Below are 57,671 nucleotides of genomic sequence, written 5' to 3' on the forward strand. Positions count from 1 at the left end.
GGCGGGGGTGCGTGTCGCGCGTGCCTGTGAGGTGAGGCGGGGTGCGGTGAGAGCGCGCGCGATGGGGGAGGGCGCGTTGAGCGGGGGTGCGGTGAGCGCAGGTGCGGTGGGGGAAGTCGCGGGGGGAAGCGTGAGGCCGGGCGCGGTCGGGCCGAGCTGAGTCGGCTTCGTGGTACGAGGCTGGATCGTGGCTGAGCGCGGGGGTATGGCCGAGGGCGCGGGGTCGGCTGAGGACGCCGTCGCGGCTGGGGGTGGAGTCAGGGCCGAAGGTCGGGGTCCGGCCGGGGCGGGGGGTCCGGCCAGGGTTGGGCTCATGGCAGGGGGCGAAGTCACTGCCGAGGTCGGAGCCACAACCGGGGGCCGGGGCCCGACCTCGGACGGAGTCAGGGCCGAGGACGAGAACGGGTCCACGGTCGACGACGGACGCAGAACCGGCGACGCGCTCACCGCCGGGGCCGCGGTCGGCCGGGCCGCAGTGGCCGAGGGAGTGTGCGTGGGCGGAACGGGCGCGCTCGGGGCGACGCTTCGCTGGACCGTGAGTCCCTGAGCCGGTGTCGGCACGGGTGCCGAGCCGGCCGGAGCGCCGGTCACTCCATCTGCAGTGGTCGGACGCGCGCCGTCAGGAGGCGTGAAGGCCGACAGAGCCTGCGGAGCAGGCACAACAGGCGTACCGAGGCCCGCACTTCCCTGAGTCTCCGGCCCCAGACCCGGCGTCCGCGAGGCAGTCGGCGAAGGCCCGCTGCTCGGGCCAACGGCAGGCGAGTGCGTAGCGCCCGGACGCGTCACAGCCGACGGAACCTGCCCGGCAGGCACAACAGGCGTACCGAGGGCCGCACTTCCCTGAATCGCCGGATCCACCCCCGGTATCCGCGAGGCAGTCGGCGAAGGCCCGCTGCTCGGGCGAACAGCAGGCGAGTGCGTGACGCCCGGACGCGTCACAGCCGACGGAACCTGCCCGGCAGGCACAACAGGCGTGCCGAGGCCCGCACTTCGCTGAATCGCCGGATCCACCCGCGCTATCCGCGAGGCAGTCGGCGGAGGCCCGCTGCTCGGGCCAACGGCAGGCGAGTGCGTGACGCCCGGACGCGTCACAGCCGACGGAACCTGCCCGGCAGGCACAACAGGCGTACCGGAGACCGAAGTTCGCCGAGTCGCCGACCCCGGACCCGGTGTCGGCGCGGCAGTTGCGACAGCCGGGGCTCCGGTAGACCACGGCGCGGTGCTCGCGGGCACAACAGGCGTGCTGGGGACCGCGCTTCGCTGAATCGCCTGCTCCGAGGCCGGTGTCGGCAGGGCAGTCGAGCCGGCCGGGGCTCCCATCTGCCGGGGCGCGGCGCTCGGGGCGAGGCCGGGTTGGGGCGTCGGCCCCGGACCTGGTGTCGCCGGGGTTGCGGTGGGCCCGTGCTCGGTGGCTGGGTGCGTGCCGGGCGGGTGTGCGGTGGTTGGGAACGCGGTGGTGGCTGAAGGAGGGGTGGGCGAGGGGGCCCGCGGAGGGGATGCAGGCGTGCTCGGGGCCACGCTGCGTTGGATCGCCGGGCTCTGAAGCTGGCCCTGGGCCTGACCCGAGGTCGGTCTCGAACCTGATTCCGTACGGCGACCAGTGCCCGTTGGCGGGATCGGCGAGCCGGTGAGGGGCTTGGCGTCTGCGGGTGTCGTGGTGACGGGGGCGCCGAGAGGTGAGCGGCGGCGGGTGGGGGTGATCGCAGTCGGAGGCGGAGAGTTGGCGGCCCGCGAGGGCGTAGGCGGGGCGGGTGTTGCCGAACCTGACGTTGGAGCCGAAGCCGGAGCTGTGGCCGAATCGCCTTGTGGAGAACGGGCGTTGGTTGTCCCGGCCGGTGTGGAACGCGCGGCCGAGCGTGTGGTCAGCGGGGCGCCGAGGGGTACGCGGGGCGCGGGGCCCCGTTGGATCCGGGGCGCGGGCTGAGTCGTAGGGCCAGGGGTTGGGATGTTGCCCGATTCCGCAGGAGCCGCTGCCGGGACGTGGGGGCGAGGCTCGGCGGTGCCGCCGTCGCGCACGGCGGAAGCGGTCGCCGCGCGTTGCACGGGCGTCGACGCACGAGAGGTGTCCGGTGGCGTCGGGGCCTCAACCCCCGTATCCGGCGCGGTGATCGCCCGCTGCGCACTGTTCGGCCCGTGCCCACTTCCGGAATCGGGAGCCGCGCCGCGACCCGTGCTGGGGCCGACAGGCTCGTCACCACCGCCTGCCGGACGCGCCTGCGGAGTCGAGGAGCGGGGCGAAGAACCTTGCGGCGCAACCGAGTTGGCAGCCGGTCGGCGTTGGACGATGGGCTTCGCGGCAGCGGGGCCCACGACCGTCGGCCCGCCCCGATCACCCGAACCACCCGAACCACCCGAAGTCTCCGGAGCCGCGAACGGCACCGGCGACGCGTCGCCCGCGACTACTCCCCCGCCCTTGCCCTCACCCGAACCGTGCCCCGAACCACCCCCGGCGGCAGCCGAGTTCCGTCGGGCAACGAGCCGCCGCTCCACCGCAGCCGCACCTGCCCCGGCCCGCGTCAACGACCCCGACCGAGGAAGCTCCGACGACACCGGAGTCACCCGTACACCCGAAGCCGGACGCACCGCGTCGGCCACGGAATCCGCCCTACCCGGCCGCACTGCCTCCGCCCGCACGCCGGAGGAACCACCCCGCGCGAGAGGCCTGGACACCCCTCGCCCCACAAGGTCACTCCCACTCGTACCGGCCCGCAACGGAGCCGCCGTCACCGGCGCGGCACGACCGGCCACCGGCAACTCCCCCGCAGGCCGCGCCAGGCTCGGCACCGCCCGCGCCGGCGCCGCCGTAGCCGCGGACCCCGCGATCCCGGCACTGCGCTCCGCGTCCAGCACCGCGCGGAACCCCGTGCCTGTGAAGGTCGGGTTCTGCCAGGTGGGCAGGCGCGCGCCGAAACCCGCGTCGGCCACCCCGGTACCTCCTGCGGCGGAGGCCCGCCGAATCGGCGCCAGCCCCGGCCAGGCGGCCACCCTTGCAGCAGGTCCCGTAGTACCCGTAGGACCATCGGGGTCGGGGCCCGCACCACCAACCCCAGGCCCGTCGGCCCGCTGTCCCCGCAACCGGTCCAAGAACCCCACCGCTCAGCCCTCCGTCCCGGCTCGCGTCACCAGGGACGCGATCTCGCCGGTGTAGCGGCGGCGGTCGTGGTGTTCGAGGTCCAGGATGTCCTCCAGGCTCCAGTGGAAGTGGTAGGCGACGTACGCGATCTCCTCGTGCAGCCGGTCGGTCGCGTACGTCACGATTCCCCCAGGCGGCTCCCGCCGAGCTCCACCTCGAAGGGTTCCGCGCAGTGCGGGCACTGAACTGCCGCGCGGGTGTGGCCCTCCGCGTTGATCTGGCGGTAGAAGTCCTGGAGGAACGCGAGGTCGGAGGCGAACATGTTCTCCACGATCCCGTCGTGGACCATGGGGACCGATCCCAGCCGGGTGATCACCCGGCCGAGCAGCACCACGGACAGGTACGCCGGGTTCTCCTGCACCCGGACATCCCGGAGTGGCACCAACTCGTCGCGCGCGGTGGCCAGTCGCATCACACCGTCCTGGTGGACCGTTCCAGACTCGTCGACGTACCCGCGCGGCAGTTGGAAGGGGAACTCGGTCCGCAGCGTCTGCCGTACGGCCGGAGCGGCAGCCGGAGCCGGGGCCTGCACCGGGCCCGCTCCCACCTCGGCCAAAGACTCCGCAGCCGGCGCCCCCGCCCCCGAACGCCGCATTATTCGATGACCAGTTCTTCGAACACGATGGTCACGGACTCGGTGAGCGCGGCGGCCTCGCCCGCCTTCACCGTGCTCGCGTCGATCTTGCTGCACCAGGCGTTGCGCAGGTGGTAGCGCTTCACGGGGTTGTTCTGGAAGTCCATCATGATGATCGACGCGTTCTTGCGGGCGGTGGTCATCTGGCCGGAGATCGACTCGTTGATCCACTGGGTGAACGAGGCGGACTGGGTCATGCCGCGGATGACGGTGCAGGTGCCGTTCTTCTTCACACCCGGCAGGTTCTTGACCACGTTCTGGCCGTTGGGGGTGTTCTGCTGGTAGGTGATGACGTCCTGCTCGATGCTGAGGCCGCTGACCTCGGCGAGGTACTCGACCATGACGCCGTCGATCTGCAGGCCGAAATTGTGTGAGGTGAGGGCGTCACCCGGCTGGAGACTCATGAATTCGCTGTCCTTCTAAGGGTGTTGAGAACTGCCTGGAGCGGCGGTGCACACGCGCCGGGTCCGCCTACTCCTCCAACTCCCCGCTGCCGCTGGAGAACTGGGCCAGTCGGAAGATCACGAACTCGGCCGGCTTGACCGGCGCGATGCCGATCTCACAGACGACCCGGCCGACGTCGACGGACTCCGGCGGGTTGGTCTCCTCGTCGCACTTGACGTAGTACGCCTCTTCGGGCCGCTGCCCGAACAGGGCGCCACTGCGCCACTCGTTGACCAGGAACGCCGAGATGTTGCGCCGGATGCGCGCCCACAGGGCGTGGTCGTTCGGCTCGAACACCACCCACTGGGTGCCGATCAGGATCGACTCCTCCAGGTAGTTGAAGTACCGGCGGATGTTGAGATAGCGCCAGGCCGGGTCGGAGGACATGGTGCGGGCGCCCCAGACGCGGATGCCGCGGCCCGGGAAGGCACGGATGCAGTTGACGCCGATGGGGTTGAGCAAGTCCTGCTCGCCGCGGGTGATCTGCGTCTCCAGGTCGACCGCACCGCGTACGACCTCGTTGGCGGGCGCCTTGTGCACACCGCGCTCGGAGTCGTTGCGGGCCCAGATGCCGGCGATGTGGCCGCTCGGCGGGATCAGCCGGGACTGTCCGCTGGACGGGTCGAAGGTCTTGATCCAGGGGTAGTACAGGGCCGCGTACTTGGAGTCGTAGCCCGCGGTCTCCTGGCGCCAGACACGGATCTGACGAGCGTTCAGGCTCGGCGGTGGGTCGATGACGGCGACGCGGTCGCCCATCAGCTCGCAGTGGGCGATCAGGCCCAACTGGACCGCCTTGACGGCCTCCAGGTCGATCGCGCCGCGCTGGTAGGCGGCCATCAGGTCGGGCACCGCGACCATGGAGATCTCGTCCACGGCCTCCAGTCCGCCGAAGCCGGTGCGGTCGGCGGAGTCGCCGAGGTAGGTGGCCGGGCCGGGATGTGACGGGGCGTCACCCACCGTGCCGGGTACGGCCGGTGCGGCGGCGGGCGCCCTGAGCGCGACCGTCTGGTTGTCCGGGCGGGCCAGCTGCGCGGCGGGCGCTGCCTCGGTCACGGTGATGAGCTTGGAGCGCTCCTTGACCTGGGTGACGACGTAGTTGCGGCCGCCCTTCTTGGCGGTCACGTCGAAGCTCTCGACGTCCCGGCCTGCGTCCTTGACGATCAACCGGAACCGTTCGGCGGGTCCCTCGCCCTCGGCGTCGGCCACCTCGACGGTCAGGTCGCCGGGCGCCACGGCCGTCACGGCGAAAGTGCCGAGCTGGGCCGGCTCGCCCGCCGTGAGCGCGGCCGGGGCCGCCGAACCGGCAACGGCGGACGGGGACTTGGCCTCCGCCGAGGAGCCCTCGGTGGTGCCGCCGACGCGCACGACGTAGGCGGCCGAACCGCCGTTGTTGAAGAAGCCGTAGACGGAGTGCGCGAGGTAGTACCCGTCGGTGAACTCACCGAAGGCAGCGACGTACTGCGTCCAGTTGGTCACCAGGGTCGGCTCGTTCAGCGGACCGGTCGGGGCCAGACCCACGAAGGCCGCCACCGAGGTGCCCACTCCCTCGATGGGGCGCGAGCCGCTGGCCACCTCCTCGACGTAGACGCCGGGCGACAGGTAGGACGGCATGCTCTGCTCTCCTCGGGGTACGAGATAAGACGCTCTTAAGCCTCACGCGCGTGCCCCGGCCGCCGAAACGTCCTCGGGTGCCTGTCTCGGGGCAACTTCCCTGCCCTCAGGGGCAGTCCGGGTGACGGCCACGACCTGCCCGGCGGTGCCCTTCCGGGCCCGTGGCGACGGATCCCCTCAGCGCTGGGGCGGCAACCGCGTTTGCGAAGGCGCCTCTTTGGGCAACCCTCCTTGCCCCGGCGGCTCCTGACGTCCTTTCACCATCCGTCGTAGCGTCACCACATGAGTCTGTGGACCTCCCTGGAGCCCGCGTCCGCGACCGTCGATCCCGGTGGCAGTACCCGAGTGCGGCTGCGGCTGCGCAACACCGGCGACGTCGTGGACGAGTACCGCTTCGAGCCGGTCGGGGGCATCGCGCCCTGGACCACCGTGGAGCCGCAGACGCTGCGGCTCTACCCGGGTACGACGGGCACGGTCGACCTGACGTTCGCGCCGCCGCGCACCCCGGACGCGACGGCCGGCCCGAACCCCTACGCCGTGCGGATCACGCCGACCGAGCACCCGGAGGCGGTCACCGTCCCCGAGGGCAATCTGACGATCACCCCGTTCACGGAGGTGCGGGCGGAGCTGGTGCCGCCGACGGTCAAGGGCCGGTTCCGGGGCCGCCCCCGGCTGGCCGTGGACAACCTCGGCAACACCAAGCTGACGGCGTCGATCAGCGGCAGCGACAACGGCGACCAGCTGTCGTACGACATCCATCCGGGCAATGTGCAGATCGAGCCGGGCCGGGCGGCGTTCGTCAAGGCGTCCCTGAAGCCCCGGAAGATCATCTGGTTCGGGCCGAAGGAGCAGCGGCCGTACACGCTGAACGTGCTGCGGTCCGGCGCCAACCCCCTTCCCGTGGAGGGGATTTACCTCCAGCGCGGGTTCCTGCCGCGCTGGCTGGCGACCTTCCTCGGGGCCGTCCTCGCGCTCTCGCTCACCTTCCTGATGCTGTGGATCGCGTACAAGCCGCAGGTGCGGACGACCGCCACCGAGCAGCTCAAGGACGCGGGCGTCAGCACGCTCGCGCCCGCTCCCTCGCCGACCGCGAGTGTGCCGGCGCCGCCCTCCGCGACGGCCGCGGCTCCCCCGCCGGTCGCCGTGACCTCGACCGCCGCGGCGGCGGGCGGGGGCGGCGGCGGATCCACGGCGTCCGCGAAGCCCAAGCCCAAACCGGCGACGGCGGCGACCGCGGTGAAGAAGCTGGCCGCGAAGGACTCGGGCCGGCACATCTGCTACCGCGCCTTCATCGCGGGCGACGGCTGGACGGACGCGGTCTGCGACGGGGCCGCGACCGGCACGGTCGACGACGCCAAGCAGATCACGGCCCTGAACATCGCGGTGTCCGGCTCCCTCGGCTCGGGCGCCAACGCCTTCATCCACAACCCCGCCTCGACCGACGGCAACGGCATGTGGGAGCCGCAGTGGACGGCGATCATCGACGACAACAAGGACAACTACATCGGCAGTTCGAAGGACGGCGCCCCGTACATGACGGGCTTCGCCCTCAACATCGGCAGCGGCCAGGTCTGCGAGACGGCCCGCAACACCGGCTGGGACTGGGGCGGTCAGGGGTGTGCGGACGCCCGCCCCAAGTACCTCTTCGGCGGCACGCTCGACAACTCCCGCTGGCTGGTGGCCGTCAAGTTCACTGTGTAGCCGGGCCGTTGGGCGGCTACCAGGTGCCCTCACCGGGCACCAGCCGCCCGGCCTTGCGGTATTCGCGGCGGGCCCCCTCCAGGAGGTCCGCCGCACCGACCGTGTCACCGCGGCCTGCGGCGAGATAGGCGGCGGTGACGACCGCGCTGCGGATGGAGCCGCCCGCGAGCTCGAACTCCATTGCCAGTGGGGCGAGTTCGAGGTCCGGAGCGCTCGGCACATGGGTCAGGCCGTGCCGCCACAGGGCGAGCCGCTGCGCCGGGTCGGGGAACGGGAAGTCGACGACCAGGTCGAGCCGCCGGGTGAACGCCTCGTCGATGTTGGCGCGCAGGTTGGTGGTGAGCAGCGCGATCCCGTCGAAGGACTCCAGGCGTTGGAGCAGATAGGCGCTCTCCATGTTGGCGTAGCGGTCGTGCGAGTCCTTCACTTCGGAGCGCTTGCCGAAGACCGCGTCGGCCTCGTCGAAGAGGAGCACTGCGTCGGTGCGGTCGGCCTCCGTGAAGATCCGTTCGAGGTTCTTCTCGGTCTCGCCGATGTACTTGTCGACGACCGACGACAGCTGAACCACATAGAGATCCAGGCCGAGTTCGGCCGCGACGACCTCCGCCGACAGCGTCTTGCCGGTACCGGACTCACCAGCGAACAGCCCGAGCACGCCCCGCCCCCGACCGCCGCCCGCGCTGAGCCGCCAGTCGCCGAGGACCCGGTCGCGGTGGCGGGCGCGCAGGGCGAGTTCGTGGAGTTGGGTGAGTGACCTGTCGGGCAGGACCAAGTCCCGCCAGTCGACCGCGGGTTGGATGCGGCGGGCGTGCTGTTCGAGCCCCGACGCCGACTGCTGGCGCGCGGCGAGCCGCAGATGCGCGGCCGTCAGCGGGGTCCCGTCGAACCCGGCGAGCCCCCGGGCCGCACGGGCCGCGCGCGCGATGCGATCGGCACCGAGGTGGTACGGCGCGACGGTGGCCCGTACGTCGAAGCCGTGGTCCTCACCGACCGCCTCCGTCCAGGCACGTACCGCCGCCGCGCGCTGCTGGGGCGCCTCCAGGATCAGCGGGTCGCTCTCGCACCACAGCGGGTCGTAGGGGCGGACCCCGGCGAACACCACGGAGACGTCGGTGGCTGCCATCAACGCCCGTACTAGTGCTCCGGGTTGATCCGGCAGCCCGTTCACCACGACCGTACGACCGCCCAGCCGCGCCTCGCGCAGCAGCTCCGGCACCCGCTCGACCGGACCGGAGAAACGGACTGCGGGCACCCGCGCCGCGTCCAGCGCGGCCGCCACGCACACCAGCCCGTCTCCCTCGTGACGCTCCCTCAGATACACGGCGAGTGGCGGCTCACCGGCGAGCAGCACGGCCAGCCGGTCCACGAAGTGGGTGAACTCGTCGTCCCCGCCCGGGTCTTGACCGTCGTACGGCACTCTCGGCGTCGTCAGTGGATGGAGGTGCCCGGCGAGTGCCGCGTCCGGGGTGTCGTCGCCGAGCAGGTGGGCCAGGATCCGGTCCGGTACCCGCAACGAGCGGCTGAGGAAGGGGCGTTCGGGTTCCTCCACGGTGAGGAGGCCGAGGGCCGAGAGCGGGGCCGTGGGATGGAAGCGGGCCCGTCCCTCCGCGTCGTGGGCGGGGATGCCGCACAGGTCGAGGGTGAGTCCCACGGTGGCCCTGCGGCGGCCGACGTCGTCGTTGAGGTAGCCGTAGAGGGGCTCGAAGGAACGGTCCAAGTCGGGGGCGAGGGCGATGAGGAGGAGAGCGGTGTCGAGGTCGGTGAGACGGAGGGCGGCGAGGCGGTCGGGCGCCGAATCCCGTACGGGCGGCGCCGGTTCGGATGATCGCAGGAGCAGGTACTCCACCGCCTCCCCGGAGAGGTAGAGGCCGCGCAGCGGGTCGCCGGCCGTGGGGTCGGTCGCGGAACGCTCCGCGACCAGCAGGGCGACACGCTCGCGGAGACGGCCGAGCCGGGCGAGGAAGGCGTCGGCCTCCGGCTCAGTGGTGAGGGCGACACCGTCGACGCCGGTCGCGCCCTCTTCCCCGGCACCAACGTCCCCGAAGCCCACCCCGATTTCCTCGACCGTCACGTCCCCGTCCCCGACGTCCTCCTGCGCCGCGCCACCTCGCGGGCCTCCCGTGCCGCCGCGACCTGGCGCGGGCGGTGGGCCCGCTCCTCCGGTCCCGGCGACGTGCCGTCGAGGCCGTGGACGCGGACCGCGGCGCCCTCGGTGACCGGTGGGCCCGCGTCGTACTCGGGGTAGGCCGGGAAGGGTGCGGTGACGACGAGGTCGAGGGAGGGCTTGAGTTCGCCGCCGAGGGCGGACCAGATCTCCGCGAGGGACCGTGACTCGGTCTGGATGCCGGCCACCGAGATCGGCACCGACAGACCCAACTCGCCTAGGGATCCGGGGAGTTCGGTGGGGGCGAGCAGCTCGCGCGGGATCAGGGTGGCCAACACGGCGGACAGCAGCCGGTGTTCGTCCTGCGGCCGTTTCGTCCACGCCGTCACCAGGTACGACAGCCGGAACCAGCGCGGCGGCTGGCGGCGTTTGACGACCACGTCCCGCTCGTCGCGCACGGTGACATGCCCGCGCTGGCGCCGGTGCACGTCCTCCCGGATGTCGTACAAGTAGGTGTTGATCGTGGGGGTGTTGCGGCGGGCCGCCCAGTCGCGGGTCGGTGCGTCGAAGGAGACCTCGATGCCCGAACCGGCCAGTGCGCCGCCGCCGATCAGGTCCTTGAGGACCTCGTCCACCTCGTGGATCACCGCCGTGCTCCCGCCCTGCCGTGCTGTCGTGCTCCGCCGTACGCGTCGGCGCCCGTTACGCCCCTGTCGGCCGTACTCCGATCGTGCCGTTCCAACCGGCCGTGCCCGCAAGCACGTTGGGGACGTAGGGAGGGCACGGCAGGTTGCCCGCGTGTCCGGCTTCGAGTGCCCGTTCGGTCAGATGTAGCCTTCCCGGAGGGCATGGGCCACGGCGTGTGCCCGATTGCGCAGATGGAGGCGGGTGGTGAGCCCGTGCATCACGTTCTTGACGGTGCGTTCGGAATAGGAGAGCTTGCTGGCGATCTCTCCGGTGTCGAGTCCCTCGGCGACCAGCCGCAGGACGTCCACCTCACGCGGCACGAGCCCCGCCGTCTGGACTCCGGAGCGGCCCGCCGCGCTGCGGTGCAGCGTCCCGACCTGTTCGACGAGTCGGCCGATCAGATCGGCCGGCAGGTCGCCGTCGCCGCGGGCCGCCGCGATCACGGCCTGCACCAGACGCTGCGCGGTCGCCTCCTGGCGCCACACGATGGCGCCGACCCCGCACTCGATCACATCGAGCAACTCCGCCTCGCGCAGGGCCCCTACGACGAGTACGGCCCGCCCGCCCTCGCTGCGCACGAGTCTGCGCAGTCGGGTGAGCGCGGCCTCGTCGAGTGCCTCGGCGATGAACAGGGCCACCCTGCCGGGTCCGGTGTCGCTCTCCTCGCGGAGGTCGATCTCCGGGTATCTGCGCAGCTGGCTGAGTGCTCCCTCGCGCGAGATCGGGTCCGGGGCGTGGACCGCCACGGGTATCCGGTCGCCGGAGTCGGCCGTACCGGGATGTGCGGTCCGCGATGAGCTGAGCAACGTTCTCCCTCGATCCACATACGTGCCACCCCAGTTGCGCTGGTGGCGGCCGTGTACTCCTCACCCTCGTGGGGCGGGTGGGACGCGCGCAATCGTGGAGCACCACGAGCAGCACCACGAGATCGGACGAACGACGGACCACGACGGAGACGAGGAGGACCGCGATGACGGGGACCGCACCTGACGCCGGAGAGTCCGTGATGCCCTGCGAACACCGGGACGCGGCAAGGCTGTTGGCGGTGGAGGCCGCGCACGCCCGCGCCGGTTCGGGGCGCCTCGTGCTGCTGCGCGGGGCCACCGGGACGGGCCGTACCACCGTGCTGGAGGCCGCCGCCGAGGACGCGGCGGCGCACGGCATGCGGGTGCTGCGGGCCCGTTGTTCGCCCCGCGACCAGGCGGTCCCGTACGCCACCGTCCAGCAACTCCTCGGCCCGGTGCCGGAGTTCGCGGATCTCGCGGTCGACGGGGACGAGCGGGCGAGTGCCGCCCGGCTGGGGCGGGTGCTGCGCTCGTACGCCGACCGGGCACCGCTGCTGATCGCCGTGGACGACGTCCATCTGGCCGATGCCGCCTCGCACCGGTGGCTGGTCGAGTCCGCCCGGCACGTGGACCGATTACGGATCCTGCTGGTCGTCACCGAGCGCAGCCAGTACGACATCGAGCCGGCCGAGCCGGGCCTGACCCACACCCTCTCGCCCGCGCTGGTCCGCACCCTCACGCTGGCCCCGCTGACCGCCAAGTCGGCTGCCGGGCTGGTCCGTTCGGTGCGCGCCGATGCGCCCGGGCCCTGGGTGGACGACTGTGTCCGGGCCGGCGCCGGCAACCCGCTGTTGCTGCGCGCCCTGCTCGACGACCTCGGCGCCGGCCGGCATCCGACGGTGCCGGAGACGTCCGCCGCACTGTATCCGGGGGCGTATCCGGCGGCCGTGTCCTGGTGGCTGGAGTGCGCGGGCCCGGCCACCGGCGAGGTCGCGCGGATCCTGGCCGCGCTGGACGAGGGCTGGGCCGGGGACGCCCCCACAGCACTGCCCGCCGATCGCACCGCCCCCGCTCCCGTCGGCGAACTGGCGTCCCTGATCGCCGAGTTGGCGGGTGCCGACCCCGCGCGGGTGGCCGGCTGGCTCACCGCGATGACCGGGCTCGGGGTGTTGCGCCCGGACCCCGACGGGCGCCCGCGCTACGCGCATCCACTGCTGCGCGACGCCGTGCTGACCGGCGTGCCCGCGGCCAGGCGGCGGGCCGCGCACGCGGCGGCGGCCGCGACGATGCAGCGCCACGGCGGCTCCCCCGACACGGTCGCCCGGCAGCTGCTGCTCGCCGACCCGGTGGGCGCGCCCTGGACGTCGGCCGTGCTCCAGGAGGCGGCCTCGCTCGCGCTGCGGGACGGGCGCGCGGACGACGCCGTCGCGTTCCTGCGCCGGGTCCTGGAGGAACCCCTGCCGGACGGCCGCAGACAGCGGCTGCTGACCGAGCTGGGCTCCCTGGAGTACACGCGGACCTCCTCGGCCGGCATCCCCCGGCTCAGCGAGGCGCTACGGCTGTCCGGGGCACCGCAGGACACGATGCGCGCGGCCGTCGCCCTCGGCACGGCACTGGCCGGCCGGGGCAGGACCGTGGCCGCCGTGGACGTACTGCGCACGGCGGAGGACGAGTTGACGGACCGTCCGCAACTGGTCCGCACCCTCCAGACCGCGTCGGTGCTGCTGGCCGAGCAGGACCAGTCGGTGCGGCAGGACGTGTACCGGTGGCTCCGCGATGCCGCCGAGGACTCGCCGGAGCTGGTCGGCACGGCCGGTCAGGCGCTGGTCGTGCGCCATGCGGCCACGGCCGGGCTGATCTCGGCGGCGGAGGCGATGCGGCGGCTGCGCGGTCTGCTGGCCCAGCCCGCCGACCCGCTGACCGAGCCGTTCCTGCTCGGCACGGCCGCCGCCGTGGCCCAGTGGGCCGACGAACTCCCGGAGGCGGAACGGCTGGTGGAGCGCGGGCTGGTCGGGCAGCGTCCCGACCTGCTGCATCCGATGCACGACGCGCTGACCAACGTACGGGCCGACATCCTGTGCGCCCGGGGCGAGCACGGGCGGCTGCTGACGGAGGCGTGGGCGCGGGACTGGGCGCGGAGCACGCCGTCGAACGGGCACGCCACCATCCTGCTGGCGCTGCTGGCGACCGGGCAGGAGGCGCGGGCGCTGCGGCTCGCGGACGGTTTCGACCTGCGGTCGGCGCCCGATTCCTGGGAGTTGAACCGCTTCCTCTACGCGCGGGGAGTGTTGCGGGCGGCCTGCGGTGATCCGGCGGGCGCGCTGCACGACTTCCTGGAGTGCGGGCGCAGGCAGTCGGCCCGTGAGGTGGTCAGCCCGGTCGTCACGCCGTGGCGTTCGGCCGCCGCCGAGTGCCGGCTGGCCCTCGGCCGTCCCCGGGAGGCGATCGCTTTGGCGGAGGAGGAGCTGCGGCTGGCCCGGGTGTGGAACACGCCCCGTACGGTGGGCCGTTCGCTGCGGGTGCTGGCCGCTGCGACCGGCGGACGGCGCGGTCTGGAGCTCGCGCAGGAGGCCGTGGCGCTGTTGCGGGAGGCGCCGGAGGGGACGGAGACCGAGCTGGTGCCGGCGCTGATCGCGCAGGGCCGGGCGCTGACCGCGGCCGGTGACCGGCGGCGGGCCCGCGGGTGTCTGCGGGAGGCCGCCGAGCGCGCCGAGCGGCTGGGCGCGACCCGGCTACGGGCCCTGGCGGAGGGGGCGTTGGGCGAGAGCGGGGCCCGGCGGACGGCCCCGGCCCGCACCGGTTCGGGGTCGCTCACCACCAGTGAGCGCCGGATCGCCGAACTGGCCGCCGACGGCCGTACGAACACCGAGATCGCCGATCTGCTGCATCTGGCCCGGCGGACGGTGGAGACCCATCTCACCAGTTCCTACCGGAAGTTGGGCATCCAGCGCCGGGGCCAGCTGCCCCGGACGCTGGGGCGGGGCCAACGCCCCTGAGGCGGACGCTACTTGTGGGTGCGGGCGGTCGGGGTGGGCTCGGTGCCCTCCGCGCGTACGGTGCTGTGGGCCTTCTTCTTGGGGAGGTGCCGGGGCACGACGTCCTGGGGGAAGGTGAGTTGCTGGTTCATCCACTTCAGGGCGGCGGGCATCTCCCGTACCCAGGTGGGGAAGTTGTGGCTGCCCGACTCGGGGAGGATGGACACGACGCGCATGGGCGCCTTGACGGCCTTGATGAAGGCGAGGGTCTGCGGGTAGCCGCGCTCGCCGTGCTTGCTCTCGGCGACCAGGACGGAGACCTGGGGTGCGGGCAGGTGCTTCAGCCGCCACATCAGGTCGTGTCCGTTGACCCGGTTGACGCGGCCCAGGCCGCTGCCGAAGAGGTTGCCGGTGGTGGGGTCGTCCTTGACCCGGTAGTCCGGCGAGAGCGCGGCGGCCGTGGTGTAGACGTGCGGGTTGCGCATCGTCAGCTGCAAAGCGCAACTGCCGCCGGAGGAGTAGCCCATGACGCCCCAGGCGCTGGCGTCGTGGCCGACCCGGTAGACGGACTTGAGGGCCTGCGGGAGGTCCTTGGCGAGGAAGGTCTCGGTCTGCGGCCCGCCGGGGACGTTCACGCACTCGGTGTCGCGCGGCGGGGCGATGGTGGGCCGGATCATCACCATGATGGTCGGCTGCATCTGACCGTTCTTCTGCAGCTCACCGGCGGTCTGCGAGACGCGCAGGTACTGGGCGAGGTTGAAGATGCTGCCGGGGTAGCCGCTGAGCGCGACGACGACCGGGAAACGCTGCCTGGCGTACGCCTTCTGGAAGTACTGCGGGGGCAGATAGACGAAGGCCGGGTCGACGACGCCGGTGCGGCGGCCGATGACCTTCACGGACTCCACCTTGCCGTTGACCGCGGGATTGCCGGTGGGCAGTCCGCTGACCCGGTTCAGCTGCTCGTCGGAGGCGGGCTGCACCAGCGCGCCCTTCACGGAGACGCCGGTCGCGCCGCCGTTGTGGTCGGCCGCCTGGGTCACGCCGACGGGCGCGGTGTCGGTGTTGCCGAAGAGCTCGTCCCACGATCCGAAGAACTGGTACGAGGAGTTCAGCCAGCACGCGAACGCGGCGATGATCGTGACCTGTGTCACTCCGATGGCTGTCAGCCGCCCGAGCACCTGCCGCACTCCGGGCTTGGCGAGGCGCGGCCACAGCCAGACAAGCAGCGCCACGCAGACGACGGCGACGGCCGCCATCACATAAACGGTAGTCTCGCTGGTCAAACCCATGCCACTCAGTCCCCGGTTCCTTGCCTGTGCTCGTTCCTTCACACAGAAGGAGGGCTACGGACCCCTTCGCGTTCCTCAACGAGTGCGAATAGGACAAAGAAGCGGGTCTCTTACCGTTTCCACGGACGACCCACCCGCCCCGGTAAGACCTACGTAAGGTCCGGCCGTGTCCCGTCGTCCGGTCCGACCCGGTAGGTTTCGCAGCGGCCCGAAGAGGTCGGCTCCGGGGAAAGGAACGCCATGGCGAAGGAGGACTCCGCCGTGCTGGCCGACAGACTGGCGTCCGCCCGGTTGCAGTACTTCGTCGGCAGGCAGCACGAACTGGCCCTGTTCCGCCGCGCGGCGGCCGGTGAACCGGGCGCCCCGACGGTCGTCGTGCTGCACGGACCGGGCGGCATCGGCAAGAGCGCCCTGCTCCAGCGGTTCGCCGCGGAGGCGCGCGCCATGGGCCGGCCGGTCGTGAGCGTCGACGCCCGTACGATCGACCGCTCCCCGTCGGCCTTCGAGGCGGCGACCGCCGAGGTCTTCGTCCAGGACAACGCTGTCCTGCTCGTCGACGACTTCGAGCGCTACCGGGACATGGAGGAGTGGATACGCGACCGCTTCCTGCCCCGGTTACCGGCGGGCGCCCTGGTCGTCGTCGCCGGACGGCTCGCCCCCGACCCGCTCTGGAAGGCGGACCTCGGGTGGAGCGAGCTGCTCCAGGTCGTGCCGCTGCGGGAGTTGGGGCCGGCGGACTCGGCGGCCCTGCTCACCTCGCAGGATGTCGACCCCTCCTCGCAGGCGGCTCTGCTCCGGTTCGCGGCGGGCCATCCCCTCGCCCTGCGACTGGCCGCGGAGGCGGCGACGCACGACAACACGTCGACGGACGAGGTCTTCTGGGCGCCGCTGCGCACGGTCGTCGACCGGCTGCTGACGCATCTGGTCGGCAAGCCGCCGTCGTCCGCGCACCGGCGGGCGCTGGAGGTGTGCGGCCATGTCGCGGACACCACCGAGGAGTTGCTGCGGGTGGCGCTCCCCGACGAGGACGCCACCGAACTCTTCTCCTGGCTGCGGCAGTTGTCCTTCATGAAGTCGGGGCCCTTCGGGGTGCGCCCGTACGACGTCGTCCGGGACGCCCTCGACAGCGACTTCCGCTGGCGCGATCCGTCGCGCTACAGGGCCATGCACCGCACGGTGCGCCGGCACCTGATCGAGCGCGTCCGCGAGGCGCCGGAGAAGGAAGCCCTGCGCGCCGCCCGCGAGTTCAACCACATCGTCTCCAGGGCGCAGTGGCTGCGCGCGTTCCAGGGCGACCGCGCCGAAGGGGCCGTCCACGAGCAGCCGATGCGGCCGGAGGACGCCCCGGCGCTGATCGAGCTGACCCGCAGGATCGAGGGCGAGCACAACGCCCGTGTCGTCGCCCACTGGTTGACGCGTCAGCCCGAGGCGTTCCACGTCCACCGCCGCTGCGAGTCGGGCCAACTGCTGGGATTCATGGCCTGGTTGAGGATCGACGAGCTGGACGACGAGACCCGGGCGGCCGACCCCGTGACGGCCGAGGCGTGGGACTTGGTGTCCGCGATGACACCCCCGCGCCAGGGCGAACACCTCGGTGTGGCCCGGTTCATGGTGCACGAGGAGAACCACCACCGGCCCTCGCGGTCGTGGGACCTGGTGCGCATGCGGATCGTCTTCGAGCTGCTGCGCGCCAAGCACTGCGCCTGGTCCTGTTTCGTCAGTGCCGAACCGAAGTTCTGGGCGCCGCTGATGACCTACATGGGCATGTTCCAGCCGCCCCGCCAGGCCGTCCACGCCGACCGCGGGTACGGCCTGTTCTGCCACGACTGGCGGGCGGCGCGGGTGGAGGAGTGGGCCGAGGGAATCGACGCCCGGTTGCTCGGCGGGGCACCGGCCGTGGCGGCCGCAAAGCCCAACTCCCGTCTGACGTCGCTGAGTCGGGAGGAGTCGGACGCCGCGGTCCGCGAGGCGCTGCGCGGCTGGCTCGACCCGGGCGGGCTCGCCGACAACCCGCTGCTGCGCAGCCGGCTGGTGGAGGACCTCAGCGAGGGCGACCCGGTGACCGCCCTGCGCGACCTGATCCACAAGGCCGTACAGCGGCTGAACGCCCATCCCCGCACCCGGCATCTGTACGAGGTGCTGACGGCGACGTACCACTCCACATCGACGCAGGAGGCCGTGGCGCGGAAGCTGAACCTGGCGTTCAGCACGTATCGCAGACATCTGGCCCGCGCGCTGGACGAGGTGCGCGAGACGGTGTGGGACTGGGAGGTGCACGGCCGGATCAGGGCCGAACAGGAGCCGCCGCAAGGGAGTTGAGCGCCGGCGGGGAGATCAGTGCGTGACACTCACCCGCACCGTCATCGTGCCCTTGTTGTCCGAGGAGCAGGACCCGGCGAGGTCGTTCATGCCCAGTTGGAGGGTGCCGTTCCCGGTCGCTCGGAAGGTGAGTTTCCGGCCCACCGGATGGATGGGGAAGGTCTGTCTGCCCTTGAGCCGGGCGAGCAGGGTGGCGAAGGGGGCCTTGGCGTCGGCCTTGCAGTTGAGCGCGCCGTCCAGCAGGTGGTCGGTGGCGGTGTCGTATCCGGCCGGCCCGGCCATGGGCATGTTGCGGTAGTCGGCGGTCCACTGCCCCGAGACGTACCGCACGGTGACCTGGTCGCCCCGCCGGATCGTCACTCCGGTCACCGGCTGCCAGCCGGTCGCCGACTGGACGACCTGACGGGTGGTCGTCGTCTTCGGGCCCGACGCGGGCGGCAGGGTCCCGGTGAGGAAGAGTCCGCCCACAACTCCCGCCGCCAGTACGGCCGTTCCGGCCAACACCCACAGCAGCCGTCGTCCACGGGGCGAACGGGGCGGCCGGGGCCGGGAGTTGAGCGATGTCGTGTGCCGTTCGGTGGGAGTGAACAGATCACGGCCGCTCGTCATGGTGTCCGCTTCGTGCGCGGCGGCCGGAGGGGCGGACACCCGCAGGGTCGCCGACGGCAGGTGACCGGCGTCCGGCTCGCCCGCCGCCACGCGCCGGAGCGCGGCCCGCGCGCTCGCCGGTGTGAGGCGGTCGTCCGGGGACTTGCGCAGCAGCGCCTCGACGACCGGGCGCAGCGGGCCGAGCCGCTCGGTCAGGACGGGTGCCTCGTACGCCACCGCGTGCAGGGTCGCGGGCCGCGCGGGTCTGCGGAACGGGGACTGTCCGCCGCAGACGGTGGCCAGGGTCGCGCCCAGGGACCACAGGTCGGAGGGCGGGCCGACCTCCCAGCCCATCACCCGCTCGGGCGCCATGAACTCGAGGGAGCCGACGAGTTCGCCGGTGGTCGTCAGGAACTCGCCGTCGTCGAGGGCCGCGATGCCGAAGTCGGTGAGGACGGCGCTGCCGTCGGGGCGCAGCAGGACGTTGGCGGGTTTGACGTCACGGTGCAGGGTGCCGGCCGCGTGCACGGCTTCCAGCGCGTCGAGGAGTTGCAGGCCGAGCGCGGCGGTGTGCCGCGGCGTGAGCAGCCCGGTGCCGGCGATGCTCTGGGCCAGCGAGGGGCCCTGGACGAGTTCCATGACGATCCACAGCCGGTCCTCGTACTCGACCAGGTCGTGGACGCCGACCACATGGGGGTGCGGCACCCGGGCGACCGCGCGGGCCTCACGGATCGCGCGGCGGACGCGGATGCGGTGCTCCTCGTCGCCGTGGGTGAGGATGTGGAGTTCCTTGGCGGCGACCGGCCGGTCCAGCAGCTGGTCGTGGGCGCGCCAGACCGTGCCCATGCCGCCTCGGCCGAGGACGTCGTGAAGCTGGTACCGACCGGCGATCAGCCGCCCCGGTCCGCGCTGTGCCTGGGGTGCAGCCTGGTGATCGCCGTCTTCGGACAACACGGTCTCTCTCACATTTCCTTCGGGTCGCGGGTGCTGCCGCCTGGGACGCGGCAGGGCAGTGGCCCCCTCTTGTCCGGGAGGCCACTGCCTGCGTGCTGCCTGTCGTGCTACTCGGCGGGCTTGTAGAACGCGTAGGTGGCGGTGTACTGGACGCTGACCTGGTCGGTACCCGTGCAGGCACCGGCCGGGGCGACGCCACCGTCCGTGCCCAGCCGCTGGATGTAGGAGACGCCGCCGAAGACGCCCGTGCCGCGGGTGGCGGTGGACTTCAGCAGGAGCTCCGGAATGGTGCCGGTCTTGGGCGAGTTGGCGATCGCGGAGCCGTTGACGGCGCTGCCGTCCACGGTGGACACCCACACCGGGCCACGGGAGTGGAGGGCGACGGAGCGGTGCGTGCGGTCGTTCTTGGCCCACAGGGTGGCGGCGGGCTCCAGCAGGGTCCAGGCGCCGTTGGTGCAGGTGTAGGTCTGGACGCCGGCGGCGGAGAAGACGCCGGTGAGCTTGTTGCCGTCGGGCACCTTCAGCGCGTCGGGCACGGTGACACCGAGGCGGACGGGCGGCTTCGGGGTGGCGGCCTGGCCGACGGTCGCGCTCACGAGCGTGCCGGCGGTCACGGCGGTGAGGGCCGCGGTGGTGAGGATGAGACGTCTGGCGATCTTCATCGGTGTGTCTCCAGAGCAATTTCTGAACAGGGTCGCGATTCCTGCGACAAGGTCGCGGGTATCCGGACTTCCGGGCCGATCAGATGATCTTCGGCCCCGCTGCCGCACTGTACGGAGAATCAATCGCGGCCGACTTGCCAACTTCTGATCGATTTATGGCCAGCACTGCTCACCCACGGCGCACTCGTCCGAAACAGGTATCGCCGTCCCGTTTTCCGTTGTCCGGCACGACGGCCGCCGGTCTCCTCTACGGAAGCTCCGCCGGCCGTATCGCCGCACGGCGGAGACGTGGGTACGGACAGGAGTGTTGAGAGATGCCTCGTAGACAGGCCGCCATGATCGCCGCCGCGGTCCTCACCTGCCTCGCGGTGGTGACCGGCGTACTGCTGGCCCGCGCGCAGACCGGGCCGTCGTCGGGAGACCGTACCGTCGCGGACCCGTCGCCCACCCACGCCACGGCGACCGCCAACTCCCCGTCAGTTCCCCGCACTTCGCCTACGACGACGCCGTCACCGCGGACCACGTCCTCGCCCACTCCCCGCGCGCGCAAGTCGCCCCACGTCATCGCCTCGCCGTCCCGCACGACCGCCGCCGGACAGCCGAAGGCCGTCGGCAGGCGGACCGTCACGCTGGTCAACCGGCTCGACCGGACGATCTGGCCGGCGATCGCGGCGGACCCCAAACACCCTGTGGAGGCGACGGGTTGGGTGCTGAAGCCCGGGGCCAGCGTCAGCTTCGCGGTCCCCGACCACTGGGACGTCCGGGTGTGGGCACGCACCGGCTGCAACTTCGACGCGGCCGGCGACGGCCACTGCACGACCGGGGACTGCGGCCACTTCCAGTGCGGGTCGACCTGGGGTGAATTCCCTTCCACACTGGCCGAGTTCAACCTGAACGCCTGGAACGGCATGGACTTCTACGACGTCAGCCTGGTCGAGGGCAACAACCTGCCGATGTGGATCAACAGTTACGGCGGTTCGTCCAAGGACAGGATCGACGCGAACGGCTGTTCCGCAGCGGGATGCACCCGGGACGCCAACGCGACCTGCCCCACCGCGTTGCAGCGGATCAGGGGCGGCCGGGTCGTCGCGTGCCTCAGCGCCTGCCTGGTGTTCAAGACCGACAAGACCTGCTGCACGGGCGCCTACGCGGCGCGCCCCCAGTGCGTCCCCTCGTCGTGGCCGGTCGACTCGGCCGCCGTGTTCAAGAAGGCCGAGCCCTTCGCCTACTCCTACGTCAACGACGACGCGACCAGCGTCCTCACCTGCTCGGGAGAGTGCGGCTACCGCATCACCTGGGGAGTGAGCCCCTAGGACCTGTCCGGCGGATCATGCCGCGGACGCGGGGTCTGGCACGCCCACCGGCGTTGATCAGGCGCCGAAGCTTTCCTGCGACCTGATCCGCCGGACAGGCCCTGACCGTGCGCGCGGCCGGGCCGGTCAGTCCGCGGACTGGAAGGCCCGGCCCGCCGCGGTCGTCGTCGTACCGTTCGTGAAGAGGCCGCTGCTCGGCTTCGCCGGGTCCGCGCCCAGCCCGAACCACGCGTAGCGCTGCACATAGGACAGGCCGTCGAGCGCCTTGGTGGACGCGGTGACGAAGTCCGCCTGCTGCTGCGCGGACGGGAAGCGGGTGCCCTGGGAGAAGTCGATCAACGCGTACTCGGTGAGCCAGATCGGCTTGTGGTAGCGCGCGTACACGGCGGCCAGGTAGGACTTGAGCTGCTGCACGGCCTGCGGGGTGCGGAAGTCGCCGCCGTACCAGTGCAGGGTGATGAAGTCGACGCGGTAGCCCTTCGCCTGGGCCCCGGACATGAAGCGGTCCAGCCAGCCGCCCGCCGTGTCCCCGCCGTAGGCGACCGCGGGGCTGCCCAGGATCTTGCCCGCCGCCATGAGCCTGGGCCACAGCTGCAGCGCCTGCTCGACCGTCATGTTCGACTGCTGCGCCATGTCCGGTTCGTTGAACCCCAGCAGATACGGGCCGTACGACCGGGCCTGGGCGAGCGAGGCGTCGGTGACGGACTTCGCGCCCCAGATCATCGGCACGAAGGAGCCCGAGGAGGGTGTCGTGATGCCGGAGTGCTGGGTGTTCCAGGTGTAGTACCAGCTCGCCCCGCTCGCGGCGAGCGCCTGGCTCACCCCGCCGAACGTCCACACCCCGACGCCCTTCTTGGCGCCGGAGGATATGTGCACGGGGGCGGCGGGGATGTGCTTCGAGGGCGAGGGGCTCGGCTTGGCCTTCGGTGAAGGTGAAGGGGACTTGCCGGGTGTCGCCGAGGGCGTGGGGCTCGGCGTGACACTGACCACCGGAGTGGGAGACGGCGATGCCACCGCCGTCGTAGGAGAGGAACCGCCCGTCAGCCGGGGCGCGACCAGCGCGGCCACCACGGCGACGGCGACCGCCGCCGAACCGCCCACGAGCTGCTTGCCGCCGATACGGGCGGAGCGGCTCCCGGGCCTTCGATGCCCGCCACCGTGCCCTGAGGGAGCGGTAGTTGGGACGGCGTCCAGCAGCCGGGACACGTCGAAGTGGGCCGGTGCCGCCACCAGCGGCAGCCCGCTGAGCAGCCGGTCCATCGGGAGCAGTCCCTCGTCCAGCCCCTGGCACACCCCGCAGCCACGGATGTGCCGGGCAAAGCGCTTGCGCCACAAGGCACTTGGCGCGCCGTCCCACGTCGAGGCCGTCTCGTCCAGTTCCGCGCAGCGTGGTGCGGCGACCAGCGCCCGCACCACGACCCGGGAGACCTCCATCTGCTTCTTCATGCGCTGCACGCGGACGGAGGCGTGCCGGTCGGAGAGCCCCAACGCACCGGCGAGGTCGGCCCGTTCGAGTTCGCCGGTCTCCTCCAGCCACCACAGGGACAGGAGTTCCTGGTCGTCCGGGTCGAGCCAGCGGGTGGCCTCGACGACCTCACGGCGCTGCTCGGTCAGCCCGAGGCGCAGGATGGTGAGTCCGGCGAAGTCGAGGGCGGGGTCGGTGATCGCCTCCGCGTCCTCAAGATGCGCCCTGCGGTCGCGGTCCGTGGCCCGCGCCTGTTCACGGTCCCGGACCTGTCTGATCGTGATGGCCACCAGCCAGGACCGGAACGCGGAGGGATCCCGCAGCTTCGGCAGCCCCCGCACCATGCGCAACAGCGTCTCCTGTACGACGTCATCGACGTCGGCGTGACCGTTCAGGGCCCGGCCGACGATGTTGTAGACCAGCGGCAGGCACTGCGTCAGCAGGTGATCCAGGGCCTGCCGGTCGCCCGCGCACGCGGCCGTCACCACGCCCGCGTCGGGGCCGCTCCTGGGCTTCTTGCGCATCTGGGTTCGTTCCTCCGCGTGTGGTCCGGCCGTGGCATCTCTCTGCTTCGGAGACCGCCGACGCGCGCAAGGACTACAGAAAACAGGACAACAGAAGAAATCAGCCGGTCGCGTCCGAATTTATGTTGTCGAGCCGCCGCCGAAAAGGTCACCGATACGCAGGACCGCATCTGGACCGCATCCGAAGAGCATCAGGAAGGCCCGAGGACGATGGCACGAGGACGCAGAAGACACGGCGCGAGCCGGCAGGGACACCGCCGACGCTGGTGGTACGTCACGGCAGCCGCCTTCGCCACGGCCGCCACCGTGCTGATCGCCTACAGCGTGTGGACGCCGTCCGGAACGGGCGGCAGCCGCACGACGGCCCACCAGGACACTGCCGCGCGCCCGGCCGCGTCCCGCAGCGCCTCGCCCTCCCCCTCGGCGAGCAACAGCACCTCGGCCTCTCCGTCGCCTTCGGCCTCCCCCTCCCCCAAGGCCGGCGCGTCGAGGAAGAGCACGCCCAGACCGACCACCAAGGCGGACGCACCGGCACCGAACCAGCCCTCGACCGCCCCCGCCGGCAAGCGCCTCATCACGGTCGTCAACCGCACCCCGAAGACGGTCTGGGCGATCGTCACCAACACCGCCATCTACCCGAAGGGCCGCGAACTCGCCCCGGGCCGGAGCCTGTCGGTGACCGTGGCGAACAACTGGGGCGGCCGGATCTGGGGTCGGACGGGGTGCACTTCGACGGCGGCCGGTCACTGTGCGACGGGCGACTGCACCAGCGTGTGCGAGGGCGCCAACCCGCCCACCACACTGGGTGAGTTCACGTTCGACGCGTACGCCGGGATGGACTTCTACGACGTGAGCATGGTCGACGGTTCGAACCTGCCGATGTGGATCAACATCTCGCACACCACGACCGCCGACCCGGTCAGCTCCAGTGGCTGCTACAAGGGCGTCTGCACCTCGGACGTCGACTGCCCCGCCGCGATGCGGGCGGTGTCGGGCGGCCAGGTCGTCGGCTGCAAGCCGCCCTGCGCGGCGTTCGGCGGTGACACGTACTGCTGTCGCGGCGCGTGGGCGGGCCGCGAGAACTGCGTCCCGTCGAAGTGGCCGGTCGACTACACGCAGGTCTTCAAGAAGGCGGCCCCCTATGCCTATTCGTACGCCTTCGACGACGGGGCGACGATGCCGTGCAAGGGGGCCTGCTACTACAGGATCACGTTCGGGACGACCGGCTCATAGGTCCGACTGGTGGGCTCGGCCGGCGAGTTCAGTTCGTCGCCTTGTCGCCGGTCGGGCCCACCGCGAACCAAGTGCCGCCGACGCCCTGGCCGTTGAGGTCGCCCGGCTTGCTGTCGCCGGAGAAGCGGTAGACGGGCCAGCCGCCGACGGTGATCTGGACCTGTCCGTCCTGGCGGCGGATGGCCCCGACCTCCTTGGGGTTCACGCCCGCCAGGTAGACGTTGCCGCCCTCCTCGATGGTCACGGGCGGCCACTTCACCGCGCAGGCGTCGTTGCAGTTCGACTTGGAGGGGGCGGCGGTGTCGTCGTCGAAGCGGTACAGCGCCGCCTGGTTGATGTTGATCAGGTGCGGTGAGGAGAGCGAGGACGAGGTCACCGCCGACAACTGCACCCACTTCGGCGGCGCTTCCTGCACCACCGCCCCGACCACGGTCCCGCCGGTGCCGGTGAGGCCGGCGTCCTTCGCCGTCGAATCGACCACCTGGAGCGCCGAGTTGCCCCCGCCCTGCCCCGAAGTCGCGGCCGAGGAGGAGGCGGAGGGCGAGGCCGGGGCGGCCGACGACGCGGGGGCGGAGGAGGCGGGGGCCGAACTGTCGCCGATGGAGATCGTCTTGCCGCAGGCGGAGAGGCCCGCCACACCGGTCAGGGCGAGCAGGGAGGCGACAACGGCACGGCGCGCGGTGCTCTTGGAGGAGAGCGGGCGGGTCTGGAGCGGGGTCATGTGTGCAACACGAGACAGCCCCCGGCAAAGGTTCAACGGCGGTGAACGTTCCGGGCCTCCGACCTCGTGTGCAGAGCAGACACGAATCCTCACCGCAGAGAAACGGGGGCCCGCCGTGGCGTCGGACGTCAACATCCCCGGGAGTGAACTCAAGGAGGCCCAGGACATGTTGGGCTTCGTGCACGACAACATCGACATCGGACACAACACGTTCGACTTCGAGGCGGCCTTCGGGCCCGAGCTGGCCCGTGGCTCCGCCCAGAACTTCGAGAACAAGTGGGACGACGGCAAGGGCCAGTTGCAGAAACAGGTGCTGGGCATCAAGGACGCCATCGGCAGCATCCTGGACTCCTTCGAGAAGACCGACCAGGACGCGGTGTCGAACCTCGACAGCGGAAAAGGTGGAAGCTGACCGATGAACACCGCACAGCGATTTCTGCTGGACATCCCGGACTCCTGGGAACAGGTCGACCTGAGCGGCGAGGAACTGGCCAGGACTCGGGCTCAGGCCCTGGCCTCGACCGACGACCCCCGCGAGAAGGCCACGATCAACGACATGTTCCGGCAGGGCCGGGAGGTGACGAGGGCGGCCCGCCGCTACGGGGCGCTGCTGGCGGCGGGCACGGCGACGATGTACACCGAGGGCCTCTTCATGGCGTACGGCATGGTCTTCGCCGTCAACACACCCAAGGGCGAGGAACTCACCCTCCCCGTGCTGTCCGCGCGGCTCGGTGTCTCCTCGGCGAACGGGGTGGCGCCCAAGGACCGGGTCATCATGTCGGCGAGGGTGCCCCATGTGGGCACGGTGGCCCGGGTCACCGGCACCGAGGTGACCCGGCTGACCGGGGACATCGACGTCAAGCTGCTGACGATGCACACGATGATGCCGGTGCCCGGCAGCACCGAGGACTTCCTCGTCGTGACCCTCGCCAGCCCCAACCTGCCGCTGAAGAACGAGGTGTACGACCTCTTCGACGCCATCACCTGCACCTTCCGCTTCGTGACGGACGACGATGTCCAGGTCTCTCCCGACGGCGCCGAGGGTGTCGCCGCCTGAGTTTCACGCCGTACGGCAGGCCGAAGGGCGGCCGGACCACGTCGGTCCGGCCGCCCTTCGCTGTCCCGCCGCGCAGGTCCTGGGCTGCGGGCGGGGAGGAGGCGCGCTCCCTCAGGGGGGACTTCGGGAGCGCGCCTCCCGCTTCTAGAGTTCCGCTTCCAGCAGCGGTACCTGGACCGAGCGCAGGGTGCCGTCGCCCAGGTGCAGCAGGCCCCGGCCCGGCTGCGGGGCCTGGCCGACGACGCCCCGGGTGAGCTTCACCCCGATGACCTCGCCGTCGCTCAGGCCCTGCGGGGAGAGCAGCATGCCGGTGCGGTTGCGCTTCACCTGGCCCATCCAGCCGGCCAGGCTCAGCGCCAGGGACTCGGCGTTGCCGGCCGCGAGGACGCCCCAGCCGGTGCCCGCGCCGCCGCGGGCGAGCAGCGCGAGGTCGGAGTCGATCTCGGCGCCCATGAACAGTTCGGCGTCGTCGACGACGATCACGCCGTACTCCTCGGGCACGCTGCCCAGCGTCTGCCGGAACTCGTCGACCGTCACCTCGGCGTCGGTGATGAGGGCGGCCACACCGGGCCGTCCCAGCAGTTGCCGCAGCGGCGAGCGGCGGGGCGCCAGCACGACGAGGCCGGCGCCCGCCGCCAGCAGGGACTCCGCCGCGCCGAGCAGGGCGGTGCTGCGTCCGGTGCGCGGCGGCCCGGCGATCACGAAGGTCGGTACGTCCGTCAGGTCGGGGCCGAGCGAGGTGAGGACGTCGCCGCCCACAGCGACCAGCGGACGCATCGGCCCGCCCTGGGTGTGCAGGGCGAGCGCCTCCTCGTACGTGACCCGGTCGGGGAGCACATCGAGGCGGATCGGGCGGCGCTCGGCGGGGACGGCGGCCTCGCGCTCGGTCAGCTCCTGGCCGAGGGCGAGCAGGATGTCGGCCTGCGCGGTGCCGGACAAGTCCTCGCCCAGTACGGCGAGTTGCACCTCGCTGAGGTCCTGGGTGCGGATGCCGCGTCCCGGTGCCGGGTCGGTCGGCGCGGACTTGGTGGGGATGCCGACGCTGGAGTAGTCCTGGCGGTCGTTGAGCCTGAGGACGATCTTGTCCTCGGTGGTGCCGGAGAACCGGCTGCTGCCGAGCACCCGGTCACCGGCGAGGACGACATGGATGCCGACGCCCGCTCCGTCGCGCAGCAGTCGGATCATGCGTTCCATGTAACTGCCGTTGTCGTAAGACGCGAACTCGCGCTCGAAGACCTCGAAGCGGTCGACCATCAGCACGATGTGGGGAAGCCGCTCCTCGGGGGCCTGGCTCCCACGCAGTTCGGACAGGTCGGCGGTGCCCCGGGCGCCCAAGATGCTCTGGCGCGCGGTGAGTTCGGCACCCAGCCGGTCCAGCAACCGACCCAGCCGCTCGATCTGGTTGCGGTCGACGACGGCGCCGCAGTGCGGCAGCGCGGTCAGGGCGTTGAGCGCGCCGTTGCCGCAGTCGATGCCGTAGAGGTGGACGTCGTCGGCGCCGTGGGCCTGGCCGAGGGCGGCGGCCAGGGTGCGCAGGGTCTGGGAGCGGCCGCTGCGGGGCGAGCCGACGATGTGCAGATGGCCGGCCCGGTCGAGGTCGAGGACCAGCGCGGTGCGGGTCTGCTGCGCGGGCAGGTCGACCATGCCGTACTCGACGGCCGGCAGGGCCGCCTCGCGCTCAAGGGTGGGCTTGGGCGAGGGCGGTGCCGTCCAGGGGAGCAGGTCGGGCAGGGGCGGCAGCCAGGGGCTCGGCTGGCGCGGTACGTCCGCGAGCCGGGCCGCCTGGGCAATGGCTCCGGTGAGGACGGCGAGGTCGGTGACGGCCTCGCTCTGCGCGGCCGTAGAACCGCCCCGGGAGCGCGCGCTCGGCAGCGGGCCGCCGAGGTTCTGCCAGGTCAACGGCTCGGCGCGGACGGCGACTTCGGTTCCCGCGGCGGGCTGGCCTCCCGGCCTACGACCGCCCACGCGGCCGGACTGGAAGGGCAGCAGGGCGGAGGGCCCGAGCCGGGCGTAGGCGCGGCCGGGGTTGGCCGGGGAGATCTCACCGGAGTCGGGGGCGTCGATGATGTCCCGGCTCTCGGAGGTGTCGGTGGTGCGCAGCGCGATGCGCAGGTTGGTGTTGGCGCGGATGTCCGGGGTGACCGCGCCGCCGGGGCGCTGGGTGGCGAGCACCATGTGGATGCCGAGGGAGCGGCCGCGCTGGGCGATGTTGACCAACCCCGAGATGAAGTCGGGCAGTTCGCGCACCATGGACGCGAACTCGTCGACGACCAGGAGGAGTCGGGGCAGCGGGGGCAGGACGTTGCCGCCGCGCGAGCGCTTGTCGAGGTAGTCCTCGATGTCCTTGGCGCCCGCCTGCGCCAACTGGGTCTCCCTGCGCCGCAGTTCGGCACCGAGGGAGACCAGCGCCCGTTCCACGAGCCGGGTGTCGAGGTCGGTGACCAGGCCGACGGTGTGCGGCAGGTCGGCGCACTCGGCGAAGGCGCTGCCGCCCTTGTAGTCGACGAGCACGAAGGTCATCTCGTCGGGCCGGTTGACCACCGAGAGGGTGGCGACCAGGGTCTGCAGCAGCTCGGACTTGCCGGACCCGGTGGTGCCGGCGATCAGCGCGTGCGGGCCGTCGCGCACCAGGTCGACGGCGAACTCACCGTCGTAGCCGATCCCGAGGACGGCCCGGGTGCTGCGGCCACCCAGCGACCAGCCGGCCACCACGGCCTCGGCGGTGGGCGGTTCGACCTTCAGCAGGTCCAACAGGCGTACGGCGCCCGGGAGTGCGCTCTCGTCGCTGTCGCCGACACCGCGCAGCGGGGCCAGGGCGCGGGCGAAGTGCTCGTACCAGTCGGACTCGGGCGAGTCGCTGCGGACGTGCTCCAGCGCGGCGCCGGAGCCGGTGCGGACCCGGGAGGTGGTGGCGCCCGCCTCGGTGACGACGACGGCGCCGCACTCCTCGGGGAGCAGCCGTTCCTCGCGGTCGATGCAGATGGTGTGGACGCCGACGGACGGGCCGTCGCGCAGCAGGGCGATCACGCCGGGCAACGAGCGGGCGCGGCGGGCCTGTTCGAGGACGACGAGGATGTCGGGGTAGCCGTTCACTCCGCCGCGGGTGAGGTCCGAACCCGCCGCGACGCGGGAGGCGACGAGCTGGCCGAGTTCGCCGATGCGGCGGGCCAGGGAGTCGGCGGTGGAGCCGATCAGGGCGTAGGCGTCCTCGCCCTGTGCCTGGGTGTGGGGCAGCCAGCGGATCCAGGACCAGTCGCGTTCGCCGTCCGGTCCGGCGAGGACGACGATCCGGAGGTCGGTGGGGCTGTGCAGGGCGGCGGCCTGGGCGGCGAGCCAGCCGGCCAGCCGGGTCGCGCCCGGTCCTGCGACACCCGCGACTCCGGCCCTGCGCAGCGCCACGCTGACGGGCACCTGGTTCAACTGCGGGACGGTGGACCGGCGGTGCTCGTCCTGGTCCGGGTCGTCGACGCTGATGGAGGAGGGCAGGTCGGCTGTGCCGACGCGGACGGAGAGGAAGTCGGGGTCCTGCCAACGGCGTTCCCACAGCCGCTCCGAGGGCTGTACCGCCATCTGGAGCAGGGTCGCCGGATCGGGCAGTGACAGACGGAGGTTGTGCTGTTCGCCGAGTACGGCGGCGTCGACGTCGGCGCGCACACGGGCCAGCGTCTGCTCGTACTCCTCTTTCTTCTCGAGGTACTTGAGCATCGCCTGCTTGCGGCCGCCGAACTGGGTGATCAGGGCGGCGACCGGCGAGAGCAGCGCGATGAAGACGAAGGACCAGCGGTGCGTGACGAAGATGGCGATCACTGCGCTGGCCGCGGGCACCAGCAGGATCGGGAGCAGCGGGATGGGCCGCTTGTCGGGCTTGACCGGCGGGGTCGGCAGCCGGAACTTGGCGCCCGCTGCGGGCGGCAGGAACCTCGGCGGCCGGTTGAACTCCAGGCCGAGACCGTCCTGCGCCGGGGTCAGCGGGGCACGGGCCGTCTGCCGCGAGGTCAGCTCCAACAGGATGTCGCCGACGGCGAGTTGGCTGCCCTCCCGCCACGGGAACGGCGCCGGTGCGGGCTTGCCGTCGAGCAACGCGCCGTCGGTCATGAGGAGTTGGGCGCTGCCGTCGAGCCGGACCCGGACCCGGGCCGCGAGGGCGGGCGTGCCCTGGGCGAGGCGGACGCGGCACACCGGGCCGCTGCCGATGTCGTAGTCGCCCGGGACGAGCCGGAAGACCGTTCCGGCGCCCGGTCCGGAGACCACGCGGACCTCGGTGCGGCCCTCGGGCTCGGGCTCCCGGGGCACGGGAGCGCCGAGTCCGAGGTCCATTCCGTCGCGCACACCGGCCGCCTGGAGGGTGGTGTGCGGTTCGACGGGCGTCGGGCCGATGTAGAGGGGCGGCTCCCCCGCCGCCGCCCCCGCGTACCCGACGGCACGTGCCAGCTCGGCTGCCAACCGGCCCGCCTGCGCGGAGGGTTCGGTTTCCACGGCGACGGTGGTGGACACCCCCTCGACCTGCGGATCACGAACGCTGACGGTCAATCGCACTGCTCATCATCCTTCTGGTGTGGAGGTACGGCACCGCCCGCCGCGGCGACGGGCCGGTGGGTCAGCCGAGGTTGGAACCGAGCTGGTTGTCGGTCTGGTCGAAGGCCTCGCCGACGGCCTTCACGTACTGGCCGATGCCCTGCAGACCCTGATTGACCTGGTCGAAGCCCTTGGCGAACTCGTCGAAGAACGGCGAGAACTTCTGCTGGGCGGCCGGCGTGCTGTAGCCGTCGGCGAGCAGGGTGGAGATCTTGCCCTTGACCTCGTTGAGCTTGTCCTGGAGCTGGGAGAAGTCGTTGAGCAGCGCCTGCGAAGTGGACGCGGTGGTGTCCGAGTTGACGGCGTAGTTGGGCATGGGAGTACTCCTTGCTGGTTGTTGGTGCGGTCCGTCCCTTCGGGGACGGAGGTCTGCGGGCGGCGAACGGCTACTTGCCGTTGCCGGAGTCCGAGCCGTCCGTGGGGCTGGTCGGCGCGGTGACGAACCCGTCGGACGACGGGGACGCGGAACCGGCGTCGCCGTTCGACTGCGCGTCGGAGGTGTTGATCGGCGGCACCGCGGGCCGTCCCGTGGTGGTGGGCGAGGGCGGCAGCGGCACGTCGGCGGGGTTCACCGGGGTCGCCGGTGCCGGGCGGGTGGGCGAGTCCGGCAACGGGACGTTGGCGGGATCCACCGGGGCCGGGCGCGTCGGCGCCAGCGGCGGCGGCACCGGCCGGGTCGGTGAATCCGGGAGCGGCACATTCGCGGGCTCCACCGGGAGCGCCGGCGCGGGACGCGTGGGTGAATCCGGCAACGGAACGTCGGCAGGCTCCACCGGAGGCCGCGGGGGTACGACGGGTGCCGGCGGCGGAGGCGGGGGTGCGGGCGTGTTCGGCACCACGGGCGTCGGCCTGACCTGGCCCTTGATCGGGATCTTGTCGGTGAGACTGTCGACCGCGCGGCCGAGGCCCGCCGTGCCGACCGGTCCGACGGCCAGCTTCGACGCCGAGTTGGCGATCTCACCGGCCGCCACCTCGTTGAGGTCGCCGCCCTGGGCGACGCCGACGCCGATCTTCGTGCCGAGGGTGGCGCCTTCCTCGACGAAGTTGCCGACCTGGTCGGAGGCCCGCTTGCCCAGGCTGTCCGCCGCCGCGGGTTCCGTGGTGTCGCCGAACCGGCCGCCCTTGCCCTCCTCCACGACGGGGTTCCCGCGCCGCTTGCCGATCGCGCCGATGCCGCCCTTGAAGGCGACGCCGGCCACGGCACCGGCGGCGGCGCCGGCGAAGACGCCCGCGGCCGTGATCTGGTCGCCGTTGGCCGCCTTACCGGCCGCCTCCAGCGCCGAGTTGGTCAGGAACTTGCCGGTGACCTCCGTGGCCACCTTGCCGATCGGATTGGCGAGGACACCGCTGACGATCTTGCTGTTGGTGAGGGACTCACCGACCTTGGTGATCGTCCCGGCGGTCTTCGTGATGAACCCGGAGCTCTTCACGGCGGCCACGGCGGCCGGGGCGATCGCCTGGACGGCCTTGCCGCCCAGCTTCAGCAGGGCGCCGCCGGGGATGATCCCGATCAGCCCGAGGACGAAGTCGCCGGCCTTGATGCCCCCGGTCTGACTGGCGACGACTTGGTTGAACAGGAACAGCGCCCCGCCGAGCAGCGCGCCGACCACCGGGAAGAACACCGCCACGACGGCGACGAGCGCGGCGAGCAGGATCTGGACGAACGGGAAGTCCTTGAAGAAGTCGGCGATCTTCTGGAAGATGTTCCGCTCCGGAATCGCCTCCTGCGCCGCCCGGTCCAGCACGTCGGCGCACTGCCGCTGCGCGCTCTCCCGCATCGTCCTGGCCTGTTCGGCGAGGCTTCTGGCCGCGCCGAGTTGCGCCTTGCCGGCGTCGATGGCGTCCTGGGCGCTGCGCGCCGCCGACTTCTCCGCGTCGGTCGGATTGGCGCCGAGTTCCTTGGGCGTCTGGTTCGCCTGTGGTGCGGCGGCCTGTGCCTGGTCCACGGCCCGGTCGAAGGTGTCCTGGGCCTCGCGCAGCCGCGGCATGTAGTCGCTGTAGGCCTGGGCGGCGTCGTGGTAGGAGGTGACGGTCTTGGTCAGCTTGTCCGGGAGGTCGTCGCCGATCTTGTTCTTCAGCGCGTCCATCGCCGAACCGCGGCCCTGCGAGATCGAGCCGTCCTTCTTCAGGACGTTCAGCGCCTTCTCCGCGGCGTCGCCGATGTCGCGGTAGCGCTTCATCACGCCCTGGATCAGGTCGGGGTCGCCGGGTGTCGGGTCCGAGTCCATGCCGACGAGCTGGAAGTCCTCGGGCCTGGAGTGCCGACGTGCCATGTGCGATCCCCCGGTGCGCTGCCTGTGACGTGTGGTCGCCAGGTACACGGGGTCGGTGTCGTGAAAGGTTCAACCGAGTTCACGGCGCACGTGTTCACCAAGTTCCGAAAGGTTCAAGGGACTTCGCATCGAACGTTCTCGCCGGGCGGCTCCGTGTAGTCGGTGCAACGGAACCTCGGAGGGCATGGGTGGACACGATGAGCAACGGCGCGGGCAGAAGGCCCGAGCACAGGCCGGCGACCGACAGGGCGCACCGCCCGCCACGAACGCACCGCCTGCCACTGACGCTCCTGCACGCCCTGGCGGCACTGCTGGCGGCCTGTCTGATGACGCTCGGCGGTGCCGCCTCCGCGAGCGCTGCGCCCGCCGCCGACGACCTGATCAAGGTGTTCGTGGTCCCGGACCCGGCGCGGACGGGCGGGCAGCTGGCCACTCTCCAGTCGATCGCCACGGCCACGCTGGGCGACGCCTCGCGGGCCGGCGAGATCCTCGCCCTCAACCAGGGGCAGGCGCAGAAGGACGGCGGGGCGCTGAACAGCGCGGGCGACCCGCTCCACCCCGGCTGGATCCTGCGGCTGCCGCAGGACGCCTCGGGTCCCGAGGTCCAGCTGGCCCGGGACACCGGGAGCCAGAACTCCGCCTCGGCGGCGCCGAGTTCGGGACAGTCGGCCGCACCGGGCACCGGGCGGTCCGCCGCGTTCACGTTCCCGCTGGCCGCCGCCGTCGCGCTGCTCGGCGCGATCCTGCTCGCCCTGATCACCGCGGGCATCGTGGGCAGGCGGAAGGTGCGTGCCTGGTACGCCGCCGTGCGGCGCGCCACTTGGAGGCTGGGCGAGCCGAGTCGGCGCCGGCGCCGACTCGCGCTGCGCCGGGCGACGGGCCGCCGGTTCGCGACCGACGCGGAGTCGGTACGACGTGCCTACGGCGTCCTGGGCGAGTTCGGGCCCGGCCGACAGCAGCCCGAGCGGCCGGTGCACGCGCTGCGTGTCGACGGCTCCGGTGTGACGGTGTGGCTGACGGCCTCGGACACGGTCGACGCTCCGTGGCAGAACATCGACAGCACGCGCTGGCGCCGCCCCGCGGCCGCTGCCGCCGGCTGGCTGGCCTCCGGCGACGACAGCAGGCCGGCCTCGCAGGAGTCGATCGCCGCGTCCTGCCTGGTCCGGGCGGGCACGGACGCCGACGGCGAACCCGTGTTCGTGGACCTCAGCCGTCTGGACGGCGTGCTCAGCGTGGGCGGTGACCAGGCCGTGGCGCGGGACGTCGTACAGAATCTGCTGGCGGAGATCGCGCGCACCCGGCCGAGCACTCCGGTGACCGTGCTGCGCGGGGCGGACAGCGCGCTGCCGCTCGCCGTACCGACGGAGCTGCGGCAGCTTCCCCGGGTCGACGCCCCCGCTCCGGTGGCGCCCGACGCGGGCCGGGGGACGGTGCGCGCCGGTGCGGCACGCCGGCCGGTGCGGGGGCTGGTCGTGGTGGCCGGCACTCCGGGCGAGCGGGAGGCCGCCGAGCTGGCCGCCCTGTGCGGGCCGGGCGGCGCGGGCTGGACCGGCCTGGTCTGCGGCGAGGCGAACGGCGCGCACTGGCGCTGGCACACCGACGCCGACGGCCATGTCGACATCCCGGTCCTCGATGTACGGCTCACCGTTCCGGCGTGAGTCCCTTGCCGGCCTCGGCGCGCAGGATGTTGAGGGCGTAGTGCCGGCGGGACTTGACGGTGCCCGCCGGTATCCCGAGGACGCGCGCCGTCTCCTGCACGGTCCGGCCGCACAGATAGGTGTGGAGCAGGACCTCCCGGTGCTCGTGGGACAGCCGTCGCAGCAGGCCGGTCGCGACCACGGAGGCCAGTACGGCGCCGGTGTGGTCGGGCAGGGCGACGTCCTTGTCCTCGGCGCCGATGGTCTCGTGGCGGGCGACGGCGCTGCGCATCCGGTCGACGACGAGGTTGCGGGTCACGGTGAGGAGCCAGCCGCGTACCGATCCCTCGGTGCTGTAGAGGCGTTCCGCGTGCGGCCAGGCGCGGATGAGGGTCTCCTGCACGATGTCCTCCGCCATGTGACGGTCGTTCAGCAGCTTGTCGGCGTAGGCGAGCAGTGCCTTCGCGTGCTCGGACATCATCGTGCGCAGCAGTTGGTTGCGGTGCGCGGCCGTGGGGAGGTCCGCGGAAGTCGTGGGGGTCATGTTCCAGTCCTGAAAGGGAATGCCGTACGCGCTTCCTGCTCCGGGTGGAGCGGAGCGGGGAGCGTAGGCAGGGCCCGCTTTCGGGACGCTGACGTTTTACTGTCGCGGCGGCCGTTCCGGTTCGGCGAGGTCGTTCAGCCTGCGGCGGACCTGTTCGGCGTCCGGATGGCCGATCTCGTCGAGGATGCCGAGCGCTTCATTCCAGGCGAGCGCGGCCCGGGTGTCCTGGTGGGCGGCGCGGTGGGTGTCGCCGATGTGCGCCAGGGTGTCGGCCACCAGATAGCGGTCGCGGATCTCGCGGTACAGGCTCAGCGCCTGCTCGTAGCACTCCAACGCCCGCTCGTGGTCCCGCAGATGGTGATGGGCGTAGCCGAGGCTGTCCAGGGCGGCGGCCTCGCCGTTGCGGTCGCCCGTCTCCCGGTGCGCGGAGATCGCCAGGGCGCACTCGGTGAGGGCGTCCTCGTACTTGCCCATCAGGATGTACGTCCAGCCGACCTCGTTGGCGATGCCCGCCTCGTCGTTGCGCCGCCCGGCCGCGCGGCAGAGGGCGCTCGCCTCGGCGTAGTGGTCGAGGGCGTCCTCGTGCCGGCCACGCCCGTTGGCCAGGAAGGCGAGTCTGCGCAGGGTCCGGCTCCTGCCGCCCAGGTCGCCGATCTCGCCGAACAGCTCCAGGGCGCGCGCGAGATGTGCGTCGGCCTCGTCCGGCCGCTCCAGACGACCGCTGACGAAGCCGAGCGCGAGGTGGGCGAAGGCCTGGCCGGGTATGTCGCCCAGCCGCCGGGCGGCCTCGACCGCCGTTGTCTGCACGTCGAGTTGCTCGGGCCAGCGGCCGCCCCGGTCCAGATGCAGCTCCAGGACGGAGGCCAGCTGCCAGCTGTGCTCGCCGCCGCCGTGCCGGGCGTCCTGCTCGATCGCGGCGAGCACGGCGGAGCGGTTGGTCTCCAGCCAGTCGACGGCCGCCGCCTGGTCGGGCAGCCTCGGGACGGTCACCCCCGGTGTGTGCGGCCGGAGTTGGACGCGGTCGCGGCTGGGCATCAGCAGGCTGTCGGCCGCGTGCGCGGTGTGCAGGTAGTGGTCGAGCATGCGGCGCCTGGCCGCGTCCAGCTCCTGCGCGCTGTCGTGTGTCCGCGCCAGCTCGCCGGCGTAGGCGCGCAGCAGTTCGTGACAGCCGTAACGGCCCGGCAGGGCCTCGGAGATCAGATGCGCCCGGGCCAACTCGCCCATGACCGGCCTGACTTGGCCGACCCGCTGCCCGGCGAGGCTCGCGACGGCGGCGAGCGAGCAGTCGGGTCCCGGGTGCAGGGCGAACAGCCGGAACACCCGGGCGGCGGCGGGACTGAGGAGTTGGTACGACCAGGAGAACGCGCTGCGGGCGTCGGCGGCGGGCGCCTCTCCGGCGAACGCGTCGAGGCTGTCCTCGCTGTCGGAGAGTTCGGCGGCGATGGAGGCGAGCGGGAAGGCAGGGTTGACGACCGCGCGGGCGCTGACGACGGCCAGCGCGAGGGGCAGTCGGCCGCACAGGGCGATGATCTCCGCGACGGCGCCGGGTTCGTCCGCGATCCGTTCGGCGCCGAGCCTGCGGGACAGGAACTCGCGCGCCTCCTCCTCGGTGAGCACGTCCAGCGTGAGCGAGTGCGCGCCCTCGCCCGCGACCAGGCCGTAGAGCTGGTTGCGGCTGGTGACGACGACCAGGCAGCCGGGGGCGCCGGGCAGCAGCGGGCGGACGTGCTCGGTGTCGCGGGCGTTGTCCAGCACGATGAGGACGCGCCGGTCGGCGAGGAGGCTGCGGTACAGCGCGGCCTGCGCGTCGAGGCCGGCGGGGATGCGCTGTCCGGGGACGCCGAACGCGTCGAGGAAGGACCGGATGGCCTCGGCCGCGCTCATGATCGAGCCGCTGGGATGGAAGCCGCGCAGATTGACGTAGAGCTGCCCGTCGGGGAACCGGTCGGCGACGCTGTGCGCCCAGTGCACCGCCAGGGTCGTCTTGCCGACGCCGGCCATGCCGCCGATGGCGCTGATCACCACGGCCGGCGTCGACGCGTCGGACCCGGGCAACAGCTCCTGGACATGGGCGAGTTCACTGCGTCGGCCGGTGAACGCGGGGAGATCCACGGGGAGTTGGGCGGGACGGATGGTGGCGACGGCATCCGGCTGCGCCGCCCCTTCCACCTCATCGGCGGGCTCGGTCTGCCGCGCACCTCCGCGCACGGCGTGGGTGTGCCCGAGCACCCGCTGCAGCGCGGCCTGGAGTTCGGGACCGGGCTGAACGCCCAACTCGTCGGCGAGGCGGGTGCGTACGGTCCGGTGGACGTCAAGGGCCTCTGCCTGATGGCCCGTTGCCGCGAGCACCAGGATCAGTCCGGCCTGGAGCCCTTCGTCCAGGGGGTGTTGGGCCGCGGCCTGGCGGAGCGTCACCAACACCCGTGCGCCCAGGCCCGGTCCGGCCTCCAGGGCGAGTTCCGCGGCCTCCTTCACGGCGGCCAGGTGCTCGCCGTCGAGGGCGGTGAAGGCCGGGTGGGACCGCACCTCGGGCGCGATCCCGGAGGCGGCCGGCCCTCGCCACAGGGCCAGCGCCTCGATCAACAGCCCGGTAGCGGTGGGAGGTTGACCGTCCTGCGCGGCCTGCTGCCGCAGGGCCCGGAAGCGCAGCAGGTCGAGGTCGTCGGGGCCGACTTCGAGGCGGTAGCCGCCCGAGCCGCGCAGCAGCCACCGTGACCGGTCCCCGGCCGGGAGTTCGGGTTCGAGCAGCCGCCGCAGTGCTCCGACGTGCCGCTGGACGACGTTGACGGCGCTGTCCGGCGGGTCCTGTCCCCACAGGGCGTCGACGATCTCGTGGACGGCGACCGGATGCCCCGCCTCGGTCAGCAGCAGCGCGAGCAGAGCCCGCTGCTTGGGGGGTCCCAGCGCCAGTTCCGTGTCGCCGCGCCAGGCCCTGACCGGTCCGAGAACGGCAAAACGTGTACGCACCGAGTCTCCTGTGCCGACTGTGACAACATCCGCGGCCGGTCCGCCCCTCCGTCGGGACGCTCGGCCGCGAACGAGCATAGAGTCCGCGCGAACTTCGCGACGAGGGGTTGACCGGCCACGGAGCGTCGTCGGGCCTTGTGGGTGTCGGGCCTCCCGACGGCAACCCTCCCCTCCTCGGCTACCGTGCGCCGAGGACGAGGAGGAGAGGGCGATGCACGCGGAGAGAGCCCCCACGAACACGGGTGGGATGAAACGGCGTCTGGGCCTGTCCGACGCCGTGGTGATCGGCCTGGGGTCGATGATCGGCGCCGGGATCTTCGCGGCCCTCGGCCCGGCGGCCGACGCGGCCGGTTCCGGACTGCTGCTCGCGCTGGCGCTGGCCGCCGTCGTGGCCTACTGCAACGCGACGTCCTCGGCCCGGCTGGCCGCCCTGTACCCCCGGTCCGGCGGCACCTATGTCTACGGCCGCGAACGTCTCGGCGCCTTCTGGGGATACCTGGCCGGCTGGGCGTTCGTCGTCGGCAAGACGGCCTCCTGCGCGGCCATGGCCCTCACCGTCGGCGCCTACCTCTGGCCCGGCCAGACCCACGCGGTGGCCGTGGCCGCCGTGGTGGCACTGACCGCCGTGAACTACACCGGCGTGCAGAAGTCCGCGCTCCTCACCCGTGCCGTCGTCGCCGTCGTCCTCGCCGTGCTCTGCGCCGTGGTCGTCACCGCCCTGACCTCCGCCCACGCGGACACCGCGCGGCTGGCCATCGGCTCGGACACCACCGTCGGCGGGCTGCTCCGGGCGGCAGGCCTGCTCTTCTTCGCCTTCGCCGGCTACGCCCGCATCGCCACCCTCGGCGAGGAGGTCCGCGACCCCGCCCGCACCATCCCGCGCGCGATCCCGGTCGCGCTCGGCATCACCCTCGCCGTCTACGCCCTGGTCGCCGTCGCCGCCCTGACGCTGCTGGGCCCGCACGGCCTGGCGCACGCCGCCGCCCCGCTGTCGGACGCCGTGCGCGCGGCGGGCGCCGACCGGCTGGTGCCGGCCGTCCGCGTCGGCGGCGCCGTCGCCGCGCTCGGCTCACTGCTCGCGCTGATCCTGGGGGTCTCCCGCACCACCCTCGCCATGGCCCGGGACCGGCACCTGCCGCACGCCCTGGCCGCCGTCCACCCCCGCTTCGGCGTTCCCCACCGCGCCGAACTCGCCGTCGGCGCGGTGGTCGCCGTCCTCGCCGCGACCACGGACGTACGCGGCACGATCGGCTTCTCCTCCTTCGGCGTCCTGGCCTACTACGCGATCGCCAACGCCTCCGCCTGGACCCTCACGGAGGAAGAAGGCCGACCGATCCGTCTCGTCCCCGTCATCGGCCTCGCGGGCTGCGCGGCTCTCGCCTTCGCACTGCCCGCGAGCACCGTCGTCTCGGGCACCGCGGTGCTCGTCCTCGGGGCCGCCCTCTACGGCCTCCGGAAGTCACGACACACTGAGCACGGAGGATCCAGGCAGCCGATGAACAGTTCCGCGGACGACGACATCCGCGCGGTGGTCGACGCCCTGAAGCGACGAGCCGCGGCCCGGGGAGAAAGAGTCCGGGCCCTCGATTCGGTCCTCCACCTGGTCGCCAACGACGAGGCGGAGATCGCGATCGACGACCTCATCCACACGGCCAACGCGTTCCGGCTCCCTCTGCGGCAGGCCGAGTACGACCGCCTCTTGGCGGCGGCCGCCCGACTGGACTACGCGGACGCCGTGACCGACATCGATCCCGGCCTGCTGCGCCCGGACTCCGAGGACATCTGACGGTGTGGGCCCCGGTTCGGGTGTGACCGGGGGCCGCCTTCCCCGCCCCGGACCGCTGGACGGAAGATGGTGTCCTGCCAAGTCGTGCCCTCGCGCAACTCCCCGCGGGGCCAGGCCCGTTGGGGCTCGTTGAGCGAAAGGTGACTCCGCATGGCCGCCGAGCCGACCCCGCCAGGGACCACCCCGCCCGGCATCGAACCCGACGTGCCCAACGTGGCCCGGATCTACGACTACTTCCTCGGCGGCCACACCCACTACCCCGCCGACCGCGCAGCCGCACAGCGCATCACCGCCGCCAACCCCCAGGCGCCCCTGCTGGCGCGCGCCATGCGCCGCTGGCTGATACGCGTGGTGGCCGCGATGACCGCCGAGGGCATCACCCAGTTCCTCGACCTGGGCGCGGGCCTGCCCACCCAGGACAACGTGCACGAGGTCGCCGCGCGCCACCACCCCGGCACCACGGTCGTCTACGTCGACAATGACCCCACCGTCCTCGCCCACGGCAGGCCCCTGCTGCGCCCCGGACGATCCCTCCTGCTCCTGGGCGACGTACAGGACATGGCATCCGTCCTCGACCACCCCGACCTGCCCACCCTGATCGACCTCACCGCCCCGCTCGGCGTCATCGTCTCCGGCGTCGTCCACTTCCTGCCCCAAACCCCCGCCACCACAGCCCAGTTCACCATCCTCCGCGACCGCCTGGCGCCGGGCAGCGCCCTCGCCCTCAACTCCCTCGTCTCCGACGCCGATCCCACCGGCGCCACCACACTGTTCCGCCTCTACCAGGGCGAGACCGGCCGCGGCCAACTCCGCACGGCCCACCAACTCCGCGAGTTCTACGGCGACTTCGACCTCCAGCGACCGGGCCTCGTCCCCCTCGACGACTGGCGGCCCGACGCCCCCGTCCCGCCATCCGCTCTCCCCAAGCCGTTGATCTGGGGCGGTATGGCCCGCAAGCCGTGAACCCCACCGCCGACCACTCCCCCGACACCTGCGTCACAGCGGCAAGAAACGGATCGAGCGCCATGACCACCCCCCAGCCCCTCAACCCACAGTTCACCGCCCTCCTCCTCGACAGCCACCACCGCCTGACGGGAAAGGAGTTGGGCCCACCTCCCCTCACCTCCCCGGACGCGGCGGCCCGATGGCTCTACGAGGACGCCCCCTTCGGCCTCCTCGCCCACGACACCGCGGCCGACCCCACCTTCGTCTACGCCAACCGGACCGCCCAGAACTGCTTCGAGTACACCTGGGACGAGTTCGTCGGCCTCCCCTCCCGCCTCTCCGCCGCACCCGACGCCCAGCCGAACCGCGACGCCTTCATACGCTCGGTCACACGCGACGGCTACGCCACCGGCTACCGCGGCGTCCGCATCGCCAAGTCCGGCCGCAGATTCTGGATAACGGACGTCACGATGTGGGACCTGATCGACACCGAGGGCACCCACCACGGCCAGGCCGCCGTCTTCCCTGCCTGGTCCGACCTCTAGGACCTGTCCGGCGGATCACGCCGCAGACGCGGGGCGTGACACGCACTCCCCCACTGCCTCAAAGGCGTGGGGGCCCCAGCCGCGTTGTCGTCGGTCGCCGACGTCCCCCCGCCTTCGGCCGGGAGGTGCCCCCACCGCGCCGCCCGCGGCGGAGCCGCTGATGCCAACGTCTCCTCCGCCTTGCAGCCGCACGCGCCACGCCCCGCTCACCGGTGCCGATCCGTTGCCGCTTCTTTCCTGCGGCCCGATCCGCGGGACAGGCCCCAGCCGATGCCACCGGTTCCGGGGCCCCGGAACCGGTACGGCCGTGAACGTACCCCTCACCCGCCGTACGGCGGCTGCCGTACGGCCCAGTGACGGTGACCGGGGGATGTGCGGGTGGGCCGCGGACGACACCTTTGGCACGTCGGACTCGACGCCATTTCGTGAACCTTCGTCTTTCGCCCTGCCACATCCCATTGCGCGCGAACCGGCCGGAACATCTCGGTGCGGTTCGCGGGAGGACAGACAATGCAACGCCTATTCGTCGGCATCGCCGCCGGCTCACTTCTGCTCGCGGTCACCGCCTGTGGATCGTCCGGGAATTCCGGCGGCTCCGCGTCGGAAAGCGGCGGTACCACCAAGGTCCAGGTCGGGGTCATTCCGATCGTGGACGTGGCCCCCATTTATCTCGGCCAGAAAAAGGGGATCTACAAGAAGTACGGTCTCGACGTCTCGACGACCGCGGCGCAGGGCGGCTCGGCCATCGTCCCGGGCGTGGTGAGCGGCCAGTTCCAGTTCGGTTTCAGCAACACGACGTCGCTGATGATCGCGCAGAGCAACGGCGTACAGGTGAAGGCGGTTTCCAACGGGGTGGCGACCACCGGCGTGGACGGAAAGGACTACGGCGCGCTGGTCGTCAAGAAGGGCAGTTCCCTCAAGTCCGCGAAGGACCTAGAGGGGAAGACGGTCGCCGTCAACACGCTGAAGAACATCCTCGACACCTCGGTCCGCGAGTCCGTGCGCAAGGCCGGCGGGGACCCGTCGAAGGTGAAGTTCGTGGAGCTGGCCTTCGACCAGATGCCCGCCGCCCTGGAGAAGGGCCAGGTGGACGCCGCGATGGCGGTCGAACCCGCGCTGACCACGATCCTGAACGCGGGGGGCGTGGAGATCGCGTCACCGTATGTGGACGTGGCCAAGGACCTGACGGTCGCCATGTACTTCACCTCGCAGGCGTACGCGGCGAAGAACCCCGCTGTGGTGAAGAAGTTCCAGCAGGCCACCGCCGAGGCGCTGGTCTACGCCGACAGCCACCCCGACGAGGTCCGCGACGTCGTCGCCGGCTACACACAGATCCCGGCCTCCGTCCTGTCGAAGGTGACGCTCCCGAAGTGGCCACGGGACATCAGCCGGTCATCGGTCGAGACACTGGAGCAACTCGGCGAGCAGGACGGCCTGTTCAAGACCGCCCCCGACCTGGACAAGTTGCTGCCGTGAGGAACGCGAACACACTCCTCGGCGCGGCGGGGCTCGCCACCTTCCTCGCCCTCGGCGAGGCCGTACCGCGACTGGGTCTGGTGAGCGCGGACTACTTCCCGCCACCGACCAGGATCGCGGGCGCACTCGGCGACGAACTCGGCGACGGCGCCTTCTGGTCGGCGCTCCGCGACACCCTGACCGGCTGGGTGCTCGGCCTGGGGATCGCGTCGGGCGCCGGCATCCTCTGCGGCCTGCTCATCACCGTCGTACCGTTCCTGCGCCAAGTGACGTCCTCGACCATCGAGTTCCTCCGCCCCATCCCGTCCGTGGCACTGATCCCCCTGGCGGTGCTGCTCTACGGCAGCGAACTCCGCTCGGTGCTCCTGCTCGTGGTGTACGCGTCGTTCTGGCAGGTGCTCGTCCAGGTCCTGTACGGCGTCCAGGACGTCGACCCCGTCGCCGACGAGACGGCACGGTCGTACGGTCTCGGGACCTGGGCGCGCGTCCGCCATGTGATGTGGCCGACCGCCCTGCCGTACGTCATGACGGGGATCCGGCTCGCGGCGGCGGTGGCCCTGGTGCTGGCCATCACGGCCGAACTGGTCATCGGCGCACCGGGGCTCGGCTCGCTGATCGCGGTCGCCCAGTCCTCGCAGGCCGTACCGCACATGTACGCGCTGATCACGGTGACCGGGGTCCTGGGTCTGCTGATCAACCTGGGGGCCCGCGCGGTGGAGCGACGGGCCCTGGCCTGGCATCAGTCCGTACGCGGGGAGGCCGCGCTGTGAAGGCGCTGACACGGCAGGTGCTGTTCGCGGTGGGTCTGCCCGCAGTGCTGCTGGGACTGTGGTGGGCCGCGTCGGACGGGAGCACCGACCCGTTCTGGCCGCCGCTGCGCACGATCCTCCGTACCTTCCCCTCGGTGTGGACCGGCGAGCGCCTGCGCTCGGACGTGGTGCCCAGCGTGCTGCGCCTGGCCGCGGGCTACGCGCTCGCGGGTCTGGTGGGCGTCGGCCTGGGCACCCTCATCGGTTCCCGGCGCGGAGTGCGGGCCTTCTGCGAGCCGGTGCTGGAGTTCCTGCGGGCCGTGCCGCCGCCGGTGCTGGTGCCGGTGATCATGCTGTTCGCGGGCATCGGCGACACGATGAAGATCGTGGTGATCGCGAGCGGCTGTGTCTGGCCGGTCCTGCTCAACACGGTGGAGGGCGTGCGCGCGGTCGACTCGGTGATGGTGGAGACGGCGCGTTCGTATCACATCGGCGGTGTCGGGCGGCTGCGCCACCTGGTGCTGCCCGCGGCGAGTCCGCAGATCGTCGCCGGACTGCGCCAGGCCCTCTCCATCGGCATCATCCTCATGGTCATCAGCGAGATGTTCGCGGCGAACAACGGCATCGGCTTCACCGTGGTGCAGTTCCAGCGCAGCTTCGCCATCCCGGACATGTGGACCGGGATCCTGCTCCTGGGCCTGCTCGGCTTCCTGCTCTCCGTCGCCTTCCACTTCGCCGAGCGCCGGGTGCTCGGCTGGTACCACGGCCTGCGCGCGTCCACCCGGCGGTCGTGAATGAACCTCGCGAAAGGGCGAACCATGCTCGACATACGTGGCCTGCGGAAGACCTACCAGGGGTCCGGCCGGCAGGTGGAGGCGGTCCGCGACCTCACCTTCACGGTGAAGGCCGGTGAACTCGTCTGTCTGGTGGGCCCGTCGGGCTGCGGCAAGACGACCCTGCTGAAGTGCATGGGCGGTCTGCTCGACCCGACCTCGGGAGAGGTGCTCCTCGACGGCGTACCGGTGACCGGCCCGCCGCCCGGCATGGCGATCGTCTTCCAGGAGTACGGACGCAGCCTCTTCCCCTGGATGAGGGTCGCGGAGAACGTCGAACTCCCCTTGAAGGAGAAGGGGTTGCCGAAGGCGAAACGCCGGAGGCTCGTCACCGACGCCCTGCGGTCGGTGGGGCTGCCGGACGCGGCCGACGCCTATCCCTGGCAGTTGTCCGGGGGCATGCAGCAACGGGTGGCGATCGCACGGGCGTTGGCCTACGAGCCCCAAGTCCTGCTGATGGACGAGCCGTTCGCGGCCGTCGACGCGCAGACCCGCGCCGACCTGGAGGACCTGGTGCGGGTCCTGTGGCAGGAGCGCGGGATCACCGTCCTGTTCGTCACCCACGACATCGACGAGGCGGTCTACCTCGGCGAGCGGGTCGTCGTCCTCTCCGCCTCACCCACGGTCGTACAGGACGAGCTGTACATCGACCTCCCCGACGAACGGGACCAGCTGCACACCAGGGTCTCCCCTCGCTTCACCGAACTGCGGACGCACGTCTACGAGCAGATCCAGGCGGCGAAGCGGGCGGCTCGGGCGGACACGTCGACGTTGTCGGCGGCGGCGGACGGGGACGGGCGTCCGGCCGGCTGAGCCGGGTCTACGGTCCTCCGGATCGCGGCCGACGTAACGGAGACGCAATCTCCGTTTTGCCGTAGGGTGGCGGCATGAAGGACGCCGCGATCCGGGTCGTCATCGCCGACGACCAAGCTCTGCTGCGGGGCGGATTCCGCATTCTGATCGACTCGGCCGACGACCTGGAGGTGGTGGGCGAGGCGGAGACCGGCCGCGAGGCCATTGAGATCGTCCGCCGCACCACCCCGGACATCGTGCTGATGGACATCCGCATGCCGGAGCTGGACGGACTCGCGGCGACGCGGGAGATCGCCTCGGACCCGGAGCTGGACGGCGTCCGCATCGTCATCCTCACCACCTACGAGGTGGACGAGTACGTCCTGCAGGCGCTGCGGGCCGGGGCGTGCGGCTTTCTGGGGAAGGGGATGCGTCCCGCGGAACTGCCGGAGGCCATCCGGGTCGCGGCGCGCGGCGAGGCGCTGCTGTCGCCCAAGGCCACCCAGACCCTGATCACGAGGTACCTCTCCTTGCCCGACGGACCGCCGACCGCCCTCTTCGGCGAACTGGCCGAACTCACCGACCGGGAGCGGGAGATCCTGGCGCTGGTCGCCGAGGGGATGTCCAATCAGTCGATCGCCGAGTACCTGGTCATCTCCCGTCAGACCGTGCGCACCCATGTGCACCGGGCCATGGCCAAACTCGGCGCCCGGGACCGGGCCCAGCTCGTGGTGGTCGCCTACCGGACAGGTCTCGTCCGCCCGGCAGCTGCCGGGCGCTAGCCGGGATCCGCGTTCAGGGCTTCGCGGGGAGCGCGGGAAGGAACGCGTCCACGCTGAACTCCTCCCGGCCCTCCACGATGTCGAGCCGACCGCCGACGGACGCGGCCCGCTCACGCAGACCCAGCAGGCCACGGCCCGTGCCCCAGGAGGATTGCCGCCGGTCCTCGGTACGGGTCACCGGGTTGACCACGGAGACCCGGAGCCGGTGCGCGGCGAAGGACAGCCGGACCGTCGCGGTCCGGGGCGTCGCGTACTTGAACGCGTTCGTCAGCGACTCCTGGACGATGCGGTAGCCGGCCATGCTGACGGCCGGACTCAGACCGAAGGCCCTGTCGGCCCGCTGTATGTCCACCGCCAGGCCCGCGGCACGGAAGCCGTCGAGGAGATCGTCGAGGCGGTCCAGGGTGGGCATGGGCTCCGGCAGCGCTGTCGCGCCGTCGGGCTGGCGCAGGACGGTCAGCATGGTGCCGAGTTCCGCGAGTGTGCTGCCGCTCGCCGTGATGACGTGCTCGATGGCCGCCTCGGCGGCGTCGGGCTCCCGGCGCAGCAGATGGGCGGCCGCTCCGGCCTGGAAGTTGATCACCGTGATGCTGTGCGCGACGATGTCGTGCAGCTCGCGGGCGAGCCGCAGCCGCTCCTCGACCACCCGCCGTGACGCCTCCGCCTCCCGGGTCCGCTCGGCGCGCAGGGCACGGTCCTTGATGGCCTGGATGTAGGCGCGACGGTTCCTGGTGGCGTCACCGACGGCGATGGCCGCACCGAGCCAGGCGATCAGCATGAGGTTGGCCGGATCGAAGACGCGCACGCCCGTCACGATCGGAGTGAAGACCAGGATCATGGTGCCGGCGATCGCGCCGGTGATCAGCGCGCGGGTGCGCGGGGCGGACACGGCCTCGGAATACAGGGCCACCAGACAGCACACGATGCCCGGGCCCGGCTCCGTCATCCACAGCAGGGCGACGAGGTAGCCGACGGTCGTCCCCGCGAGCGCGACCGCCGGCGCACTCCGTCGCACCGTGAGCGGGGCCGCCGACAAGAGCGTGAACAGAGTGGCGGGCCACGCCGATACGCCCATCCTGAAGAACGCCGGAACAATGAGGACGGCCCACACAAGGGCGAGCAAACCGTCGACGAGCAACGGATTGCCGAGCACCCGGCCACGTATTCCGTCCAGCACACTCACCATCCCCCGGCCGTATCGCACCGTCGATGGTTCAACCTACCCCGGCCCGCGTATACCGCGAGGCACAGTACGGCGGTGACCGTACCCGCGAGAGACGGCATTCAGGGGACGCGGGAAATGGCTTTCCGAAGGAAGTTGGAATCCATCACTTCCCCCATTTGGTCACACAAACCCGCACCCCGACAAGGATGTTGATGTGAAGCGCCGAATATTCCTTTCCGGCATGGCAGCCACCGCAGCGGGAGCGACCGCCGTCCTGAACTACGGCGGAGCACAGAGCGCGGCGGCCACGACCACAGGCACCCTGACCTTCCCCAAGGACTCCTTCACCACCCGGACCAAGACGATCACGACGGCCGACGGTGCCGAGAAGAACGTCACGTACCGGTTCTGGGAGAACATCGTCTACGTCGCCGATCCCGTGGACCCGACCTACCAGTGCCTCGACGTCCAGCAGCCGGTCGAGATCGACGGGCGGGCCGTCGACGCCTCCCACGCGCCGATCTTCTTCTCCATCCCGCTCGGCGGCTTCCTCTCCGGCACACCCGGCGGCACCAACCCCGGCGGCGGCTTCCCGGGTTCGAGCCCGTCCCCGAGCGACAGTTCCTCGGCCGACCCCAGCGCCACCCCGACCGCGTCGCCCACGACCAGGCCGCCGCTGCCGCCCGGGGCCGGCGACCAGGGCGACAACTCGGCGCTGGCCCTCGCGGCCGGCTATGTCGTGGTCACCTCGGGCGCGCGCGGACGGGAGAACGTCAAGGACGGCAAGTACTACGGCAAGGCTCCCGCCGCCCTCGTCGACCTGAAGGCGGCCCTGCGGTACGTCCACAAGAACAAGGGGCTGCTGCCCGGCGACCCGAACAAGATCATCACCAACGGCGGCAGCGCGGGCGGCAACTTCTCCTCGATGATGGGCGTCTCGGCGGGCAGCCCGGTGTTCGACTCCTACCTCCGGGAACTCGGCGCGGCCGAGGCGAGCGACGCGGTGTTCGCCTCCGCCGTCTTCTGCCCGATCATCGACCTCGGCAACGCCGACAAGGCCTACGAGTGGATGTACGGCTCGGCCGAGCTGAACGGCGAGCTGGTCGACCAGACGGCCTCGAAGCAACTGACCGCGCAGTTCGCGGAGTACCAGGCCTCGCTCGGCCTCCACGGCGTGGGCCGGTTCGGCCGGGTGACGGCCGCCAACTACGACCGGTACCTCCTGGAGAACTACGTACAGCCGGCCGCGACCAGCCACCTGCGGGCCCTCTCCGAGGCCGACCGGACGGCCTACCTGACCGCCAACCCCTTCATCGACTGGTCCGGCGACAGGGCGACCTTCTCCTGGGACGGCTACATCGCGCACATCGCCCGGTCCCGTCCCGTGCCCGCCTTCGACGACAAGGCCCTGTCGGAGCCGGAGCCGGGCTACTTCGGCGACGAGACCCATGTCGCCCGGCACTTCACCGACTTCGGCCTGCGGTACGCGACCGGGGACAAGACCGCCACGGTCGACCGCGACATCCCGCACAAGGTCAGGCTGACCAACCCGATGACCTACCTGGAGGAGCGCAACCCGCGCCGGGCGAGGCACTGGTGGCTGCGGATCGGCACCAGCGACACGACGCACTCCCTGACCGCGATCACCAACCTCGCCCTCAAGACACAGAACCTCGGCGACGACGTCAACCTGAAGATGTACTGGGACGGCGGCCACGGCGCCAACGAGGACCCGGGCGACCTGATCAAGTGGATGGGCGAGATCACCGGCTACAGCATCGGATAGTCCGGCGGTGAAACCGGGGCGGGGCACCGGAACGGTGCCCCGCCCCCATTGAGCAGTGGCGCTACTTTCCGAATGCGTCGCTGAACTGCCTCCATTCCTTGTCCGAGACCCAGTTCGCACCGCACGAGGGAATGGACCCGTCCCTTTCGGCCGCCACGATGTAATGCTGGCCGACCGTGAAGGTCAGATTCTCCGGGAAGTCCGGGTCATTGCTCACCAGGATGGTGCGGGTGCCACCACCGCGCAGCCAATGGTCGACGTGGAAGGTGATCAGCGGCCCCTTCACGGAAGTGACCGTCCCGTAGAAAAGCGTCGGGTAACCCGCCAGCTGGTCGGGAACGGGCGCCTGGCACTTTCCGTTGCCCTTGTCGTTCCCGGTGTGGGCGGCGCTGAGACTCAGCCGCTTGACGGCTTCGGTCGTGTGGCCGCTGCCGGAGTTCGCCGTGATCCCCGCGGTGACACCGCCGCCGAGGAGCAGCGCGGCAGCCGCCGCGAGCCCGAGGAGACGTCGGCGGCCCTTTCCTGCGGTGACCTTCGCGGTGGGAGTCGTGGTGTCGATGTCGGTGTTCTCCGGCGTTGCCACAGAGTCGGTTTTCATTGCAGCCTCCACAAGACGATTGATGTCCGGCAGCGGAGCTCGTGAGGTCGATGCGGGGTCCGCTTCCCTCAGTAGGGTCAGCAACTCGTTGTCATTCACTGACCGCTCCTTCCTTCACTCATCTTGTGTCCGGCGAGTTCGGCGTTCTTTCGCCCCGACTGGAGTTGTTCGGCGATTTTCTTTTTCGCCCGGTGCAACCGCACGCTCACCGCGTTGGACGTCATTCCGGTCGCCTCGGCGATCTGCCGTGGGGCCAGTTCCTCCCACGCCCACAGCCGAATCACCTCGCGGTCCAATTCCCCGAGTGCGGCCAGTGCGGCATGCAGGTCGCCGTGATCGGCGTCGACGGTCACGGGTGCCTGCTGAACACTCATCAGCCGCTCCACCAGACGGAGCCTGCGTCCGTCGGCCCGGCGGGCGTTGGCCAGGCAGCCGCGCGCCACCCCGTAACACCAGGGGAGCACCTCGTCGCGATCGGGCAGGGACCCGTTTCTGAGCCCGGGTACATGGTCGACGCGACGCCACAGCACCAGCATCGTCTCGGACAGGACGTCCTCGACCATGTCAGGGGCCGTTCGTCGCACCAGATACCGGTGCAGGGGTTCCGTCACCACCTGCGCCAGCCCTTCGAAGCGTGCCCGCCGCAGCCGACGGGTCTCCTGTTCCGTGATGGATTCCACGCCCCGTCCGTGTCCGACAGCGGCCGGGTTCTTTCAGCGAGGAGGTATTCAGCCGGTGACACACATGCCGGTGCCCGTCCACCGTCATCCACGGTGGACGGGCACTGACCTACTCACTCGTGCTCACGGCACAGTCGTGTCCGGAGCGCTCAGCCTTCCTCGGGCGTCAGCCGCAGCGAGATGCTGTTGATGCAGTACCGCTGGTCCGTCGGCGTCGCATACCCCTCGCCCTCGAACACATGCCCAAGATGCGACCCGCACCGGGCGCACCGCACCTCCGTGCGCACCATCCCGTGCGAGCGGTCCGCGATCAGTTCGACCGCGTCGGTGTCCTTCGGGTCGTAGAAGGACGGCCAGCCGCAGTGGGACTCGAACTTCTCGTTCGAGGTGAAGAGTTCGGCGCCGCAGGCGCGACAGGAGTAGACGCCCTTCGTCTTGGTGTCGGTGTACTCACCGACGAAGGCCGGCTCCGTGCCCGCCTGCCGCAGCACCGCGTACTCGGCCGGGTTCAGCTCCGCGCGCCATTCCTCGTCCGGCTTTTCGACGTCGTACGACATGAAGCTCAGCCCCTTACTTCGCGAGACGGTCCAGGATCCGCGGGCCGAGGTCGGTGACATCGCCCGCTCCCATGGTGAGAACCAGATCACCGGGCTTCGCCATTCCCGCGACGGCCTCGGGGACGTCCGCCTTGTCGTGGACCGGGGTCACGTCGGCGCCCGCCACGCGCGCGGCCTCGATGATCAGCTCACTGGTGACGCCGGGGATCGGGTCCTCGCGGGCCGGGTAGATGTCCAGGACCAGCGAGGCGTCCGCGAGGGCCAGGGACTGGCCCATCTCCTTGCCGAGTTCCTGGGTGCGGGAGAACAGGTGGGGCTGGAAGACCACCAGCAGCCGCGAGGTGGAGGCCGCCGCGCGCATCGCCTCCAGGTCGGCGGTCATCTCCGTGGGGTGGTGGGCGTAGGAGTCGATCACCTGCACGCCGGCCGCCTCGCCCTTGAGCTGGAGGCGCCGCTTCACGCCGGTGTACGCGGCCAGCGCGGGCGCCAGTTCCGCCGCCGGGATGCCGAGCGCGGCGCCCGCAGCGAGGGCGGCTACCGCGTTGCTCGCGTAGTGGCGGCCGGGGACCGAGACGGTGAAGGTGAGTTCCTCGCCGCCCAGGACCACCGTCACCTCGCTCTTCAGGCCCTGCGCGACCACGGAGAGGATGCGTACGTCGGCGTCCTCCGCCTCGCCGTACGTCACCGTCTTCACGGAAACGGAGTCGGCCACCCGGCGCGTCAGCTCGCGGGCGCCCTCATGGTCCGCCGAGATCACCAGGGTGCCGCCGGGCACGATCCGGTCGGCGAAGGTCTGGAAGGAGTCGTAGATCTCTTCCATGGACGCGTAGTTGGCGTGGTGGTCGAGTTCCACGTTGAGGACGATCGCGACCTCGGGGGCGTACTTGTGGAAGCTGCGGTCGGATTCGTCGGCCTCGGCGACGAAGATCTCGCCGTCGCCGTGCAGCGCGTTCGAACCCGGGGCGTCCAGGTCGCCGCCGATCGCGTACGAGGGCTTCAGGCCCAGCTCGGTCAGGGAGACCGCGAGCATCGACGTCGTGGTCGTCTTGCCGTGCGTGCCGGCCACGGCGATCGGGCGCAGACCGTCCATCAGGCGGGCGAGGGCGTCCGAGCGGTGGACGACCGGGATGCCCAGCTCGGCCGCGCGGGCCAGCTCGGGGTTGTCCTCGCGGATCGCCGACGACACGACCACGCAGGTGGCGTCGTCGGCCAGGTGCTCCGCCGCGTGCCCGATGTGCACGGTGGCGCCCAGGGCGCGGAGCGCGTCGGCGGTCGCGGAGTCCTTGGCGTCGCTGCCCGCGACCTTCGCGCCGCGCTGCGCGAGGATCTTGGCGATCCCCGACATTCCGGCCCCGCCGATGCCGATGAAGTGCGGTCGGTCCATGGCGGTGGGAAGGCCGGGTGCCATGTGTGTCTCCCTGTGCGTGCTGGTTCGTACGGATACGGCGGACGTTCGGCGGCCAGCCTATTCGGTGCCACCGACAATCACGGACACCCGCCCGCCGCTCCCCGCCCGCTACTCCTTGCTGTGCGAGAACAGCTTCAGCACGGGTACGCCGACCTTGTGACGGGCCCGCGAGGCCCAGTCGCGGTGGAAGAACTCCTCCACGTAGTGGGGGTCGGTCAGCACGATGACCTCGTCGGCGCCGATCTCGTCCACCAGGGTCTTGAGGGCGTCCAGCGGGTGGTCCTCGATGAGGCGCCCCTCCGCCGCGCTGCCGGCCGCGCGCAGGGCCTCCAGGGACACCGACAGGGCCTGTGCGCCGAGTTCCGCCGCGTCCTTGCCCTCGGGGGTCTCCCGCTCGTGCGCCGCCTCGTCGAGTTCGCCGAGGGCGACGTCGTCGATGGCCCGCAGCAGGCGGTCCGCCTGGTCGCCGCGGGGCTGAAGCAATACGTGGAAGGAGACGGTCTCGTCACCGTGCAAGGTGGTGACGAACTCCACGTCGGCGGACGTAAGGGCCTTCTCGATCATCAGTACGCTTGTGAACACCAGGCGCCCCTTCTCCTTCGAGGACCCTCGGGCCCTCTCTCCTCCGTGGGCCTGCCAGGCCCTGCGGAAACCATCCTGCCCCGTGATCGCACGGGTACTGCCGGATTTAGTGTGCCCGCCGAAAGACAAACGGAACGGATCATTCCGCCCGTTTTCAGGTCCGACGGTAGCGACCGAACAGGAACCCGGCCTCTTCCAGCAGGGACACCAGTTCGAAGCGCTGAGGAACCTTAACCGACGGCCCCCCGGCGATCCGTTGCGCCTCCCCCGCCACGAGCATCGGCGAGAGGGCCAGACACAGTTCGTCGAGCACCCCGGCGGCCACGAACTGCCCGAGCAGCCGCGGCCCGCCCTCGGTCAGCAGCCGGGTGTGCCCCAGGTCTGCGAGCGCCTGTACGGCCCGTGCGGGGCCCACGCCGGCGCCGTCACCGGCGACCACCACCCGGGCGCCCGCCTTCTCGGCCGCCGCGACCCGTTCCGGCGCCGCGAGAGCGCCCGTCAGGATCAGCGTCGGCACCAGGGGCGAGACGAAAAGCGGAAGCGAGAAGTCCAGGTCGAGGCTCGCGGTGACGACCGCGATCACGGGGGCGGGCCCTTGTCCGGCCGCCGCCCGCGCCGCCGCGAACTCTTCACGCGCGCGTGCGGGCCGATAACCCTCCTGGCGTACCGTTTCCGCACCGACGACCACGACATCCGCCAGCGCCCGCAGGGTGCCGAAGATCCGCATGTCGGCGGGCCCGGAGATGGGCTGCGAGCGGCCCTCGTGCTGACCGGCCCCGTCGAGCGTGGACACCATGTTGGCGCGCAGCCAGGGGCCCTCCCCCACGGGGTAGGCGTACGCCTCCGCGAGTTCCGGAAGCCCCCACTCCTGGTCCGTCCCACGCGCATCAGGGGCCCCGTTCGAGGCCTGGGCTGCTGTTTCGTCGGTCACAGGGAACAGGCGTCGCATGTCGTGCAGTGTGGCACGGCCTTTAGAGTGGTGAACCGTGTCGTCCTCCTCCGCCGCCTCCGGGATCAGCCCGATAGCAGACGCGGCCCCGCTGTCCCTGTGCGCCCGTGAGCCGTTCGTCCCCGCGGACCGGCTGGTCGCCGAGATGGTGCCGCCGCCGCGCTTCGACTCGGTGCGCTTCGCCACGTACATCCCGGACCCGAACCAGCCGAGCCAGACCGCGGCGGTCGGCGTCCTGGAGACCTTCGCCACCGGACTCGGCGGGGCACACGCCGCCGGCACCGGCAAGCGCGGCTTCCTCGGCTTCGGCAGGGGCAGGGCGCCCAAGACCCCGGCGGGCCCCCGCGGCGTCTACCTGGACGGCGGCTACGGCGTCGGCAAGACCCACCTGCTGGCCTCCCTGTGGCACGCGACCCCGGCCGAGCCCGCGCTCAAGGCCTTCGGCACCTTCGTGGAGCTGACGAACCTGGTGGGCGCGCTCGGCTTCCAGAAGACGGTCCAGACGCTGTCGGGCCACCGCCTGCTGTGCATAGACGAGTTCGAGCTGGACGACCCGGGCGACACCGTCCTGGTGTCGACCCTGCTCGGCAGGCTGGTCGACGCGGGCGTCGCGCTCGCCGCCACCTCCAACACACTGCCGGGCAAGCTCGGCGAGGGCCGGTTCGCGTCCGTCGACTTCCTGCGCGAGATCCAGGGCCTGTCCGCGCACTTCCGCTCGCTGCGCATCGACGGCGACGACTACCGCCACCGCGGCCTGCCACAAGCCCCGAAGCCGTTCTCCGACGAGCAGGTCACGAAGGCGGCGTACGCGACCGCCGACGCCTCCCTCGACGACTTCCCGCACCTGCTCGCCCACCTCGCCAAGGTCCACCCCAGCCGCTACGGCGCCCTGACCGACGGCCTCAAGGCGGTCTGCCTCACCGACGTCCAGCCGATACCCGACCAGTCGACCGCGCTACGGCTCGTCGTCCTCGCGGACCGGCTCTACGACCGTGAAGTACCCGTCCTGGCCTCGGGGTTGCCCTTCGACAAGCTGTTCAGCGAGGAGATGCTGAACGGCGGCTACCGCAAGAAGTACTTCCGCGCGATCTCCCGCCTCACCGCGCTGGCCCGGGACGCCAAGAGCCTCGTCGAAACCGCCTAGTTCACGCCAGGCCAGGCACGCTTTTCACGCTCTCTTTCATCGGAAACGCTCCGTTAACCCTGCAAACAACTTCACTGGGCTACCGTTCTTCTTGACCAGCCGTTGACCTGGCCTTGGTCTGCACGAGACGCACGGACCAGCTGGAGGGGGGCGTATGTTCCGAGGTAAGACGGCTCGGACCGTCGTGACGCTCCTCACTGCCGTCCTGCTCGCCCTGCCGTTCTTCGCACCCATGGAATCCTTCGCACCCGCGCACACAGCGCGTCATGCGGAGGCCAAGGCCCAGCCCGGGCTCAAGCTCAGCGGCAAGGCCCTGCGCTCCGAGACCATCACGTTCCGCGACTGCGGCGCCTCCGGGACCCCCACCGTCCCGCTGCGGCTGCGCGACCGCTTCCGCACCGTCGACTGCGGGCCCGAGACACCCGAACGCCCCCTGCTGACGCAGGACCCGGCGGGTACGGACACACACGTGGCGCCCGGCGCGGCGCACCATCGCACAGCGAGATCCTCGACAGCGCACTCTCCGGCGGCACTTCAGGTCTTCCGCTGCTGAGAGCCGAGCAGGCAGTCAGTTCCCCCACGCACACTGTCATGCAAGCCCGACGCGCCCAGAGGGCGCGCCAGGAGGAGTACTCACGCCATGCAGCCCCTCATCGACAACGCCCGTACGTTCGGACAACGCCCTGAGGAGTTCGCCAAACTCGCCGAAGGCCAGTCCCCGCAGGTGCTGTTCATCACCTGCTCCGACTCCAGGGTCGTACCGGCCCTGATCACGGGCGCCCGCCCCGGCCAGCTCTTCGAGCTGCGCACCGCCGGCAACATCGTTCCGCCGTACGCCTCCCAGCACCCCACGAGCGAGGCGTGCACCATCGAGTACGCCGTCGAAGTCCTCGGCGTCTCCGACATCGTGGTCTGCGGCCACTCGCACTGCGGCGCGGTCGGCGCCCTGGTGCGCGGCGACGACCTGACCGCCGTACCGGCCGTGCGCGACTGGCTCACGCACGCGACCCCGAAGCCGGAGGGGACGGTCGACGATCCGGCCGTTTCCGAAGGAGTGCAGAGTCATGTCCTGACGCAGCTGCTGCGGCTGCGCTCGTACCCGTACATCGAGAAGAAACTGAAGGACCGTCAACTCACCCTGCACGCCTGGTTCTACGAGGTCCACACAGGTGCGGTCCTGGTGCACGACCCGGCCTCCGACGCCTTCAAGTCCCTGTGAGCGCGCCGATGTCGACCAAATTCCCTCATCTGCGGGAGGACTTCGCCGCCTCCCTCGTCGTGTTCCTGGTCGCGCTCCCGCTCTGCGTGGGCGTGGCCGTCGCCTCCGGTGTCCCGGCCGAACTCGGCCTGGTCACCGGCATCGTGGGCGGGATCGTCACCGGACTCATGCGGGGCAGCAGCCTCCAGGTGTCCGGGCCCGCCGCCGGTCTGACCGTGCTGGTCTTCGAGGCGGTGCGGGAGTACGGACTGCCCGCCCTCGGGGTGATCGTGCTCGCCACCGGTGTGCTCCAAGTCCTCATGGGCGTCCTGAAGTTGGGGCGCTACTTCCGGGCCATCTCGGTCTCGGTCGTCGAGGGCATGCTGGCCGGTATCGGACTGGTGCTGATCGCCGGGCAGTTGTACTCGGTGGCGGGGGCGAAGGCCCCCGCCTCGGGGCTGGACAAGATAGCCGAGCTGCCCGGCGCGCTCGTCGAAGCCGCCGGGAACACGAAGGCGCTGTCCTCGCTCGTGCTCGGCGCCGCGACCATCGCCGTCCTCGTTCTGTGGAAGCGGCTGCCGGCCAAGGTGCGTACGGTGCCGGGTCCGCTGGCCGCCGTAGGACTGGCGACCCTCGCCGCGCTCGCCTTCGGGCTGCCGGTGGCGACGGTCGAGGTGCAGGGCCTGCTCGGGTCGCTCCAGCCGCCGCCACTCAGCGAGTTCGGTGAGCTGGCGCAGGTCGGGCTCCTTGGCACAGTGGTCGCGTTCACCCTGATCGCGTCCGCGGAGTCGCTGTTCAGCGCGGCGGCGGTGGACCGGCTGCACTCCGGGCCGCGCACCGAGTACGACAAGGAACTGGTCGCGCAGGGCGCGGGCAACGCGATCTGCGGGCTGCTCGGCGCGCTGCCGATGACCGCGGTGATCGTGCGCAGCGCGGCCAATGTGCAGGCGGGCGCGCGGACGAAGGCGTCCCGGGTGATGCACGGCGTCTGGCTGCTGCTGTTCGCGGCACTGCTGCCGGACGTGCTGGCGTACATCCCGATCCCGGCCCTGGCGGGCATCCTGGTCCACGCGGGCGCCAAGCTGATCCCCGTCCGGGAGATCGTGTCGCTGTGGCGCGAGCACCGGGGCGAGGCGCTGATCCTCGTCGTCACGGCGCTGTCGATCGTCGCGGTCAGCATGTTCGAGGGCGTGCTCGTCGGACTCGCGCTGGCCGTCGCGAAGACGGCGTGGGAGGCCTCGCACATCAAGATGGAGGTCGTCGACAAGGGCGCGGGCCCCGTGCAGGCGTATCTGACGGGCAACGCGACCTTCCTGCGGCTGCCGAAGATCCTCGACAGCCTGGAGGCACTCCCCCAGGACCGGCCGGTCGAACTGCACCTCTCCGGCCTGCACCACCTGGACCACGCCTGCCGTACGGCCCTGGAGAACTGGGCCGAGCGGCACAGCGCGGCCGGCACCGAGCCGGTGAAGGTCACGGCGCTGGAGGTCACGGCGGTGAA

45 protein-coding genes and 1 pseudogene (1 of these 46 running past the window's edge) are annotated in these 57,671 nt (G+C 71.5%); 22 read left to right on the forward strand and 24 right to left on the reverse strand.

The window, feature by feature from the left end:
- Window positions 1-313 precede the first annotated feature (313 nt).
- Window positions 314-547, forward strand: coding sequence for a hypothetical protein (locus SSP08S_RS49670; protein ID WP_158697335.1), 234 nt, complete (start codon window positions 314-316; stop codon window positions 545-547).
- A gap of 2,549 nt (window positions 548-3,096) precedes the next feature.
- On the opposite strand, the gene SSP08S_RS62765 is transcribed toward SSP08S_RS49670, so the two are convergent.
- The 4 genes from SSP08S_RS62765 to SSP08S_RS49690 form a co-directional block, all read right to left on the reverse strand.
- Window positions 3,097-3,255: a DUF6760 family protein gene (locus tag SSP08S_RS62765; protein WP_019075130.1), complete on the reverse strand. Its 159-nt coding sequence runs from the start codon at window positions 3,253-3,255 to the stop codon at window positions 3,097-3,099.
- Complete coding sequence (locus SSP08S_RS49680; RefSeq protein WP_026179501.1) at window positions 3,252-3,728, reverse strand: hypothetical protein; 477 nt, start codon at window positions 3,726-3,728, stop codon at window positions 3,252-3,254. Before SSP08S_RS49680 ends, SSP08S_RS62765 begins: the two co-directional genes overlap by 4 nt.
- Complete coding sequence (locus tag SSP08S_RS49685) at window positions 3,728-4,171, reverse strand: phage tail protein (protein ID WP_019063375.1); 444 nt, start codon at window positions 4,169-4,171, stop codon at window positions 3,728-3,730. Before SSP08S_RS49685 ends, SSP08S_RS49680 begins: the two co-directional genes overlap by 1 nt.
- 67 nt (window positions 4,172-4,238) lie before the next feature.
- The gene (locus tag SSP08S_RS49690) at window positions 4,239-5,822 is read right to left on the reverse strand and encodes a phage tail sheath family protein (RefSeq protein ID WP_019075132.1); all 1,584 of its coding nucleotides are present in this window, start codon (window positions 5,820-5,822) and stop codon (window positions 4,239-4,241) included.
- Window positions 5,823-6,104: 282 nt separating this feature from the next.
- Between SSP08S_RS49690 and SSP08S_RS49695 the strand changes: the two genes are divergently transcribed.
- Complete coding sequence (locus SSP08S_RS49695) at window positions 6,105-7,523, forward strand: hypothetical protein (RefSeq protein ID WP_019075133.1); 1,419 nt, start codon at window positions 6,105-6,107, stop codon at window positions 7,521-7,523.
- 16 nt (window positions 7,524-7,539) lie between these two features.
- Here the strand turns inward: SSP08S_RS49695 and SSP08S_RS49700 are convergent, their stop codons facing one another.
- The 3 genes from SSP08S_RS49700 to SSP08S_RS49710 all read right to left on the reverse strand — a co-directional run bounded on the left by SSP08S_RS49700 (window position 7,540) and on the right by SSP08S_RS49710 (window position 11,120).
- Window positions 7,540-9,594 (reverse strand): ATP-binding protein, encoded by a 2,055-nt coding sequence (locus tag SSP08S_RS49700; protein ID WP_019075134.1) that lies wholly within the window; start codon window positions 9,592-9,594, stop codon window positions 7,540-7,542.
- The gene (locus SSP08S_RS49705) at window positions 9,591-10,274 is read right to left on the reverse strand and encodes a Pvc16 family protein (protein ID WP_019075135.1); all 684 of its coding nucleotides are present in this window, start codon (window positions 10,272-10,274) and stop codon (window positions 9,591-9,593) included. Before SSP08S_RS49705 ends, SSP08S_RS49700 begins: the two co-directional genes overlap by 4 nt.
- A 177-nt stretch (window positions 10,275-10,451) precedes the next feature.
- Window positions 10,452-11,120, reverse strand: a complete 669-nt coding sequence (locus tag SSP08S_RS49710; protein WP_019075136.1) for a helix-turn-helix transcriptional regulator — start codon at window positions 11,118-11,120, stop codon at window positions 10,452-10,454.
- A 164-nt stretch (window positions 11,121-11,284) separates the two neighbouring features.
- Between SSP08S_RS49710 and SSP08S_RS49715 the strand changes: the two genes are divergently transcribed.
- Entirely contained in the window at window positions 11,285-14,095 is a 2,811-nt protein-coding gene (locus tag SSP08S_RS49715) for an AAA family ATPase (protein WP_174479463.1), read from the forward strand.
- Window positions 14,096-14,103: 8 nt separating this feature from the next.
- Here the strand turns inward: SSP08S_RS49715 and SSP08S_RS49720 are convergent, their stop codons facing one another.
- On the reverse strand, window positions 14,104-15,363 hold the full coding sequence (locus tag SSP08S_RS49720) for an alpha/beta hydrolase (protein ID WP_019075139.1): 1,260 nt from the start codon (window positions 15,361-15,363) through the stop codon (window positions 14,104-14,106).
- 240 nt (window positions 15,364-15,603) lie between these two features.
- Here SSP08S_RS49720 and SSP08S_RS49725 point away from each other — a divergent pair, with 240 nt between their 5' ends.
- The gene (locus SSP08S_RS49725; protein ID WP_019075140.1) at window positions 15,604-17,682 is read left to right on the forward strand and encodes an ATP-binding protein; all 2,079 of its coding nucleotides are present in this window, start codon (window positions 15,604-15,606) and stop codon (window positions 17,680-17,682) included.
- A gap of 15 nt (window positions 17,683-17,697) precedes the next feature.
- Here SSP08S_RS49725 and SSP08S_RS58595 read toward each other — a convergent pair whose 3' ends face one another.
- Together SSP08S_RS58595 and SSP08S_RS49735 are read right to left on the reverse strand one after the other, a co-directional pair.
- Window positions 17,698-19,224, reverse strand: coding sequence for a serine/threonine-protein kinase (locus SSP08S_RS58595; RefSeq protein WP_051106146.1), 1,527 nt, complete (start codon window positions 19,222-19,224; stop codon window positions 17,698-17,700).
- 107 nt (window positions 19,225-19,331) lie between these two features.
- Complete coding sequence (locus SSP08S_RS49735) at window positions 19,332-19,886, reverse strand: DUF3455 domain-containing protein (protein WP_019075141.1); 555 nt, start codon at window positions 19,884-19,886, stop codon at window positions 19,332-19,334.
- Between the two features lie 314 nt (window positions 19,887-20,200).
- On the opposite strand from SSP08S_RS49735, the gene SSP08S_RS49740 reads away from it, so the two are divergent.
- Window positions 20,201-21,199 carry a thaumatin family protein gene (locus SSP08S_RS49740; protein ID WP_158697336.1) on the forward strand — a complete coding sequence of 333 codons (999 nt, stop codon included), beginning with the start codon at window positions 20,201-20,203 and terminating at the stop codon, window positions 21,197-21,199.
- Between the two features lie 126 nt (window positions 21,200-21,325).
- Here the strand turns inward: SSP08S_RS49740 and SSP08S_RS49745 are convergent, their stop codons facing one another.
- Window positions 21,326-23,188, reverse strand: a complete 1,863-nt coding sequence (locus SSP08S_RS49745) for a sigma-70 family RNA polymerase sigma factor (RefSeq protein WP_019075143.1) — start codon at window positions 23,186-23,188, stop codon at window positions 21,326-21,328.
- A gap of 210 nt (window positions 23,189-23,398) precedes the next feature.
- Here SSP08S_RS49745 and SSP08S_RS49750 point away from each other — a divergent pair, with 210 nt between their 5' ends.
- Window positions 23,399-24,421 (forward strand): thaumatin family protein, encoded by a 1,023-nt coding sequence (locus SSP08S_RS49750; RefSeq protein ID WP_245608120.1) that lies wholly within the window; start codon window positions 23,399-23,401, stop codon window positions 24,419-24,421.
- 28 nt (window positions 24,422-24,449) lie between these two features.
- Here SSP08S_RS49750 and SSP08S_RS49755 read toward each other — a convergent pair whose 3' ends face one another.
- The gene (locus SSP08S_RS49755; protein WP_019075146.1) at window positions 24,450-25,142 is read right to left on the reverse strand and encodes a hypothetical protein; all 693 of its coding nucleotides are present in this window, start codon (window positions 25,140-25,142) and stop codon (window positions 24,450-24,452) included.
- A gap of 115 nt (window positions 25,143-25,257) precedes the next feature.
- Between SSP08S_RS49755 and SSP08S_RS49760 the strand changes: the two genes are divergently transcribed.
- Together SSP08S_RS49760 and SSP08S_RS49765 are read left to right on the forward strand one after the other, a co-directional pair.
- A complete protein-coding gene (locus SSP08S_RS49760) occupies window positions 25,258-25,554 on the forward strand; it encodes a hypothetical protein (RefSeq protein ID WP_019075147.1) in 297 nt (98 codons plus the stop codon).
- A gap of 3 nt (window positions 25,555-25,557) precedes the next feature.
- Entirely contained in the window at window positions 25,558-26,199 is a 642-nt protein-coding gene (locus SSP08S_RS49765; RefSeq protein WP_019075148.1) for a hypothetical protein, read from the forward strand.
- 144 nt (window positions 26,200-26,343) lie between these two features.
- On the opposite strand, the gene SSP08S_RS49770 is transcribed toward SSP08S_RS49765, so the two are convergent.
- From SSP08S_RS49770 to SSP08S_RS49780, 3 genes are all read right to left on the reverse strand, one after another.
- Window positions 26,344-30,729: an FtsK/SpoIIIE domain-containing protein gene (locus SSP08S_RS49770; protein WP_019075149.1), complete on the reverse strand. Its 4,386-nt coding sequence runs from the start codon at window positions 30,727-30,729 to the stop codon at window positions 26,344-26,346.
- A 67-nt stretch (window positions 30,730-30,796) separates the two neighbouring features.
- Window positions 30,797-31,090 (reverse strand): WXG100 family type VII secretion target, encoded by a 294-nt coding sequence (locus SSP08S_RS49775; RefSeq protein ID WP_019063359.1) that lies wholly within the window; start codon window positions 31,088-31,090, stop codon window positions 30,797-30,799.
- A gap of 70 nt (window positions 31,091-31,160) precedes the next feature.
- Window positions 31,161-33,047, reverse strand: a complete 1,887-nt coding sequence (locus SSP08S_RS49780; protein ID WP_026179504.1) for a putative T7SS-secreted protein — start codon at window positions 33,045-33,047, stop codon at window positions 31,161-31,163.
- Between the two features lie 188 nt (window positions 33,048-33,235).
- Here SSP08S_RS49780 and SSP08S_RS49785 point away from each other — a divergent pair, with 188 nt between their 5' ends.
- Window positions 33,236-34,705: a hypothetical protein gene (locus SSP08S_RS49785; protein ID WP_026179505.1), complete on the forward strand. Its 1,470-nt coding sequence runs from the start codon at window positions 33,236-33,238 to the stop codon at window positions 34,703-34,705.
- Here the strand turns inward: SSP08S_RS49785 and SSP08S_RS60345 are convergent.
- Window positions 34,689-35,228, reverse strand: coding sequence for a sigma-70 family RNA polymerase sigma factor (locus SSP08S_RS60345; protein ID WP_019075150.1), 540 nt, complete (start codon window positions 35,226-35,228; stop codon window positions 34,689-34,691). The two genes, SSP08S_RS49785 and SSP08S_RS60345, sit on opposite strands and share 17 nt — an antisense overlap.
- Before the next feature lie 96 nt (window positions 35,229-35,324).
- Window positions 35,325-38,195 carry an AfsR/SARP family transcriptional regulator gene (locus SSP08S_RS49795; RefSeq protein ID WP_019075151.1) on the reverse strand — a complete coding sequence of 957 codons (2,871 nt, stop codon included), beginning with the start codon at window positions 38,193-38,195 and terminating at the stop codon, window positions 35,325-35,327.
- Between the two features lie 211 nt (window positions 38,196-38,406).
- On the opposite strand from SSP08S_RS49795, the pseudogene SSP08S_RS57655 reads away from it, so the two are divergent.
- The 8 genes and pseudogenes from SSP08S_RS57655 to SSP08S_RS49835 form a co-directional block, all read left to right on the forward strand.
- Window positions 38,407-39,660, forward strand: a pseudogene (locus SSP08S_RS57655) (APC family permease); the annotation flags it as partial.
- Between the two features lie 471 nt (window positions 39,661-40,131).
- A complete protein-coding gene (locus tag SSP08S_RS49805; RefSeq protein ID WP_019075153.1) occupies window positions 40,132-40,944 on the forward strand; it encodes an SAM-dependent methyltransferase in 813 nt (270 codons plus the stop codon).
- A 62-nt stretch (window positions 40,945-41,006) separates the two neighbouring features.
- Complete coding sequence (locus tag SSP08S_RS49810) at window positions 41,007-41,471, forward strand: MEKHLA domain-containing protein (protein WP_019075154.1); 465 nt, start codon at window positions 41,007-41,009, stop codon at window positions 41,469-41,471.
- A 510-nt stretch (window positions 41,472-41,981) separates the two neighbouring features.
- Complete coding sequence (locus SSP08S_RS49815) at window positions 41,982-42,947, forward strand: ABC transporter substrate-binding protein (RefSeq protein WP_019075155.1); 966 nt, start codon at window positions 41,982-41,984, stop codon at window positions 42,945-42,947.
- Window positions 42,944-43,717 (forward strand): ABC transporter permease, encoded by a 774-nt coding sequence (locus tag SSP08S_RS49820; protein WP_019075156.1) that lies wholly within the window; start codon window positions 42,944-42,946, stop codon window positions 43,715-43,717. The genes SSP08S_RS49815 and SSP08S_RS49820 overlap by 4 nt, the downstream gene beginning before the upstream one ends.
- Complete coding sequence (locus SSP08S_RS49825; RefSeq protein ID WP_019075157.1) at window positions 43,714-44,490, forward strand: ABC transporter permease; 777 nt, start codon at window positions 43,714-43,716, stop codon at window positions 44,488-44,490. The genes SSP08S_RS49820 and SSP08S_RS49825 overlap by 4 nt, the downstream gene beginning before the upstream one ends.
- Window positions 44,491-44,514: 24 nt before the next feature.
- A complete protein-coding gene (locus tag SSP08S_RS57660) occupies window positions 44,515-45,342 on the forward strand; it encodes an ABC transporter ATP-binding protein (protein WP_019075158.1) in 828 nt (275 codons plus the stop codon).
- A gap of 74 nt (window positions 45,343-45,416) precedes the next feature.
- Window positions 45,417-46,103: a response regulator gene (locus SSP08S_RS49835; RefSeq protein ID WP_019075159.1), complete on the forward strand. Its 687-nt coding sequence runs from the start codon at window positions 45,417-45,419 to the stop codon at window positions 46,101-46,103.
- 13 nt (window positions 46,104-46,116) lie between these two features.
- Here the strand turns inward: SSP08S_RS49835 and SSP08S_RS57665 are convergent, their stop codons facing one another.
- The gene (locus SSP08S_RS57665) at window positions 46,117-47,280 is read right to left on the reverse strand and encodes a sensor histidine kinase (RefSeq protein ID WP_158697337.1); all 1,164 of its coding nucleotides are present in this window, start codon (window positions 47,278-47,280) and stop codon (window positions 46,117-46,119) included.
- A 229-nt stretch (window positions 47,281-47,509) separates the two neighbouring features.
- On the opposite strand from SSP08S_RS57665, the gene SSP08S_RS49845 reads away from it, so the two are divergent.
- Window positions 47,510-49,054, forward strand: a complete 1,545-nt coding sequence (locus SSP08S_RS49845) for a subtype B tannase (RefSeq protein ID WP_019075161.1) — start codon at window positions 47,510-47,512, stop codon at window positions 49,052-49,054.
- Between the two features lie 61 nt (window positions 49,055-49,115).
- Here the strand turns inward: SSP08S_RS49845 and SSP08S_RS49850 are convergent, their stop codons facing one another.
- The 6 genes from SSP08S_RS49850 to SSP08S_RS49875 form a co-directional block, all read right to left on the reverse strand.
- Window positions 49,116-49,751 carry a hypothetical protein gene (locus SSP08S_RS49850; protein WP_026179507.1) on the reverse strand — a complete coding sequence of 212 codons (636 nt, stop codon included), beginning with the start codon at window positions 49,749-49,751 and terminating at the stop codon, window positions 49,116-49,118.
- Window positions 49,748-50,332 (reverse strand): RNA polymerase sigma factor, encoded by a 585-nt coding sequence (locus SSP08S_RS49855; RefSeq protein WP_019075163.1) that lies wholly within the window; start codon window positions 50,330-50,332, stop codon window positions 49,748-49,750. The genes SSP08S_RS49850 and SSP08S_RS49855 overlap by 4 nt, the downstream gene beginning before the upstream one ends.
- A 149-nt stretch (window positions 50,333-50,481) precedes the next feature.
- On the reverse strand, window positions 50,482-50,889 hold the full coding sequence (gene msrB / locus SSP08S_RS49860) for a peptide-methionine (R)-S-oxide reductase MsrB (RefSeq protein ID WP_019075164.1): 408 nt from the start codon (window positions 50,887-50,889) through the stop codon (window positions 50,482-50,484).
- 13 nt (window positions 50,890-50,902) lie between these two features.
- Complete coding sequence (murC, locus tag SSP08S_RS49865; RefSeq protein ID WP_019075165.1) at window positions 50,903-52,297, reverse strand: UDP-N-acetylmuramate--L-alanine ligase; 1,395 nt, start codon at window positions 52,295-52,297, stop codon at window positions 50,903-50,905.
- Between the two features lie 108 nt (window positions 52,298-52,405).
- On the reverse strand, window positions 52,406-52,879 hold the full coding sequence (locus tag SSP08S_RS49870) for a hypothetical protein (RefSeq protein WP_019075166.1): 474 nt from the start codon (window positions 52,877-52,879) through the stop codon (window positions 52,406-52,408).
- Window positions 52,880-53,033: 154 nt separating this feature from the next.
- On the reverse strand, window positions 53,034-53,828 hold the full coding sequence (locus SSP08S_RS49875) for a pyrimidine reductase family protein (protein WP_026179508.1): 795 nt from the start codon (window positions 53,826-53,828) through the stop codon (window positions 53,034-53,036).
- Window positions 53,829-53,865: 37 nt separating this feature from the next.
- Between SSP08S_RS49875 and zapE the strand changes: the two genes are divergently transcribed.
- From zapE to SSP08S_RS49895, 4 genes are all read left to right on the forward strand, one after another.
- Entirely contained in the window at window positions 53,866-54,972 is a 1,107-nt protein-coding gene (zapE, locus tag SSP08S_RS49880) for a cell division protein ZapE (RefSeq protein WP_019075168.1), read from the forward strand.
- 154 nt (window positions 54,973-55,126) lie between these two features.
- Entirely contained in the window at window positions 55,127-55,525 is a 399-nt protein-coding gene (locus SSP08S_RS49885; protein WP_019075169.1) for a hypothetical protein, read from the forward strand.
- 87 nt (window positions 55,526-55,612) lie between these two features.
- Window positions 55,613-56,191 carry a carbonic anhydrase gene (locus SSP08S_RS49890; RefSeq protein WP_019075170.1) on the forward strand — a complete coding sequence of 193 codons (579 nt, stop codon included), beginning with the start codon at window positions 55,613-55,615 and terminating at the stop codon, window positions 56,189-56,191.
- 8 nt (window positions 56,192-56,199) lie between these two features.
- Window positions 56,200-57,671: the 5' portion of a SulP family inorganic anion transporter gene (locus SSP08S_RS49895; protein ID WP_019075171.1), read on the forward strand. It continues 4 nt past the right edge of the window; 1,472 of the gene's 1,476 nt are visible here — the first part of the coding sequence; its start codon is at window positions 56,200-56,202; its stop codon lies beyond the right edge, outside the window.

It is taken from the genome of Streptomyces hokutonensis (assembly GCF_000376565.1).
Classification (GTDB): domain Bacteria; phylum Actinomycetota; class Actinomycetes; order Streptomycetales; family Streptomycetaceae; genus Streptomyces; species Streptomyces hokutonensis.

Coding starts and splice junctions, on each gene's coding strand:
- SSP08S_RS49670 (WP_158697335.1), top strand. CDS start 314: ATGGCAGGGGGCGAAGTCACTGCCGAGGTCGGAGCCACAACCGGGGGC.
- SSP08S_RS49680 (WP_026179501.1), bottom strand. CDS start 3,728: ATGCGGCGTTCGGGGGCGGGGGCGCCGGCTGCGGAGTCTTTGGCCGAG.
- SSP08S_RS49685 (WP_019063375.1), bottom strand. CDS start 4,171: ATGAGTCTCCAGCCGGGTGACGCCCTCACCTCACACAATTTCGGCCTG.
- SSP08S_RS49690 (WP_019075132.1), bottom strand. CDS start 5,822: ATGCCGTCCTACCTGTCGCCCGGCGTCTACGTCGAGGAGGTGGCCAGC.
- SSP08S_RS49695 (WP_019075133.1), top strand. CDS start 6,105: ATGAGTCTGTGGACCTCCCTGGAGCCCGCGTCCGCGACCGTCGATCCC.
- SSP08S_RS49715 (WP_174479463.1), top strand. CDS start 11,285: ATGACGGGGACCGCACCTGACGCCGGAGAGTCCGTGATGCCCTGCGAA.
- SSP08S_RS49720 (WP_019075139.1), bottom strand. CDS start 15,363: ATGGGTTTGACCAGCGAGACTACCGTTTATGTGATGGCGGCCGTCGCC.
- SSP08S_RS49725 (WP_019075140.1), top strand. CDS start 15,604: ATGGCGAAGGAGGACTCCGCCGTGCTGGCCGACAGACTGGCGTCCGCC.
- SSP08S_RS49735 (WP_019075141.1), bottom strand. CDS start 19,886: ATGAAGATCGCCAGACGTCTCATCCTCACCACCGCGGCCCTCACCGCC.
- SSP08S_RS49740 (WP_158697336.1), top strand. CDS start 20,201: ATGCCTCGTAGACAGGCCGCCATGATCGCCGCCGCGGTCCTCACCTGC.
- SSP08S_RS49745 (WP_019075143.1), bottom strand. CDS start 23,188: ATGCGCAAGAAGCCCAGGAGCGGCCCCGACGCGGGCGTGGTGACGGCC.
- SSP08S_RS49750 (WP_245608120.1), top strand. CDS start 23,399: ATGGCACGAGGACGCAGAAGACACGGCGCGAGCCGGCAGGGACACCGC.
- SSP08S_RS49755 (WP_019075146.1), bottom strand. CDS start 25,142: ATGACCCCGCTCCAGACCCGCCCGCTCTCCTCCAAGAGCACCGCGCGC.
- SSP08S_RS49765 (WP_019075148.1), top strand. CDS start 25,558: ATGAACACCGCACAGCGATTTCTGCTGGACATCCCGGACTCCTGGGAA.
- SSP08S_RS49775 (WP_019063359.1), bottom strand. CDS start 31,090: ATGCCCAACTACGCCGTCAACTCGGACACCACCGCGTCCACTTCGCAG.
- SSP08S_RS49780 (WP_026179504.1), bottom strand. CDS start 33,047: ATGGCACGTCGGCACTCCAGGCCCGAGGACTTCCAGCTCGTCGGCATG.
- SSP08S_RS60345 (WP_019075150.1), bottom strand. CDS start 35,228: ATGACCCCCACGACTTCCGCGGACCTCCCCACGGCCGCGCACCGCAAC.
- SSP08S_RS49805 (WP_019075153.1), top strand. CDS start 40,132: ATGGCCGCCGAGCCGACCCCGCCAGGGACCACCCCGCCCGGCATCGAA.
- SSP08S_RS49810 (WP_019075154.1), top strand. CDS start 41,007: ATGACCACCCCCCAGCCCCTCAACCCACAGTTCACCGCCCTCCTCCTC.
- SSP08S_RS49815 (WP_019075155.1), top strand. CDS start 41,982: ATGCAACGCCTATTCGTCGGCATCGCCGCCGGCTCACTTCTGCTCGCG.
- SSP08S_RS57660 (WP_019075158.1), top strand. CDS start 44,515: ATGCTCGACATACGTGGCCTGCGGAAGACCTACCAGGGGTCCGGCCGG.
- SSP08S_RS49835 (WP_019075159.1), top strand. CDS start 45,417: ATGAAGGACGCCGCGATCCGGGTCGTCATCGCCGACGACCAAGCTCTG.
- SSP08S_RS49845 (WP_019075161.1), top strand. CDS start 47,510: ATGGCAGCCACCGCAGCGGGAGCGACCGCCGTCCTGAACTACGGCGGA.
- msrB (WP_019075164.1), bottom strand. CDS start 50,889: ATGTCGTACGACGTCGAAAAGCCGGACGAGGAATGGCGCGCGGAGCTG.
- murC (WP_019075165.1), bottom strand. CDS start 52,297: ATGGCACCCGGCCTTCCCACCGCCATGGACCGACCGCACTTCATCGGC.
- SSP08S_RS49875 (WP_026179508.1), bottom strand. CDS start 53,828: ATGCGACGCCTGTTCCCTGTGACCGACGAAACAGCAGCCCAGGCCTCG.
- SSP08S_RS49885 (WP_019075169.1), top strand. CDS start 55,127: ATGTTCCGAGGTAAGACGGCTCGGACCGTCGTGACGCTCCTCACTGCC.
- SSP08S_RS49890 (WP_019075170.1), top strand. CDS start 55,613: ATGCAGCCCCTCATCGACAACGCCCGTACGTTCGGACAACGCCCTGAG.